Raw genomic sequence first — 56,007 nt, 5'->3', positions numbered from 1 at the left:
TGGACTTCAACACCAGTGTTTTCGCAAGGCCGTTCATCACGGTGTTCGGGCTATCCGGGAAGCAGGCGGTACTGATCTCTCACGGCTGGTTCGACGCGCTCACTGCCTCACTCCTCCTCGCAGGGCTCCTAGCTGTGGTTGTTCTCAGCCCCCTGCACGCTTACCTCATATACAGGTTCGTCGAGCCAGCCCTCTACCCCCACGAGAAGAAAGTCGTGAGAAAGTACATAGCGTTCAGCCTGGTGCTCTTCCTACTAGGCTCTATCTACGGCTACTTTGTCGTCATGCCTATCGTCTTCGCGGTCGGCGCCGGCTTAGCGACGCTGGGCGGGGCGGCGCTGCTCTTCTCGATACAGGAGTTCTACCAGAACCTGTTTCTCGGCGTGCTCTCCACAGGAGTCTTCTTCATGTTCCCCCTCGCAGTGCTCACCCTCCACAAGATTGGGCTCGTTAGCTCGGAGACCCTCAGCAAGCAGTGGAGGTACGTCGTCTTCGCGATTTTCGCGATCCTAGCTTTCATCACCCCAGACCCCACCCTGGTCACGGACTTGGTGCTCGGCGTGCCTTTCATGGCCCTCTACTTCCTCTCGATCTGGCTCGTTAAGCGGAGCGAGAAGAAAGGGAGAAAGAGCGGCTAGAGGGGATTCAGCGCTCCCGGAGGGCGATACAGGTAGCTTCTTCAGCTTTCCTCAATGCCTCGTCGGGGACAGCTCCCTCGGATATCACCCGTGCGAGAAGGTTCGCGCTAGGCCTTTTCACTCTCTTCTTGGTCTCTAGGTCGACGTGAAACAACCCGAACTTCATCCTGAAGCCGTCAGCCCACTCGTAGTTGTCTGTGAGCGCCCAGTGCAGGTAGCCCAGCACATTGCCCTTTCTCTCCCTGAGGAATCGCTCAAGCACCTCGAGGTGTAGAGCGATGAAGTGGGGGCGCAGCCTATCCTCAGCGTCGGCGATCCCGTTCTCCGTCACAAGAACCGGCTTACCTATCTCTACCGCAGCGCTGAGCGCCTCGGCGAGGCCCTCGGGGTAAACTTCCCAGCCGAAGTCTGTTGTCGGCCTTCCTGAAGCGCTGGATGAGCGGGGCTCGCACTCGAACCCGTAACCTTTCACGAGATGGGGTATCGCGGGGAGACCTACGAGAAGCGGGAGCAGGCCTGTTTTCCCGGCGACTACGCTTCGCGAGTAGTAGTTCACGCCCAGCCAGTCGAGCTTCCCCCTGTACTTCTCCACCTTCTCTCCCTCCCTCCTCCAGTTAAGGCTCCTGTTTACGATTCCGGAATGGACAGCCTGCAGGATCCAGCGGTTGTGGAGGTAGTCTGCGGTTTTCGCGGCGGCGACATCCTTCCCTTTCTCGGGCCTCAGAGGGTGGAAGGGGATCACGTTGTGAATGACACCCACGCTCGCAGGCTCAGCGCTCTCCCTGTAAGCCTTGGTTCTGTCGAACTTCTTAATCGCGCTGTAAGCGAGAACGTGAGCTTGCACTATGTTCAGCATCCCCTTCCTGTAGCCATCGAAGTGGAAGACTCCCGGAGGGAACCTTCTACGCCCGAGGTAGCCAGCCTCCATCACGACGCCTGGCTCGTTAAACGTCGACCACATGTCCACGAGATCCCCGAACTTCCACGCAGCGTAAGCTGCGAACTTCGCGAACTCGACCGGGAAGCGCTGGTCCACCCAGCCGAGGGGCCCCTTCCTCAGGTTGGTGCTCCTAGCTGCTATCGGGTCGTGGAGCCACAAAGGGAGCGTGAAGTGCACTAAGTTGAGGATCACGAGGAAGCCTCTCTCGCGAAGATCCTCGATAACTTCGCGGTAGTGCTGCACAGCTGCCGCGTCCGCCAGCTCTTCGAGCTTCGCGAGATCGCTCTCGTCGATGCTTACCCCCACAGCTAGGCCCTCCTCCCTCTCAACGCCCACCTCGACCGCGTATGTGGGCTTGGGGAAGATCCGGCTCCACTCGACGTTCAGCCGGTAAGCGTTCATGCCGAGCTCCTGGGCTAGAGCGTGGTCCTCGCGGAAGCGGTGCCAGTAGTCGATACCGTGCTCGGGTAGGTCGCCGCTGACGATGCCTTTCTCGATGTTCTCCCTGTCGTGCACCCAGACGAACCAGTCAGTGTTCGGGTCTAGGGCCCTCCCCTCCGCGTCACCCATCTCGAACTGGAAGCCTGCGAGGGACACGCCCCAGAGGAAGCCCTTGGGGAACATCACTCGCCGCCCCTAAGCTCTCTCGCCCTCGACTCCATAATTTTCCTGAGCCTGTCTATGTCCCGGGGTATGATAAGAGCGAGGATGGTGAAGAAGACGAAGCACAGCAGCCACGTCGACACCGATACCCAGAGGATCGCCTCTCCGAGGCCTATCTGGTCAGCCAGCACCCCCGTGATGAAGGGTGCGGCGGCGCTCCCGATATTTTCGAAGAAGCGGAGGTAGCCTGTCGCGCTCGCTCTCAGCTCCGGCTCGGTGACGTCAGTTATAGCGGCTGAGACGTTCGGCCCAGCCATCGGGATCTCGAACGCTGTGAGGGCGGTTAAGAGTATGAACTCCTCCGTGGTTGGAGCGCGGATCGCGAGGTAGATGAGCACGGCTGAGAAGAGGACTACCACTGCCCCGAAGATGGCTCTACCTCTCTTAGTCTTCTTGAAGAGCCAGTCGCCGACCACGCCGGCAACCAGGTTTCCGGCAACCATGGCTACGAGCGCGATAACCATTACGGGCATCACCGCGTCGGGCGGCATCCCCCTCTCCCTCTGCATGTAGGTGATGAACCAGAAGGTGATCGCGTTCCACGGGAAGACCCCCCAGAACCCCTGCGTGTAGAGCAGTAGCAGCGACCGGTTCTTAAGTAGGCGGGGGAGGTCGGAGAGGTGAGCCTTGTACACGTCCTGGGTGAGAAGCCCGCTGAGCTCCGGCTCGCTGCTGCCTCGAGGAATCTCCTTGACGAGGAAGAAGGTGAGAACGCCCACGATGATGCCTATGGGCCCGGTGATGAAGAAAGCGTTCCTCCAGCTCATCCCCGCCGCTACTATGCTGAGCGCCAGCACGCTGCCCAGTATAGCGCCGAGAGGCCCGCTGGCGTTGAGGATCCCCATCGCTTTGCCGCGGCTGTAGGGTTCAAAGTAGTCGGCTACCAGGCTGTAGATGCCTGGTGGAGCGGCGTCATCAGCACCCGTGGCTAACCTCGTCAGGAAGAACTGGGTGAACGTCTTCGCTAGAGCGTTGAAGATCGTTGTGAAGCCCCAAATCAGCGCTGCAAGCCCCGCGAGAACCTTCCTCGAGTACCTGTCGTAAAGGTAGCCCCAGACGGGGTAGAGGATGGCGGCGACTAGCACTGTGAGCGAGAAGACTAGACCCAGCTCAGAGTACTTGACTTGGAACTCGTCGAGAAGCTGCGGAGCTACAGCAGAAATGATGAATCTGTCGGCCTCGTGGAACGTCAGGAAGGTGAAGAAGAACAGAACTATGAACCATTTGTAGCGTTTACTCATACGCGTGCTTAATAAACGTTGCTCTTTTATCATTTTACCTTAAGCTTTTTCAGATATTTGCAATTCAGATTGCGGAGTACTCTGCTACCTGGCTTTCCCTTCTATAAGTTTTTCACTGAAGCGTGGATGAAGTCAAAACTTTTTGAGCAGCGCGGTTGAGCTTAACTTTCCTCAGGGCTAAAGCTGCGAGAATCAGCAGAGCTGCTGCGCCAGCAGCGTCTATGTAGGCTGAGTAGTGCTTAGCGGCCGATAAGCTCCCTTCGACAACCACCCCGAGTAGGATGAAGGCTGCGTTCCATATAGCGCCGCCTGCACCCGCGGCAAGCGCGTAAAGCCGTGGATCCATCCCCACAATCCCCGCAGGGATACCGATGAGGCTTCGGACACCGGGCACGAACCTGGCGAGGAAAACTGATAGAGCGCCGTACTTCTCGAAGAAAGCAGCAGCTGCCTTGAGGTGGCTCTCCCTTACGCCTAGGTACCTGCCGTACTTCTCAACGAGCTTTACGCCTAAGACCCGTGCGAGAGTGTATATGGTCATCGCTCCCGCAAGGCTCCCGAGAGTGGCTGCTACGAAGAATCCTAAGAGATTTGCTGAGCTCCTTCCAGCTGCGAGCCCGGCGGTCACTAGAACCACTTCGCTCGGGATGGGGACGATAATGCTCTCGAGGAACATTACGGCGAAAAAACCTGCGGGACCTAGCTCGGCCGCTAAGCCCGCCAGGAAGTCGGTGAGCGCCTCTACCAGCGACATGCGGCAGAGGTACTCGGGCACCGTATTTAAAGCTCGCCGCTGGAACTGTTTAAAAGAGTTTATCTCAGTTTAACTGTTGTGGAAGTTAAAAGAGTTATCAGGATAGGGGGTAGCTACTACGTAGCCCTTCCGAAGGCGTGGGTGCTCGAAAACAGCCTCGAGGAAGGGTACGTCACCGTTGAGGCGGAAAGCGGAGGAGTGCTCAGAGTCCGCGCTCTCGGGCAGAAGGAGAGGAAAGAGCCCTCGATTGCTAGGATCAGCTGCGGCGGCGAAGTGCTCCGCAAGATTCTCTCAGCTTACCTGAAAGGCTGCGAAGTGATAGAGATCAGTTTAGAGGAGGGTTGTCGCGAGTCAGCGCTGCAAGCAGCACTTAAGGCGCAGAACCTCCTCGTCGGCTTAGAGCTCGTAGAAGAGTCTAGGAACGCTTTAATCCTGCAGTGCTTCATAAGGGAAGATTACTCGGTTGAGTCCCTCCTGTACAGGATGAACGCCGTCTCTATATCGATGCTTGAGAAAGCTTTCCAGGCTCTCAGCCGGGGGGATGAGGAAGTAGCAGACGAAGTCCGCGCTCTAGACGATAGAGTCGACAGGCTGTACTTCCTCACCGTGAGGCTCATAAGAGGTAGAGTCGCGAACCCCCTAACCCCTCCCGAGGAGAGAGTCCGGCTTGTGGACCTGCGCTTAACCGCCAAGCACCTTGAGGACCTCGGGGACACCTACGAGTCGCTAGCCTCTCTCGCCTCGAGAACACGCTGCGAGCTCAGCAGAGTCGAGCTTTTGGAAGATGCGCAGAGGCTCGTTCTCCGCGAGGTTCTAGAAGGTAGAGGGAGGACGGAGGAGGCCAGGAACGCTCTCCGCAAGGCACGAGAACACTTCTCGCGGGCAAGCCTCCCAGCCGCGGTGCAGGAGAAGATCCTCAGAGCACTAGACCTCCTAGAGGACTTAGCAGACCTCGCGTAAAAAGAGTACGTGGGGTTCACTTTTTTAGAAGCCTCTCCGGGCTTCGCCCCGCTTCACGAACTGGAGGGTAACGGCGGAGAGAGCGAGGAAGATGAGGGAGAAGGGGAAGAGCGCACCGTACCCGAGCAAGTCTATGAAGAGCCCGGCGATCGGCGGGCCCGTGATCGCCGCCGTCTGAGAAGCGAAGTAGTAGAGGCCGGTGTACGTGCCTAGCTTCTCACGCGAAGTCATGTCAACGACGGTGGGTAAGGAGTTGACGTTCACTAGCGCCCAGGAGAAGCCGAGGAGAAGGAAGACTCCCTGGATGTAGAGAACAGCAACCTCGACGGGCAGGATCTCTGGCAGCTGCATCGCGAGAGAGAGGAGGACTAGGATGAGCAGCAGCCCTAAAGTCATCGTCTTCCGGCGGCCGAGCTTAGCGCCAATGAAGCCAGCTGGGAGGGAGAAGATGAGGAAGCCGAGCGCCACGAAACCCAGGAGGAAAGCTCCTGTCGCCTCACCGATCCCCATGTACCACTTCGCGTAACTCGTGAAGAAAGTCTCAATAGCGTTGTAGCCCACGAACCAGAGGAAGATTGACGCCAGCATGAACAGGAGGCTCTTGTCTGGGTCGCTGTAGGCAGCGGAGAGAGTCCCCCCTAGGTCGGCGAAGCTCCTCCGGAAGAGCCTGCCGAGCTCTCCGCCGATGTTTGACTTACCACCCTTCACCTTGAACTCTTCAGGCTCGTCGACAAGGACGATTACGAGGAAGCTGGAGGCGGCGAGCAGGACAGCGCTCGCGATGAAGGGGTATGTTGGGTTGAGCCGGTATAGCCAGCTTCCCGCGAAGAACGCGAGCAGCGAGCCCACTCCTCCCATGAAGTTGATGATCCCGTTAGCCTGGCTCCTGTACTCGGATGGCGTTATATCGGGCATGAACGCGATGACTGGTGAGCGGAAGAGCGCCATTGAAAGGTTCATGAAGAGAATGACGATCATCATCGGTATCAGCTCGCCTCTAAGCAGCGGGATCAGCGCGAAGGTGAGAGCCGCTGGAGGGGCGCCCGCGAGGATGTAGGGTTTTCGCCTGCCGAGCCGCGTCCTAGTGAGGTCGCTGAGCACGCCGATGTAGGGGAGCAGCACTACAGCGAAGATGTTATCGATCGTCATGATGAAGCCGACGAGCCACGAGGGGAGTGCGTGCTCCTTCAGGAATACCGGGACGTAGGAGTTGTAGATGGACCAGATGACACTGATCCCGAAGAAGCCGAAGCCGAGAAGGAAGATTTTCCCGTAGCTGAACTTCTGCAACGGTGCCACCCTGCGGGGAGAAGAATAACAACTGTTATTTTTAAATATTTGGCAGAAAAAATTATGACAACTCATTCAATTCCTAGAAAGGTTTCGGAGTAGGGTCAGCGCTCAGCGGAAAGCTCTTCACCCCTCAGAGCTCCAGACTTGCATCATCCCCCTACCTGCTAGCGTTAAGCTCCCCAATTGGCTTTTCGCAGAGGCTGCCCTCGAGAGCTGCGCCCGCGGAAAAGCGCCGAAAGCATTTACCTCGAAACCTTTTTCACGCAGTCTGTAGCTCCCAGTGCTCTCGGGGCGCAGCTACGGGTGGAGGTGCCTGGAGAGTGAAGCCAGACCCCACAGCTCCGGAGGAGGAAGGCACGGGTGGTGGTAGTGAGCAGAGATGAAGGCGGAACAGGTGTACAGCTTCAGAGGCAGCTTAGCCTCCTGGACGCCGTGTCAGTGGGCCTCGGCGCAATTATCGGCGCTGGAATCTTCGTGCTGATAGGGATCGCGGCGGGGATCGCGGGTTCCGGGGTTCTGCTGGCTGTAGTTCTCAGCGGTGTGAGCGCAACGTTCACAGCTCTCAGCTTCTGCGAGCTGGGGGCTGCTCTGCCTAGGGCTGGAGGGCCTTACGAGTTCGGGCACACCCTCATATCTCCTTTCACCGGCTTCATGATGGGCTGGCTGTGGGTTTCAGGGAACATAGTCCTGGGAGCTACCGCGAGCTTAGGCTTCGGGAGCTACTTGTCCTCAGCCTTCCCGGAGATCCCGGTGAAAGCTGCGGCTCTGGGCCTGATAGCTCTCGTGACGCTGCTCAACGTCCTCGGCGCGAAGCTCTCGGCGAGCGTTAACAACCTTATCGTAGTGTTGAAGCTTCTAGCTCTCGTAGCGTTCTCCGCAGCAGGCCTCCCCCGAGTCCAGCCGGCAAACCTGGGCGGCGTTCTCGATAAGGGTCTGCTCGCGGTCGTTCAGGCCTCAGGGCTGTTCTACTTCGCGTACATCGGATTCCCAAGGATCACGACGCTCGCCGAGGAGGTGAAGGACCCGGAGCGGAACATCCCCCGAGCGATACTGCTGGCTCTAGCCGTCTCCTCCACTATTTACCTCCTGGTTGCAGTCACCGCGGTGGGCACGGTCGGCTGGGTTAGGCTTAGCTCCTCGCAGGCCCCGCTAGCTGAGGCGGCTGAAGAGCTCGGGCTGAAGCCTCTGCTGTACGCTGGAGGCCTCCTCGCGACGTTCAGCGTGGTTTTAACCTCCGTCATGGGGCAGTCGAGGATATTCTTCGCTATGGCGAGGAACATGGAGATGCCTTACACGCTTTCGAAGCTGCACAGCAGGTTCAGGACACCTGTGTACACCGTCCTGCTCTCGGGAGCCGTCATGGCGTTCCTGGTTCTCACCATCGACCTCGCGAGCTTGGCGAGCCTTACAAGCTTCTGCGTCCTCATCACGCACATCCTGACAAACTACGCCGCGCTGAGGCTGGAGCGGGCAAGCCTGAGAGTGCGGTACGACGTTAGAGGCGTTCCTATTCACTCCTACGCGGGCATGCTGCTCAGCACAGCGCTGACGCTCAGCCTGCTCGGCTCAGCCGCCTCCCTCGGGGCGGCTGTCGTCCTGATAGGCGCGCTGTGGTACGCAACGTACACGAAACTCACAAGAGCGAGGAAGCGGGGTAGAGCTGTATGAAGACCGCCAGCCTGAAGATGAAGGGGGCCGCGGGCAGGGAGCAGGCTGGGACGTACCTGTACCTGCCTTTCGAGGTCCCCGAGTGGTGCAGAGCCATCGAGGTGGAGTACAGCTACCGCGGCCTCGGCCCCGGCGAGTGTACGATCGACATCGGGGTTTTCGAGCCAGGACCCCTCGAGCTCGTAGAAGCCATGGAGAGCTTCAGGGGGTGGAGTGGGTCGAACAAGAAGTCTTTCTACATCTCTGAAGCCTCGGCCACGCCCAGCTACATCCCCGGGCCTCTGAGGAGCGGGACCTGGCACGTGATCCTAGGCCTATACAAGATCCCTGAAGGGGGCTGCGAGTACGAAGTCTCGATAACGTTCTCGGAAGAGGCTAGAGGCGGCGGAGGGTCTGGGGGCAGTATTCTGCAGTCAGTTGAGGAAGGGCCGCGGGCTAGGGAGGGCTGGGTTAGGGGCGACTTTCACACGCACACGGTTCACAGCGATGGGGACTCCAGCATCTCAGAGCTCGCGTCGACGGCGAGGAAGCTAGGTCTCGACTTTGTCGCTGTAACCGACCACAATACTCACTCTCACGTTCTCGAGATGGGTGGCAGAAGCCTGTTCCTGGACGGTGTGCTGGTTCTGCGCGGAGTAGAAGTAACCACGTACCGGGGACACTTCAACGTGTATGGTGTTGAGAGGACTCCGGAGTTCAGGATCCAGAGCACTGCAGATCTGCTGCGGGCTGTCGAGGATGTGAGGCGTAGAGGAGGCGTAGTTTCGGTCAACCACCCTAAGCCCCTTGGACCAGACTGGGAGTGGGGTGTGATGGGTTTCGCCGACCTGGTCGAGGTTTTCCACGCGTTTTGGGAGTTCAACAACTACGTCTCTCTGAGGAAGTGGGATGACCAGCTGCGCGCGGGATGCAGGCTCGGGCTTGTGGGCGGTAGCGATGTGCATAACTTGAAGGTTTCGGGAGACCTGCTTCTACTCGGAACCCCGACCACCTGGGTTTACGTCGACGAGCTCAGCGAGGAAGGGTTGCTGGGAGGCCTTCTCAGGCAGAGGGTTTTCGTGTCGGAGTCGCCGAGCGGCCCGAAGGTTGAGCTCGCGGTTGCGGCGGGCGGGAGAGAGGTGCCGATGGGCGGGACCGCCGCCGCGGTGGGCAACGCTAGAGTGCTGGTGAAGGTTGAGGAGGGTGCTGGGCACCTCGCGAGGCTCGTCACGGACAAGGGGGTGATCGCTACCTGGAACGTTGAGGAAAAAGCTTTCGAAGCCGAGCTGGAGGTTGACTTGAGGGATGCGATCTTCATCAGGCTTGAGACTCTTCGCGCAGCGGAAGATCCGCTGGACCCCTACCACCCTGAGAACGTGCTTTCCTCGCTGACAGCGCCCATCCACGTTTCGGTGGGGGAGCTCTAGCCTGCTACGTCGATCGAGGCGAGCGTATCGGCGAGCACGTCTCTCCCTATCAAAGTGAGGATTGCTCCGACTGCCAGGGAGATGAGCGGGAAGAGCTTGAAGAGAGCTGTGCCGCTCGCGTACTCCAGCAGTAGGTTGAAGGAAGTTACCGAGAAGACGGCGGCAACGAGGGAGAAGCCCATGATGAGCGTCGCTACGATGTCTTCGAGGAGGTAGAAGCCTCGCGACGAGAAGCGGACCAGCCTGCGGTGAGCAGCTACGTGGGCGAGGAACCATAGAGCCACGGTGGCCGACGCTGCAGAGGCAGGCATGGCTGCGAGCGGTAACAGCAGGTGCGCCGGGTTCCCGGTCAGGGAAGCGAGCAGCACTCCCACGACTGCGAAGGACTCCGTGTAGTACACCACGCTCTTGGCTAGCAAGGAGGCGGCTAGCGGCTTCATGCTCTGGGCTGAAGTCCTGTACAACCACAGCGGCGAAAGATCGCGGAGCGCGATGTTGCCCGTCGAGACTGTGAGCTCGAGTACTAGCACGCCTACCGCGAAGGAAGTAACCGTTGAAGCGTCAAGCCCCGGCAGCAGGAGCCTTGCAGCGTAGCCTCCGCCGGCCGCCGCAGCTAGCGCTCCGAGAACGAGCGCAGCGTGCCTAAGCGATAGCAGCGGAAGCTCCAGCACGACTCTCCTGATAGCGGCGCTGTGGCTCCCCGGCATCCGGCGGCTCCGCGTAGGCCTACCCAGGAGTAGAGATCTCGCAACCTCGCTGAGCGGTTTAACGTTCTCAGGTTCGAGGCGGGTTGACACCGCGTAGAGGCACGCTACGAGAAGCGCGTCGAGGAGGAGTAAGGCCGCGAGCTCTAGAGCTACGAAGGCGGGCGTCTCAGAAATCGTGAAGCAGTGCACGAGGGGTGCGGCTGCTAGCAGCGCGGGGGCGGTGAGCAAAGGAGACAGGGACCTCGTGAGAACAGAATGCGCGGCGGCAGCGGCCAGGTACGCGAGCGCCGCGGCCGAGACCGCCCAGACGCGGCGGCCCGAGACCGCCCTCACCACGACGATCAGCTGGAACAGGGTCTCAGCGTAGAGGAGGAAGAGGAGGTACGCCAGAGGGAAGAGGAGGGCTTTAGCAACGCTCCCCCCGGTCACGAGGGGGGCTAGCGCTACTCCAGCGACTACGAGGGCGGTGCTCGCTAGTAGAGACTGCGCGGCGAAGTAGCCGAGCTTGCCGAGCACGTACTCTGGCATCGTTAGAGGTAGCGACAAGAGCAGCTCGTACTCTGCTTCCTCGCTGGCCGTGATCTCGTGAGGGCCTCTGAACGCTGTCATCAGAACGATTACTGTTAGGAAAGCGCTGGTGCTGGCTATCACCGTGTTCTTCTCCAAGCCCGCAGGTATCCAGCTTCGGGCGAGCGCCGCGGGGGGCGGGCCGTGAACCGCTACGGAGAGGATGGAGTAAGCCGGTGGGGCGGCGAGCACTGCGAGGAGGGCTGCTAAGGCGACTTTACCGGCGCTGCTCTGGGTGAGCGTCCTGGCGACCGCGTTGACGTTGTTCTTGAGAAGGTAGACTGTAACCTCCCAAGCGCGCTTCATCTACGCACCTCTCACCAGCTTCAGGAAGACTTCCTCCAGGGTTGCGCTCTCGCCCGCTTCCGCTTTGCGCTTGACCTCCTCGAGCGTGCCCTCGGCGATCAGGGAGCCTTTGTTGATCACACCGACTCTCGTGCAGAGCCTCTCGACGGTGTCGAGCATGTGGCTCGAGATGAGGACTGCAGCGCCCTGCGAGGCGAAGCTCCTCACCTCGTCTTTGAAAGCCCTCTGCGACTCGGGGTCCATGCCGGATATGGGCTCGTCCATGACTAGGACCCGGGGCCTGTGCATGAAGGCTGCAGCCACGAGAACCTTCTGCACAGATCCTCTAGAGAGCCTCCCCATGAACTCGTGCTCCTTATCCTCTATGCCGAACATCGGCAAGTACTTCGCGATACTCTCCTCCACGAGCTCCCTCGGCACACCCCTCAGCGAGCCGACGAACTCGAGGAACTCCCGGACCGTCAGGTAGTCGAAGCCCACAGGGTTCTCGGGGACGTAGCCGAGGCAGGACAGCGCCCTGAGCCTCTCGCTCCTAACGTCGTGGCCGCAGACCCTAACGATCCCAGAGCTCGGCTTCAAGAGCCCGACGATCACTTTCAGGAGCGTTGTCTTCCCAGCCCCGTTGGGGCCTAGCAGCGCGTAGATCTCCCCGCTGCGCACGGAGAGCGAGACGCCGGTCAGCGCGGGGGTGCGGCTGTAGAACTTCCACAGCTTCTCGGCGACCAGCAAGGCATCTTTCTGCACGGGGGTGAACCGGAAACATCATTCTTTTTTAAGTTGCTCTACACTTCGACACCGTGGCGCGAACAGAAGCTTCAGACTACCTGCTGCTAGCTCTTCCCTGGCCGCTGTTCTACGTGGTTTTCAACCTTGCACTCGAGTGGCTGGTGCTAGCGATGAGCCTAGCTGCCTCCACCCTAGCCGCCTTTGCGCTAGCGCTGAAGCCGAGCCTGCGGAGCCGCCTCCCGCCGTCGAGAGGCTGGCTCCTCGCCTGGCCCCTCGGCGCTCTCGCACTCTACTTCGTTTTCATAGCGGGAGGAGCCTTCTCGGTAGCGGTGGGGATGTGGTGGCAGGTGCTTCGAGTTTACAGCTCGCTAACCCGCACACCCGTAGAGCTAGCTGCGGTTTTTGTAGTAGGGCTTGCAGAGGAAGTTTTCTGGAGGGGTTACCTTCAGGAGGACCTGATAGTCTCGCGGCTAGGCAGGCCGTGGTGGCTCTCCGCGATTCCGTACTCGCTGGTGCACCTGGTCTCCGGGCTCCCGCTCCTGATCCTCGCAGCCGCCCCCGTGGGCCTGGTGACTGGCTTGCTGGCGAGGAAGTGGGGGGTAGCGTGCAGCGCTGCTGCCCACATCGCGTGGCTCTACCTCGTCCTCTACATCGCCCCGGTGCCAGCCATCCTGGGTGCCTGAAGTGAAGGTGCTCGTCACGGGCGGTGCCGGCTTCGTCGGGGGGCACGTAGCCCTCCTCCTGGCTGAAAAAGGCTACAGTGTCGTCGCGCTTGACAACCTCGAGAGGCCGAGCAGGTACACTCTCAGCAGGCTCCGCGAGGCGGGCGTGCAGCTAGTCGTCTCGGACGTTAGGGGGCAGGTCAGCTGCGCGGACTTCGACGCGGTTGTGCACGCTGCAGCGTACATCGACGTGGCCGAGTCCGTCGAGAAGCCTCTCGAGTACTTCGAAAACAACGCTATCGCAACCGCTAAGCTAGCGAAGGCTTGCAGCGACTCCGGCGCTGAGCTGTTCATCTACCTGAGCTCAGCGGCAGTCTACGGCGAGCCTACCTACCTCCCGGTGAGGGAGGACCATCCGACTCGGCCGATCTCGCCCTACGGCTTGAGCAAGCTGATGGGGGAGCAGGTCCTCGAGGTTTTCAGCAAGGTTTACGGGCTCAGCTACCTCACGCTCCGGCTCTTCAACGTGTACGGGCCCGGCCAGTCAGCAGCGTACGCAGGTGTCATCGCGAAATTCGTCGAGAGAGCGGCGAGGGGCCTCCCCCCAGTGATCTTCGGAGACGGTTCCCAGACTAGAGACTTCGTGCACGTGCGGGACGTCGCTAGAGCGGTGCTGGCAGCGCTCGAGCGGGGTCTGCGGAACGAAGTACTCAACGTGGCTTCGGGCAAGCCTACTTCGATCCTCGAGCTCGCCAAGCTGGTTACGAGGCTAGCGGGGCTGGAGCTCGAGCCCGTGTACGACAGGCCGCGCCCAGGAGATGTGAAGCACAGCTACGCTGATATCGCGAAAGCTAGAGCGCGCTTAGGCTTTCAGCCCCTCGTGAGCCTGGAGGAGGGTGTTCGAGAACTCCTGGATCTAGCGCTCCGAAGCGGCTGAGCGGGGCTTGCAGAGAAGCAGCATCTTCGCCGGGGATTCTATGCTGCTCCGCCGCAGCCGGAAGGTTTTCTAAGCCCTTAGGCAGGCTAGCTACCCGTGAAAGCCGCGAGGCTTTACGCTCCGCGAAAGCTCGTAGTGGAGGAGGTTGAGAAGCCTGCTCCTCCGGCCGGCTGGGCACTTGTCAGGAGCGTGGCAGTAGGTATCTGCGGGACGGATAAGGCCTTCTACACTGGGACCTACCCGCTCTTTAAAGCGCCGCTCGTGCCGGGACACGAAGTTGCGGGCATCGTCGAGGAAGGGCCCGAGGAGCTGGTGGGCAGGCTCGTCGTACCGGAGATCAACTTCCCGTGCTGGGAGTGTAGGTTCTGCAGAGCGGGCCTGTACACTCACTGCCCGCGCAAGAAGACACTGGGCATCGACTTCGACGGAGGGCTTGCGGAGTACTTCACCGCTCCCGCCAGCTCGCTGCACCTTGTCGACGGGATCGACCCGGTGGTGGCGACGGAAGTAGAGCCGATCGCAGCTGTGCTGAACGCGCTCTCGCAGATCCCTCTACCGCCCGGGAGCAAGTGCGCGGTGATAGGGTCTGGGAACCTGGCCGTGCTGACGGCTCAGGTGCTCAGGCTTGCGGGCGCGGAGCCCGTGGCTATCGTCAGGGAGGGTAGCCCGAAGAGAAAGCACCTCGAGAGCCTGGGCATCGAAGTGCTTTCACCGCGCGAAGCCGAGGAGTTCGCGAGGGGGAAGACGGAGGAGGGCCAGGGCTTCGATGCAGTCTTCGAGGTTAGCGGGGACCCCGCAGCCCTCGACATGGCAGTCAGGCTGGCGAGGCCCCGGGGCGTAGTGCACTTGAAGTCGACGCCCGGCTCTCCGTCTACGGTGAACCTCACATGGGCTGTCGTCAAAGAGCTAAGGATCGTGGGGACGAGGTGCGGCACCTTCAAAGAGTTCAGGGAGGCGATTAGCCTCCTGAAGAGGGGGCTGGTTAAGCCCGTGGTTACCAGCGTTCTCGAGGGGGTGGAGAGGGCTGGGGAGGCCCTGGAAAGGTCGCTGAAGAGAGAAGAGGTAAAGGTCGTCGTCAGGTTGTAGAACCTCCAGCCCCCTGCTCTCCAGGCTCTCGCGCGGTGAGGGAGCGGCAGGTGATAGCGTAGAAGAGCTTCTCGGTGATCCAGCCCGCCTGGCTGGCAACGTAGTCTGTCTTCCTCCTCAGATCGTAGTCCCTGGGCTCGAGAGACAGCATGCTCAGGTAGAGCTGCTCGACAGCCTCCCGGAGCTTCTGCGCAGCTTCAACACCGCCTTTCAAGAGCTCCTCGGTCGCTTTCCTGCTGAGCTCTCCGGCAGCGTCCCCAACGCCCATAAGGTACGTGTACACGTCTACCCCGAGCTCCTCTCTCTGCGGGATCCTGCCCTCCTTGAGGAAGTAGTACACGACAGCAGCCTCCACGTACTCCTGCAGGCCGTGAGCCCCTGTCCCGTAGAACATCGGCCACTTAAGCACAGTGTCCCTGAGCTTCGCCGCCTCGCTCTCCACTTTCCGGAAGCTCTCCTCGGCAGCCGGCCAATCACCTCTTATAGCGGCGTAGATAGCTGACTTGCTCAGCCTTGTCACCCTCAAGGACAGCTGGGAAACCTCGTCCTTAACGGCCTCGTACTCCCTCAGCTCGCCGAACAGCTTCTCGGTGTTGAGCATAAGGGACAAATTCCCGCTGCAGTTTAAACATTTGTGCGCAACGCTCGCCGGTTCTAACCCGCGGTTCGGGATGAAACGGTAAAGAAGACCCCTTTAGGTGATCTTCCTGGAGGCTGTTGCGCTGGCTGCTACCCGAGCTCGGCAGTCAGGGCACAGCTGGGTGAGGTAAGGTAGCTCGCGGCGACTGGAGCCGGCGATGTCCACTCCTAGCCTCTCAGAGATGAAGAGCCTGCCGCACGCACCGCACCTCACCGCGGGGATCCTCGCCTCCGCCATAACTGTGAGGGAAGTCCTCGAAGTGTGCTCAAACTCTCTCGAAAAGGAGAGAGCTCTGTAAGGGCACTTCTCCACGCACTCGCCGCACCTAATGCACTTATCGTGGTAAACGCGCACAATGATCTCGGCATCCCCCTCCACCAGCTCCACCGCTTTAGAGGGACATACACGCGCGCAGACACCGCACCCTCTGCACACACTCGAATCAATGAACAACCTTCCCCTGTACCCTTCCGGAGCTTCGGCTGGCTCTAGCGGGTACTTTAGGGTCCACGGCCCTTTCAAAAGCCTCCTAAGAGCTTCAGCAGCTATGCTCATGCTCCCACCTTTAAAGCCAGTAGGGCTGCCCCCAGCGCGAGCAAGGCTCCGAGAAGCGCAGCTGCGAGCTTCATCGCCCCCCAGATACGTAATCTTGCGAAAGCAGCGTCAAGCACAGCTAGAACTGCGGAGAAAGCCGCGAGCATCAGTAGGTGCGCGGCTGCAGCGAGCCAGCTGAGCCCGAGCGCTCCTGCCGCTGCAAGGAAAAGGGAAGATGCTAGCGCGAGCGGCGCGTAAGCTAGCAGCCAGTGGGAGAGCTCTGCCATCGCGAGCAAGGGGCCACTGTACTCGATGAAGTACCCCTCGAGAACCTCGGTCTCCGCGACGGGAGCTGAGAAGAGCGTTGACATAGAGAGAACCAGTGCGAAAGCTACGAAGAAGAGAGCGAGGGGCACGGCTACAGCTGGAGGAACAGCAGGTAGAGCTTCCACCAGTGATAACTTCTGGGTGCTAGCGTAGAGGAGAAGGAGAGCGCCTGCCAGCAGAAGCTCCCTCACCATCATGATGAGCATTGCCCTCATGCCGCTGAGCCAGGAGTAGGGGTTCCCTGAGGCTAAGCCACCCACCACTAGCACTGCCTCACCAGCGAACAGAAGGATGAAGAACGCTACAATGTCGCCGGCGAAACACAGGGGGTGCTGCCGAGTGAAAGGCACGAGAGCTGCTGCCGCGAGCGATGCCAGAAGCGCGATAACCGCTGCGCTCACGTAGACCGGGTTAGCGAGAGAGGGAGCGGTGGGCTTCTTGAACAGCAGCTTCAGGAAATCTAGGATAGGTTGCCAGACCGGCGGGCCCACACGCCCCTGCAGCCGGGCGCGCAGCTTCCTCCTAACGCCCGCGACTAGCACGGCAGCAAAGAATACGTAAATAAACAGGAGAGCTGTGAGCAGAGCTTGGTAAACCCCACCTTGCAGAGCCATCGCACTCACCTCTTCCTCGATAAGATTTCCGCTGCCTCCAGCACCCCCCTCAGTATGTTATGGGGCCTTGGAGGGCAGCCGTAGACGCGCACATCCACGGGTAAAAACCTCTCAAGGGGGGAGCACACCATGGGGCTCTCCTTGAATACTCCGCCATCGCACGCGCAAGTACCTACGGCTACAACCACTTTAGGCTCTGGAACCATGTCGTACACCCTCTTCACTCTCGAGAGCGCTTGCCTCGTGAGGGGCCCCGTTACTAGGAGGACGTCAGCGTGCCTCGGAGACCCGACGAGCTTTACGCCGAAGCGCTCAACATCGTAACGGGGAGCCAGCGCAGCGATAGCCTCTATATCGCAGCCGTTACAGGCACCCGTATTCAAGTGGTACACCCAGATGCTTCTCCTCAGAACATACCCCCTCATCACGCACCACCCCCCAACTCCTCTACCAGCAGAGCTAGGGAAGCTGCGGTGAGAAGAACGAACAGGAAGAGCTCTAGCGGCCAGACTCTCGTACGCAGCTTTCCACCGCCCTCGGGAGGAGCAAACATCGCTTCCACCGCTAAGCGGGAGAAGCCGAGAAGCCACGAGACCCTCACTGCTGCCAGCGCTGAAGCAATTTCCGGCGCGGTCCTCGCTAAGCTCTCAAGCCAGGTGAAGTTAGCGAAAGGTGGTAGCGCGGCCAGTGCAAGCATGTGGAAGGCTAGAAGCCACCCCTCCAGCGAGTACTTGCCGACGGCTCCCCGCAGGCTGCGGACATCTCGACCCAGCGCGCTTGAGAGCGAGAGAACCAAGATCGTAGCGCTGGCTAGATACCCTAGAGAGGCTGCCAGCAGGCGTGCGTCGAGTGACCTCGCCTGCGAGAGAAAAGCTAAAGGTAGGTACGAGAGCCATGCGAACACGAGGAACCACTCGGCGCGGCGCTGAGCTATGAGAAGCACCCCCGCGGCCAACGAGGCTAGCAGGAGAAACAGCTCCGCCATGCTCATCACCTATCCTCGCAAGATATGCACGGGTCAATGCTCCCGATGATTATCGGTACGTCAGCAACCTGGCAGCCTACGAGAATGTGCTCGAGGACTCTGACGTTGGGTAAAGTGGGAGTGCGTATCTTCACGCGAGAAGGAGTATCCCCGCCGTCGCTGACAATGCAGTAGAGCAGTTCTCCCCGCGGCGCCTCCACCCTGCTCACTACCGAGCCGGGAGGAACACGCTCCACGGGGACCGATAAAGGCCCTTCAGGCATCTCGCGCAGAGCTTGGCGGATGATCTTCGCGGACTCGTAAACTTCCTCGAGCCTCACCGCTGTCCTCGCGTAGGTGTCGCCCTCATCTCTCACGACGACGTTAAACTCTAATTGGTCGTAAGCCAGGTACGGGTCCTTCCTCCTGAGATCCCATTCAACTCCTGAAGCTCTGAGGACAGGCCCCACCACAGAGAACTTCACCGCATCCTCCCTGCTCAAGGTGCCCACGCCCGCCAGCCTCGACTTCAGTGACCTATCCTCGAGGAAAACTCTCCTGAAGCGGTCGAGGAGCCTTAAAGCCTCGTGAAGCTTCCCCTCAACAGCGGCTTTCACACTCCCGTCTACATCCCTCCTGACCCCGCCCAGCACGTTAATCGCGTACTGAACCCTGTTCCCGGTGAGCATTTCGAGAGCGTCCATAATGCTTTCCCTCGCGTACCAAGTGTACATGAAGAGCGTGCTGAAGCCTGCTTTGTGCGCGAGAACGCCCAGCGCGAGAAGGTGGCTCTCTATCCTGTTAAGCTCCGCGACCACTATCCGGATCCACTTCGCCTTCTCCGGCACCTCAACGCCGGCTAGCTCCTCCACACCCTGGGCGAAGCACTGGCTGTGAGCCTGCGTGCATATGGAGCAAACTCTCTCCACTATCCTCAAGCCCTCGAACCACCTTTTCCTCTGAAGCAGCCACTCGATCCCCCTATGGACGTACCCTATCCTTACTACGGCTTCCCTCACCCTCTCCCCCTCAGCCTCGATATCCACCCTGAAAGGCTCCTCGAGCGCTAGGTGGTAAGGACCGAAAGGTACGCGGATCGCGGCAGCCACACCTACCACCTCCTCAGCGGGTACTCTCCGGGAGGCCAATCCTCGGGCAGGAGAAGCCTCCCAGACCGCGGCGCCCCCTCGAACTTCACACCGAACATTTCTGCCACCTCTCTCTCGTAGAAGTCAGCCGGAGGGTGAATATCCGCGATAGAGGGTAAAGCCGGCAGAGCTTTAGGAACCAGCGTGGACACGTTGACCAGCTCTCCCTCGAGGTCAAAGTGGTAGATCAGCTCAAACCTGTCGCCCAAGTCGATGCACGTGAGTGCTGAGAAGTGAGCCTTCAGGGATCCCATGCGCTCAGCTAGACGCCTGATGTTCCCGGGTTCTACTGCAGCGCTCCAGCGTCTCGACCGGAGCTGCCTAAGACCGCTTAGGACTCCTTCAGCCTCAAGGCTGCGGAGAACTTCCCGAGCTTCCATGCCCCTCACCTCACCGCGAAGGATAGAGCGATGAGTAGTATGAGCGAGATGGTAGCTGCGATGCAGAACTTCCTCGACGTAAGCTTTCTCTCCAGAATAGTGTGCAAGCTTTTAGCCAGCGGAACTACCCACGCATCCGGGTCGGCGAGGAACAAGTACTTCCGCGACGCTCTGAAGAGGTCTGAGAAGAGGTGGACTCCTGAGGTTCTCGCTTCAGCCGGGTCCTCACCGCACACGTAGACTGCTGCGGGACGCAGTCCTCTTGAGACGAAGAATGCAACAGCTCCAATGGCAACCGCTCCAAGGAGGAGAGCAGCTACGGCAGCGCCCACAGCTCCCGAGGGCAGGGCGGGGACCGAGGTCCCTTGCGGCGGTGCTTTTCCAGCAGCCAACGCAGCCCAGTCGATGAGAGGCGCTGGGTAAACTCCGAGGAGAACAGTACCAGCGGCGAGCACAAGCATAGGTATCGACATGGGAATCCCGGGTTCTCTAGCCTTCTCCCCCTCTACCGGTGAGCCGAAAAAGACTCCCCCGGCAACCCTCGCTAACCCCATGAACGCGAAGACAGTGGAGGCAAGCAGCGATACGAGAAGCAGCCACCCAAGGCCCCCGCTGGCGATAGCGCTGTAGAGAACCAGCCACTTGCTCACGAAACCTCCGAAGAGAGGGATCCCCGCGAGCGACAGGAAGCCGGCAGTGAAGCAGGCAGCAGTAATGGGCATCCCCGCTGCCAGCCCTCCGAGCTCGGTTAAGCTCCTCTTCCCCGTCTCGTGCTCTACCGCTCCTGCAGTGAGGAAGAGGAGCGCTTTAGCGACAGCGTGGTTCACGAAATGCACGAGAGTAGGCACTAAGCCCGCTGTAGGGACCGTGGATGTTAGAAGACCGAGGTGCGAGATAGTGCTGTAGGCGAGCACTCTTTTGACATCGTTGGGGAAGAGCATGAGAAAGCTTCCAGCCAGCATAGAGACACAGCCGATAACCACCGTGAGCCAGGCGACGGGCGCCTGCATCGATGCCGAAAGCCTAGCGAGGAGGTACAGCCCAGCTTTCACCATAGCCGCTGCGTGCAGGTACGCGCTGACTGGAGTAGGAGCCTCCATCGCGTCAGGCAGCCAGATGAGAAACGGGTACTGTGCCGACTTCGCGAGAGCGCCTAGAACGAGAAGGGTTTGCGCAGCAGCCCCCGCCCGCTCGAGCGCGCTGCTCAGCGTTATGCCCCCAGACAGCACGAAACCAAGTAGTACGAGTGAGCTGCCTAGCTCGGTTACAGCTAACGCCTTGAAAGCTCCTGCTAGGCTCTCTCTCCTGAAGTTCCAGTGGGAAATCAAGCTGAACGAGCACAGGCTCGTAAGCTCCCACGCGAGCAGGAACAGGAGCACCGAATCAGCGATTACGAGCAGCAGCATCGATGAGAGGAAGGTGAGCATCCAGAAGTAGTACCTTCCTGGCGAGGGGTCGCGAGCCATGTACTCGTAGGAGTAGAGCATGCAGAGAAAACCTATGAGCGCTATCATGAGCGAGAAGATCTGAGAGAGAGGGTCGAGCTTGACTAAGGGGATCACGCCCCGAGTACCGCCTTGAACGCCCAGCAGCAGAATAGCGAGCAGCGCAGCTGAGCTCGCGACGGGAAGCGCCCTCGCTAGGCGGTGCGAGAACCTCTGGAGAGGGTAGACGAGAAGGCCGACCAGCGGTTGAGCGGCGATCGCCGCTACATAGTATTCGAGAGCCACTGCTGCGCTCACTCCAGCACCACCTGAACTGTGTGCTTCACGAAGTTGGCGTCGATGCGTACTACGCGTGTGAAACCCTCGATCACGTGTTTTCTTCCCTCGATGTCGATGAGCGTTATCCTTCCTCCTTCAAAGCCCAGGTAGGCTACCTCCTCGTACGTCCTCTCATCGCTGCCTATGCGGATTATCACCTTGCTTTCGCACATTTCTCCCACCTCGCCTGAGACACCACGTGCCTGGCGAGAACTTTCACGTCACTCCAGAAAAAGCCGCCAGAAGCTTCGCGTATCCCGAGCCCCTCCCGCTCAACCTTCTCGAGGAGAGAGTCGAAGCGGATCGAGAAGAAGCTCTGCTGGGCGGGGAAGCGCTCCAAGAGCCTTCCGAGCCCGGCGAGGTCCCGCACCTTGTTTACAACAAGAATGCTCTCTCTAACGCCGAGCTTCTCAGACATCTCGAAGATCTTCGCGCAGGCTTCCAGAGCCTTCACGGTCGGCTCAGCCACGCAGATATTCAGGTCAAAGTACTCTACCAGACCCCGGCCGAAAGCCTCTAAGCCAGCTTCGGAATCAACAACTACGAACTCGCCTCGGTTAGCTAGCACATGCCTGAGGAAAGCTTTCGCGAGCGCTACAGCAGGGCACATGCACCCCTCTCCCGGCTGCTCAATCCCCCCGAGGACAACGAGGCTCAAGTTATCGCTCACCTTCACGCCATACTTCTCGGCTAGGTCGTCTACTTTCGGCGTGAGAGAGAAGAAGAGCCCCCACCCGTCGCCAGGAGCCGCGCCCGTGCGCTCCCTCACGAGCTCTAAGTTGTGGGTGAGCGGCGTCACGTTCTCGTCTGACAGGCCGAGGCTCCTGGCGAGGTTCGGAAAGGAGTCTGCATCTATCGCGAGAACCTTGTAGCCCATCTCAGCTAGCTGCAGCGAGAGAGCGGCCGCGGTGCTCGTCTTCCCCGTCCCACCTTTACCCGTAACAACAACTTTCATTAAAAACACCGGTAAAAAAGAGCGATTTTAAGTGGGCCAGCCGAGCTTCTTTCTCTTCTCCATTATCACCTTGATGATAGTGTCCGCTGCTTTCACGGGGTCTGGCTCGACGTAGAACTTTCCTCCGAACACGCCCTCGATGTCCTCCGTGAGCAGCTTAGTGACCTTCTTGCTGCCGAGGACTGGCGGCACGACACCGAGGTGGACGAAGACTCCTGTGGCGACGAAGTAGGTTCCTATAGCGACAGCTTTCTCGCTGTACCACTCTGGGGCTGAGCCGGCGACGGGTAGGTCGGAGATATCTACACCTAGAGCTTCAGCCATAGCCGTCAGAGCGATCAGGATGCGGCTGCAGTCCACGCAGCTACCCATGTGCAGAGCGGGAGGTATGCCCAGCGCCTCGCAGATTTTGCGGAGACCCGGCCCGGCTTTCTCCGCTGCCTCGGGCTTGAGGAGGCCGTGCGCTGCCGCAGCCATCGCCCAGCAGCCGGTGCCTACTACCAGGATGTCGTTGGCGATCAGCTTCTCGGTGAGAGTGATGTGACCGTAATTCTGCTTCACCTTCGGGTTGTTGCAGCCTACAATGCCGACGATGCCCTTGATAGTCCCGTCTTTCAGCGCGTTGAGCAGAGGTTCGAGGGAGCCGCCCAGCGCTTTAAGAATGGCTTCCACGCTGAAGCCGGCAACAGCCTCCATCTTCTCTTTGGGGATGTGAACCCTCTCCTTCTTCCTGTTGGGGTAGTTCTCGATAGCGAGCTTGACTATCCTCTTAGCTATCTCATCGGCTTTCGCGGGGTCGAACTCGATGTGCACAGCGCCAGGGATCTTCGCCTTCGGCTCCGTAGTGATCAGCTTAGTGTGGTAGCACTCCGCTAGGGACGCGAGAGCCGGCATGACGCACTGGTAGTCAACGACCATGGCCTCAACTGCGCCTGTGATTATGGCGAGCTCCTGGAGCAGGAGGTTGCCGATAGCCGGAACGCCGAGCCTCATGAGCACCTCGTTACCGGTGCAGCATATGCCGGCCACGTTGACCCCGTTAGCGCCGTACTTCTTCGCGAGCTCCTGCATCTCCTGGCTCAGCGCGACCTCTGCTATCTTCATTGAGAGGATTGGGTTGTGGCCGTGGACGATGATGTTGACAGCATCCTCTCTTAGAACGCCTAGGTTCGCGGCAAACTTTACGGGCTTCGGGGTCCCGAAGAGGATGTCGCTGAGAAAAGTAGCCATCATGGAGCCGCTCCAGCCGTCCGCGAGGCTCGTCCTCACGCCGTGAAGCAGCAAGTTGACGGGGTCGGCGTCCACGCCCATGTGCGTCCTGTGCATGCACTCATTAACCTCCCTGTCGATCGCTCTGGGCATCACGCCCAACTTGCTCCAGAGCTCCTTCCTCCTCTTCGGCGCGAGCGCTAGCAGAAGCTTCAGCGGCTCCTCCCCCGGCTTGCCGAACTCGTGAGCTAGCACGTGAGCGAGATCCCTCACGATCTCCTGGTCGCTCCTACCCTCCACCGGTATCCCTAGGGCGCTAGCAACCGCTCTGAGCTTCTCGGGGTCGGTGACCTTGTACGCCGCGGTCTTGCCCTCACCCACCAGCTCGAACACGTGAAGAATATCTCGCGCGTGGTCACTGTGCGACGCTGCACCTGCGGCGATCATCCTGACGATATTCCTGGCAACGATCGTGTCGGCGTCCGCACCGCAGACTCCTCTCGCTGGGCCGTAGCCGAAGGGGTCTATCCTGCAGGGTCCCAGCATGCAGTTCCTGCAGCAAATACCTAGGAGACCGAAGCCGCACTGCGGCTGCTGCTCGAGGTGCCTGTGCCACGCGGTCTCGACCCCCTCCCTCTCCGCCTTCTCGATGAGCTCTGCAGCTGCAGGGTTGATAGTTACCTCACCGGCGGGAACTCTAACTCTCAACCTCCTTGCCTCACTCATTACACCCACCCCGCTCCCCTGTACATCTCCCGGACGAACGCGGGGCTCATCGGGGTCTCAACACCCCTTTCCCTCTCAGGCTTAGCCACCAGGATGCCGGCCTCGGATGAGAGCCTTTTGAGAACCTCGCGTGCTTTAGCTCCCGCGACCTGCGCCATAAGCTCCTCAAGAGTGCCGAAGCGCAGCGCTCTCGTAGGGCAGGCCTCCGCGCAGGCAGGCTGCCTGCCCTGCCTGACTCTCTCGAAGCAGAAGTCGCACTTAACCGCTACCCTCAGGGCGGTGTCAAGCCTGACCGCGCCGAAGGGGCACGCCTGCGCGCACATAAGACAGCCGATGCACTTAGCGCTGTCCAGCAGGATGAAACCTTCCGGCGACCTGGAGATCGCCTTCGTGGGGCATACAGCCATGCAGGGGGCATCCGCGCAGTGCTGGCAACGCATAGGTACCGAGTACCCGTCAGCCAGTAGTACGCGAATTCTCGGAACCGGGCGAGGTTCCTCCAAGTGAGCAGTGTATATGCACTTCGTCCGCGAATGCTCGACTGCGCACGCGATCTCGCAGGACTTGCAGCCGGTGCACAGCTCGGGTAGAACTAGGATGAAGAGCTGCTCCAAACCCCTCACCGCTGCGACCTAATACTGTATCGCGAATTTTATGTATTCCGAGTTATACATAATGCACATTATTAAGGAGAAGCCGAGTGCTTATCGCTACTACTCGGTTGAATGAATTTCAGCCCGGAATTCTCTCGTAGACAGCTCTCAGCGCTTCGCGGTAGGCTGCAAGCACTTGAAGGCCGAACTCTGTGAGGTGGCACACCCCCCTAGACTTACCCCCACGCCGCGTCTCCACGAGCTTGTGGCCGAGGTTCCTCTCGAGCGTCTTCAGCTTCTCCAGGCAGGTGGGATAGGGGATTCCGAGCGCAGCGCAGGCAGCTTTCAGGGATTTTACGGAGTGGATAGCCTCGAGGAGAGCGATCATCTGAGGCGTTATCACAGTACCCGTCGCGTCTTCCCTCATGCTCAGCTGAACCTCGAGCCTGAAGGCCGGCGTGTTGATGCAGGGGGAGCCGCTGGAGAAGAGAAGCTTCCTCAGCGTGCCAGTGTCAGCTTCGCTAGCATTCACGGCTTCAGGATCCCTCGGGTGCTTCCGCAGGAGGCCTTCGTGTGAGAGGTAGAGAAAACCGCGGAGGTGAAGCGGCCGCAGGAGGAGTAGGGCAGGGTAGCCGTAGAAGTACGCTCTCGCAGCGGTGTAGCCGTAAACCTGCCCCATCGGCAAGCCGACCTCGGCTTTCAGCGCTGAAGCGAAGCGTGAAGCATCTCTGCCGCTATCGCAGCTGTACGGGGTCTCGCCCACTACGAGCTTAAGCCCCATGCTCTGCGCGAGCTTCACCGTGTCCCTGAAGCTCCCTAAAGCGGGTAGAGAATCCCCGAAAACCCACCATAGTCCGACGCGCAGATCGAAAGCCGAGAGAATAGTCTTCAAGTGCTCGAGCGGGGGTGGCTGCTGGGCTTCATGCGTAACGACTACCAGCTCGTCCGCGCTAGATAGAGCTGCACGCACTTTAGCGAGTTTAGCCAGCTCGGCTGGTGAAACGAGCCATGTGACCTTTCTGGAAGCCTCGAAGACTAGCTTTCCAATCCTAAGCAGGTCTGGGTGGCTCGCCCAGGAGCAAACGACTACCGTCTCGTCAACTCTCTCGAGAGTTTCGAGAAGATGCTTCAGCACATCGTAGGAGAGGAGCCTCTCCCCACCCACGAAGGGGCATGAGGGGCAGCTGCCCTCGCAGCTCGGCGACAGCGATAACAGCAGCGTGCGCTTCATACCGACCTACTCGAAAACGATCTCGAAGCCGCAGAACGAGAAGCCGAGCCCCCAGCAGTACTTCTCGCGAACGATGTTCGGGCCGTAAAGCTCTCTCAGCACTCCCTGAAGCACTCCAGCCTCAAAGTCGCAGAGAGTCTTACCCAGGTTGGGGACCCCGTAGCAGCTCATACACTCGTAGATATTCACCTTCATCGAGCTCAAGCTCTCCTTCACCACGTCCATGAGCCCAACCCTGTACAGCGCTAGTGCTAGTGGAGCGTCGTCGAGGCTCCGCACGAGCCCGCTCCGCACGAGGTTGACCCCCAGGTTGTACCCGGAGGACCTCATCAGCGAGACCTTGGAGGGGAGGGCGTCGCTCAGCGCAGTGTACTCGATGAGCCTAAACGTGTTAACGTAGAACACATCTGAGTTGTCGATGCTCGAGAAGAAAGGCCTCCTCTCTACCAGGAAATCCTCAAGCCGCAGCCTACCCGCGCTAGGCCTCGAAGGTCCTTTCTGAATCTCCTCCGCGTACTTTCTCCTCCACTGGGACACAGCCTCCTCCAGGCGGCTGGAAAGCTCCTGCGCGCTCATGCTCCACCACCCCCACCGCATAGAATAAGTGCAGCCCCTGCTTAACGCTTTCCGTGAGCTACGCGTGGCACCGGCTGGACGTGGGCACCGGGGGGGGGGGTGCCCGCAGCAGCCTGAGCGCCAGCCCCAACCCGTACTCGCCGAAGAGCTGCTGGAGCTCCGCGCCCCTCGACCCACCCCCCAGCCCCCAGCTTTCTACCCTCGCTGCTCGCGAGCCGCTCCATACCTTCACCCTGTGGCGAAAGCCATGTAGAGGGTGAGCCAGCCTTCCCTCAAGCGCCGGCACCATTCTCCCGGGGGGCGTTGACCCCCGTATCCCTTGCGGCCATAAATAGGGTTTGGGCAAGTGAAGCTGGGGGGGCGGATGGGGATGGGGGCCGGCACGGCGAAAGGAACCCCTGGGAAGATGGCCCCGGGGGATGGCTTCAGGGTCTTCAGGATCAAGGCTTCCAGCGCTCTCGAGGCGGCTCTCGCGGCGCTCTACAAGGTAATCCTCGAGGCTATGGCCGGCGCGGGGAGCGAGGTAGTCCTTCCACACAAGGACTACCTCTACTACAAGAAGGAATTCCTGAACATGCTTTCATCCAATAAACCGAAGAGGCGGAAAGGCAGGCGGAGGAAGCAGAGGAGGAAGTGGAGGACTCCGCCGATCCCGCTGCTGGCGCAGTTCAGGTGGAGGGGGAGGGTGTACGGTGCGGCGCACGCAGTCTGCCGCTTCGACCTGGACAGGGGGGTGCTGACGTTCAAGGGTATGGGGATAGCGATCCCCCTGAAGAGGAGCTTAGTCGAAGCGCTGATCGGGGAGCTGGAGCTAGATCCTCCGCCACGCTTTACAATGTTCCTCACCTGCACTGGCGGGCTTAGGCTGGTGGCGCGCCGCAGCCCGCTGAGGTGGTGGTCTGAGGCGGGTGAGGAGTGCGACGACGCAGACTACCCGGCGCCGTTCGCGGTCTTCGCCCTCGACGTCAACAGTAGGAACGGCCTCGCAATACTGGGCTTCGAGGTCGGGGACAGGGTGAGGATGGTGCGGCAGCCGATGAGGGTGAAGCCCCCGAGGAAGGAGTGGGGGCTGGTCAGCGCGCTGCAGAGCTACAAGGACAGCGCTAGGAGCGGGCGCAGCCCCTCGGCGGTGCGCGAGAAGTACGGGGAGCTGCGCGAGATATTCCCCGCCAGCGTGCCACTAACACCCTCGAAGGCAAAGGAGCTGCTCGGCGAGGTTCACGGGGCGCACGCGGCCAGGGTGAGGGAGTGGGAGAGGCAGCTAGTCCACTACCTTCGTGGAAAGATCAGGGAGCATGGGAGGGTGGTGATAGTGGTGGACAAGCCGGACCCCGAGAGCTTGAGGGGGACGCCGCTGCAGAACACCATCCTGAGAATCTGCAGGAGGCTGGAGAACCTGTGCCGCTACGAAGGAGCGCTCTACATGGAGGTGAGGGCTTCGGGGCAGTACTGCCCCCTCTGCGGGAGGAGGGGAGTCGAGGTTGGGTGGCGCCATTACCGTTGCAGCCAGTGCGGCCTGGTCTGGAACCGCGATTACAACGCGTGTATTGCCCTAATCGCCAAGTTCCTCGAGGGCCTAGGCCTAGCCGAGAGGTTGCGAGCATGGCTCCGCGAGCACCCGAGCGTCTTAGCGCCGAGTTTCGAGCACCAGAGCCCCCCTTCCCGGGACCCTGCCGCTTTGGCGGCGCTGGTGCCCGGGTGCTCCGCGCGCGGGATCGAGGGTCCACCCCCGCTACCAACTGGGAGGTCCCCCTCCGGGGATGCGCTCCGGCGACGGTGCGCTGAAAGGAGAGGGTGTAGGCCACCGCCAAGGGCGGCCGACCCCATGACCCGCCCCGGCTATCCCGCGAGGAGGCCGCAGGGCGGGCCCCAGAGGCCCGCAACGGCCAAAAGGGGGAGATGAGCACGGCGCGGGTCACCCGCAGAGCCATAAACAACTGAGAGAGCTGCGGGCTCCTCCCTTATATACTTGCTACCCGGGCCGGCTGGCAGGGCTACTTCCGCGAACGGTGAGCCGGGCTGCTCAAAAAATGAGGGATTACCCGCTCACTTGGCCTCAACTTCTGTTAAGCGGTGGAGTAGACGCCTAGACCTTCTCGCCCCTAAGGCTGCTTCGAAGACGCCCGTCGCCGCTAGAGCGGCCAGCACGGACCCGTGCCTTACCGATAACGTGACCTCGTAGCTGGCCCCCGCGGCTGGAGAACCTGCAGGCTCTGCTGGCCCCCGCACGGCGAACTCCGCGAGAGGAAGCCCAGCCAGCGCGACTTCGCTCCGGGTGAGCACTGCTGCAGCCAGCGAGGCGGCAGCAACTGCGAGAAAACTCACGAAGAACACGTAGACCGCGTCTAGGGCGAGTAGAGCTACGGCGCGCGGCTTGCCGCCCACGATGACGAGCCTGTCGCCTTCGTCCTGCACGAGAGCTCCCCTGCCCGCGCTGGATGCGAGGATCGAGAAGACGATGTCGCCCGAGGCGCCGACGGCGTTGAGCCAAGAGATCATCAGAGCTACAGCCCCGGGGAAGCCGCCGAGGAAGATGAAGGGGTAGGATGCGGCTGAGATGATCAGGGGGGCGAGCGCGACGATAAGCCACCTTGAAACCGGCAAAGGCTTCTCGACTTTCACGTAGATGCCCGCTGCTAAGGGACCTAGCTTAGCTACGCCGAAGCCTACGCGGGAGCCTCCGAGCAGCAGAGCAGCAGCCGCGTGCGCCGCCTCGTGCAAGGCCACCACTACGGGTATCGCTACCGCTAGCGCTGCAGCTGACTCCTGGGGGCTGACCCCGCCTGCACCCGCTCCGGCCTCCCTGAGAAGCGCGAATACCAGGACCCCTAAGAGGAAACCGACCGCGAACACGTAGCGGAAGATGAGGGGGAGCGTGATGACTGCGCGGGGCTGGCCGCCGTGCACACGCCTAGTCTAGCAGTGAGCTTTTTTTATCTCTACGGTGGAAACATCCCGAAGCGGATGGCGCTCAGCAGCGAAGCGGCAGCTTTCCCGCTCGAGAAGATTTTCCGCGAAAACCGGCCGCTGGCTGCGAGCTTGAGGAGGGCGATCGAGAAGAAGTTCGAGAAAGTCGTCTCGAAGCTGGGGGTGGAGCGCATCAAGGTGATGGACTTCTGCGGGACGCACGAGTGGACTATAGTGCACTACGGGATCAGAGGCTTGCTCCCCAAGGGGGTTGAGCTCGTGGCGGGCCCCGGCTGCCCCGTCTGCGTCACCCCCTCGTACTACATCGAGTCCGCGATCAAGCTCGCGCTCGAGGGGGTGGTCGTGTACACTTACGGTGATACCTTCAGGCTCCCGGCGCTCAACCCCGTGGACGGGGTTTCGAGCCTGGAGGGTGCGAGAGCGCGCGGCGCGCCCGTGAAAGTTGTCGTCAGCGTGGGGGACGCGGTGCGGGACGCGGCGAGGCATGGGCGCGACGCAGTCTTCCTGGGGATCGGCTTCGAGACGGTGGCCCCGGGCTACGCGCAAGCTCTGCTCAGCGGCTCCCTGCCGGAGAACCTAAAGGTGATGAGCCTCGTGAAGCTGACCCCTCCCGCGATGCTGTACTCGCTCGAGATCCTCCGCGAGAAGCCGACCGAGCCGCCCGTGATGGGGGTGATAGCTCCCGGCCATGTCTCCACAATTACAGGCGCGAAAGCCTGGACTCCCGTAGCGGAGAGCTTCGGGATACCCGTAGTGGTCGCGGGCTTCGAGCCGGTCGACGTTCTCGCAGCGGTAGCAGAGATCCTCCGGCAGCTGGAAGCGGGGGAGGCTCGCGTCGCCATCGAGTACACGAGGGCTGTGACGTGGCAGGGCGACCTTAAAGCGCAAGCTATGATTCACAGGGCCTTCGAGACTGTGCACAGCGCGTGGAGGGGCATCGGCTTCCTCCCCTACAGTGGGCTGCGCATCAGGGAGCAGTTGAGCAGGTACGATGCTCTCAAGCACTTCGGGATCGAGGAGATTAAGCCGGAGACTTGGAGGAAGGATACGCCGCCCGGCTGCAGGTGCGCGGAGGTGATTCTCGGGAAGGCGAAGCCGACGGACTGCCCCATGTTTATGAAGAAGTGCACGCCCAGCAGCCCCTACGGGCCCTGCATGGTGAGCGTCGAGGGCACGTGCGCGATCTGGGCGCGGCTGGGTGGAGCGGGTCTCGCCGAGGAGCTAGCGAGGGAGCTGGGGCTCTAAACGGTCTCCGTGCGCTGCGCAAGCCTGTTGGTGTTTCAACAATGTAGGATGGTAATGTTGCACGGAAGGAGGATTCAAGTTGAAAAACCCTATGTGGAGGTTTGAACAGCTGGGAAAACGCCTGCAACGCTGCGAAAATTTAATATACGTTGATGCTGCAAAAAACTTGTGAAGAGAATAGAGTCGAAAAACCAGAGGTTCCTGGTTTTAGTGGAACAATTGCTGGCTAAAGACACCATCACGGCCTCGGAGCTAGCGCAGGCTCTAGTGCAGAAACTCAAGCTCACGCAGAACACGTCGAAAGCCTACTCCTCGCAGCTCCTCACGGACCTGGCCGAGAAGGGGGTTATGGAGAAGCGTGGAAGATCCTACTCCCTCTCCCCGAGAGGCTGGGCAGCGCTATTCAACTTCATCTCGCGCACACCTTTCGCTGAGAAGTACTACGACCTCTTCATCGACAGGCTCTCCCGCAGCGTCCCCGCCGCCAGCGCGTTTAAAGAACCGTTACGAATACTGCGCCGCGTTTACGCGAGAGTTGTCGGAGAGCCGGAGAAGCTGCCCCCAGAAGAGAGAGACCTCCTGAACCTCTTCCGCTTGATACTCAGGCTCAGCCCACCCCGCGAAGTCGCCTCCTGGGAGGATGCCCTCAGCGCAGCGATGCCCGACATCGGAGTCTTGAGAGACCGGAACATTTTCTACAGCATGCTTAGAGACGAGCTGAAGCAGGCTGACGAGCTGACCCGCTCCGCTATGAAAGACCTTCTCGGCAGGCTAGCTGACAGCTTACACGCTGAAGCCAGAGGCCTCGAGCGGGAAGTAGATCGCAGAAGGAGCATCGCTTCCGAGCTCGCAGAACTGGCGAAAGCCCTCTAAGCAACTGTCAAAACTCTTTTCGTTTTTATCGAATTACTCCCCCACGTGTACCGAGCACTTTAACTGTGTGTACCTTCTGGAGCAGCGCCGCGGCCTCGAGGCGCTTCAAGCAGCAGAGTAGAGCATCAGCTTCAATACCTCCCGCAGGCTAAGGTAGCCTCGATCACAGCCCACAGGTTCTCGATGCGTGTCGCGGCGGTTGGAGAGGCTTGGCCTCCCGCGAAGATGAAGCCGCCTGGCTCTTTAACCTCTGTAAGCAGCTTGCAGGCTTCCTCGTAGACCTTCTCCCTGGAGCCGTGCATCAGCAGCGAGAGCGGTAAACCACCCATTAAGACAACGTGATCTCCCAAAGCTTCCCTCGCTCTCCGGAGGTCCGTCCTCTCGAACCAGGCGATGACGCGGCCCTTGGGCAGGTCTTCGAGGTAGTGCAGGAAGGGCGTGAAGTTACCTTCGAAGAAAATCCAGGGCTTAGCGCCGAGGCTTAAAGCCTCCTGGACGACCTCCCTCAGGCTGGGCCAGTAGAACTCTTCGAAGAGCTTTGGCGGCAGCATTTCGTTGAGGTGGAGCGGGAAGAAGACCAGCACGGTTCTAGTACCGAAAGCTTTCTCGGCAACTTCCGGCGGAGAAGTTGACGCCCTCACGCACCTCCTGAGAACCGGCGTGAGGGACTCTACAGCCGCTTTAACGTCGTCAGGGTGGCGCCGGAGATCAAGCATCGTGTGGGTGGGGTACCTGAGGAAGTCGCTGATTAAGTCCAGGGGGGCGTAGCCCCAGCCTGTGGGGAAGGAAGGGTAGCCGAGCTGAGCCGAGAGGGAGCCCACCTTCGCCATCGTTGCTGAGAAGTTCTGCAGTTCAACCCCTAGCTTCACGAGCGCGGGGTAGAGCTCAGCTCGACCCCTAGAGAGTAGCCCAAAGGCTCGTGGTAGCACTCTCTCGTTCACGAAGCCCAGGGGGTCCTCTGCAAGGAACCTGTACTCATCGGCTTCCATGAACTTCCCGCCGGTGAACTGAGGGTGGGCAGTGGGCGCCAGCTCCCTCCCAGGCCACTTCGTGTACTTGTCCTGAAGGATGTCGTGGAAGGGGCCCATGAGGAACCTGGCCCAGGCAGCGACCTCCGGCTTCTCCACCCAGGCCAGCAGAAGCAGGTACATCTCCAGGCCGGGGACGAAGTAAGGCAGAGAGTCCACACCTTCAACGTTAAAGTCGCTACCCCACTTCTCGGCAACCCTTACCTGCGCCTCCCAGCTGAAGCAGAACTCCTCGGTAGTCAAGCCCGCGTAGCTGGCCACCAGGTCGGGAGCGGGGAGGAGGGTTAAAGGGACCCTGTCGGGAGCGCGGTTTGCGTACGCCTTCTCCAGCCTCTCTCTACGCTCCCTGAGGAGCTCTGCCGGCTCAAGGGCTGCCACGCTCCCCACCCCCAACCCAGCTCAGCATAATCTTAACCCCTGCAGCCGCGCTGTCGGCCCAGGCGTCCGCTCCCGTGTACTTCATCGCTTCCTCGTCGACCCTACCACCCCCTATGATGACTTTCACCCTGCCCCGCAGGCCCGCCTCCTCGAGAGCTTTGACAGTAAGCTTCATCGACTCGATAGAGACGGAGAGCAGGCCGGAGAGGCCGACAACGTCAGGCTCGTACCGCCTTACAGCTTCCACGAACTTCTCGGGGGGTACGTCCACCCCCAAGTCGATCACCTCGAAGCCCGCGGCCTCGGCTAAAGCGACGACAATATTCTTTCCAATATCGTGGATATCGCCCTGCACGGTGCCGATCACCAGCCTGCCTACAGGCTTACCGCCTCCGCCGCGCAGCAGCGGCCTTACAAGCTCGCTAACCTCCTTGAGGATCTCCCCCGCCATGACAAGGTCCGCGACGAACAGCTCACCCCGCTCGTACCGTTCGCCGATCACCTGCGCTGCCCTCCTAACAGCCTCTAGGAGCAGGAGGGGGTCGCCCCCCACCTCGAGCCACTCGCGAGCCAGCTTCAGAGCCGTGCTCTCATCGAGTCTGAGGATAGCATCTACCAGCTCTTCGAGCTGCACGAGCGAGCCCCCGGCAAACGCCGGATAAGCGTTGCGCGCGAATACACGCTGCTCATCATGCTAGCTGCGACAACAGCTGCTACGTAGATCCTGTGCTCAAGCGCCGGCAGAGCTTCACCCGCACTAGAGAAGTGATCGCGCCTGGGAACGGAAGCTCGACTGCTCCAAGCCCAGCTCCTCCAATAGGCTTTAGGCCCTCTCGAGCCCCTCCCAGCCAGCTCTCAGCTTGCCGAAAGCTCCTTCAGCTCAGCCTCGTGCAGCTCTTGCAAGGTTCGCGCTGGTCCCTGCCGCTTTTCTCCTGGGCAGCTCACCGCGAAGCCCGAGGACGTAGCTACATGCGTTCACAGCTTCCAGTGTAGCCGTGAGGATAACCCGGAGCTCCTCGGCGCTTCGCAGCCGCGCACCTGCAGGTCAGCCAAGCCTACACGCTGAAAGCACGGCTTCTAAGAATTCTCACCGTAGTGGCCCGCTACTCGCCAGCTCCCACAGCCTTCCCGGCTGTGAGCAGCACCAGCGCTACCCTTAGCGCGCTTAACCTAGCAGCGCCGCAGGATACGCTCTCAGCGGCTCCGTAACGGTTTATATAGCTCCTGACACCACTCTCTCCGGTACGGCGTGATGGGCGCTAGCCTGAAGAAGAGGTTCCTGGACCTGCTCGAGAAAGACTCGGAGTTCCGGCACACGGTGATAGGTTACCTAGGATTATCGGAAACGCTCGAGAAGCTGAACGCCCTGGCAGCAGAGCAGAGCAAGATAAGGAAGGAAATGAGCAAAACGTGGAAAGAGATCAAGCGGTTGAGGGAGGAGCAAGTCAAAATATGGGAGGAAATCAAGCAGCTGAGAGAAGGACAGAACAAGCTGTGGGAGGAGGTCAGGAGGCTGAGAGAAGAGCAGGCCAAGATATGGGAAGAGATCAAGCAGCTAAGAGAAGAGCAAAGCAAGCTGAGGGAGGAGCAAGTCAAAATATGGGAGGAAATCAAGCAGCTGAGAGAAGAGCAAGTTAAGATAAGGGAAGAACAGGCCAAGATATGGGAAGAGATCAAGCAGCTAAGAGAAGAGCAGGCCAAGATATGGGAAGAGATCAAGCAGCTGAGGGAGGAGCAAGTCAAAATATGGGAGGAAATCAAGCAGCTGAGAGAAGGACAGAACAAGCTGTGGGAGGAGGTTAGGGATATTCGGGTAACGCTCAACAGAGTGGTGATCACTCTAGATAGGCTCACTCTAAGCGTCGAGGAGGAGGCTGCGAGCTGGATCAGGCACAGGTTGAAGGAAAAGCTCGGGGTGGAGATTGAGATCGGCAGGCTGTTCATAGACTCAAAGGAGGTGAACTTCTACGGAGCGGTAGGAGATCTATGCGTAGTAGGAGAGGCGACGGTCAGGCTGGGTGTAGGTCTAGTGGAAGAGCTGAAGGAGAAAGTCAAGCTAATCGAAGAGAAAAGGCCAGAGCTCCTAAGGCCTAAGATCGTGAAAGTAATCTACGCGGACTACGCAACACCCGATGCGCTGGAGCTCGCAAGAAGAGAGAAAGTATGGGTGCTGAAGTGGAGCGGGGACCTGACGCCCATGGTCGTGGAAGAGAGGTAGCGCGGCTCCACCCCAGAGCGCGCACGAAGCTTCGAAACACTCCCTCGAGAAGCACACCCGCCGGTGAGGGGAGACGCTTCAGATGTTTGATAACAATGTTATGATAAAGGCTAACAACGTTATAATCATCTCGTGGCTTCCCTGGGCACTGCCAAGGGGAGACCCCTCCACCTATTATAACAAAGTTATTCTAGATCATAACAGTGGTAGCATACCGGCAGGGGCATCACCGGTATCCGCAGGCAGGAAAGCACCTCAACCCTCCGAGCAAGCTCCGCGAAAACCCTCCACGCCCGCCACCACCCTACCCGCATAGCAACCCTTCCCCGTCTCAAGCCTGTCAACCAAAGCTTCAGCAAGCACGCCACCCTCGCGCTCTTCCCACCCAACCTCTCGAGCAATGAAGCTTTCACAGCTTTAGCAGTAGCTTTTGAGGCGGAGAAGTTATATACTTACATACGTATATACTGCTGGCAGTATGGTGGCTGGGAAGGTTAAAGTCACCCTTTCGCTGAGGGAGGACCTCGTTAGAAGGTTAAAGAGTAGGCTTGCTTTGGAGGGAAAGAGTCTCAGCGAGGTTGTGGAAGAGTCTCTAACCGTGTATGAGGGGGCTGAGCTACTCGAGAGGATCTGCGACGAGCTAGGCTTGGAGAAGAGATTCTACTCGAGGTTCGAAGTTGAGGCAGACAGGCCTAAGGGGTTTAAAGCAGAGGAGGTTGTGAGGGATGTTAGAGATGAGCGTGCGGAGCGTCTACCTGGATACCAGCGCTCTGGTTAAGAGGTATGTTTGGGAGGAGCACAGTGCCCATGTTGACGAGTTGTATAGCGAGGCTCACGCCGGGAGAATCAGGATAGGTTTCTCAGTTTGGAACATCGGCGAGGTGGCGGTAGTCCTGGACGAGTACGAGAAGAGGGGGATCATAGAAAATGCGAGAGCGGTGTTCACGAAGTTTATTGGCGAATCCCGTCTTCTCGAAAAACTTAACCAGCTAAAACTCGTCCCGCTAAGTTTTAAGATCATTACCAAAGCTGTGAATTACACGTTTAAACACGGAATCTACATAGCTGATGCCGTGCAGCTTACATCGGCTGAGGGCTTCGACGCGTTCCTCACATACGATAAAAAACTGGCCCAGATAGCAAGCCTCGAGGGATTAAGCATCGTGCGAACCTGAGGGTCAAAGCTGTAGACGATAAGAAGGAAGAAGCTTCCGAGAAACCTTAGCCAGCGCTGGGAAGCTGGCAAGTGAAGCACCTACGAGTTGAGAGCCTGTGCGCGGCTGCCAGATGGCGTCTCCCGCTACGCAGTGGTGTAAACGAAGCAGCAGGGACTTAGAAAGAGAGTGCTGCTACTGCAGGGGGGAATGGAGACCGTGGGAACGTGTGGGGAGGGGAGTCGTTCTCCGCGCGCGATGAAGCCCCGAGAGCGTGGCTGCGAGAAGATGGTGGAGACCAGAAAGGCTACTTAAACGTCTTCGCGCACTAGATCAACAGGCACCTAACGCCCAGTAAGACGGGTAACCGCCCTAATCCGTGTATTTCTCGGCAGACTTGCTCCACTCCTCCTCTATGTCCCTGAACTTCTCACCCTTGATCTTCCAAGACCTCTTCAGCGCTTCCACCTCCCACTCGCGCAGCCCATCGATCCTCCACGACGAACCCTCGTACATAATGTCCTTGTGTTCGTAAGGGTGCCACTTACTCTTGTGAGGAGGAGAAATAATCCTGAGCGGTTTAGCCTCCTCCTGCTCGCTCATCCGCTACCCCTTCTGCGAGGAAGGTAGAGTATAAGTCCTTTTTGCAGCGCGCGCCAAGCAACCAGGAAAACGTTAGCAGCTCACCACTAGACAGCAGCGTAGCAGACCCGGCGCGGCCGCGGCAGCCCTCCTGGCTCGAAAGCGCTCGCTCCCGGCCTCGAGCTCCTCCTACGCGCTCTCCGCTAGGATTTCGCGCGGCTCCACTCTCCTAACATCGAGGCCGTCGAAATCCCTATCGAAGCTCACGATCGGCAACCCCCTGCTCCTCGCGAAGTAGTAGTGCAGTCCATCGTCGAAGTCAAAGCCGGCTTTGCTCGCTAGCTCGCAAGCCGCCGCCTCCTCGCGCACAGGCAGGTCTACCACAGTCAAGCCGCGCCACGTCAGGATCTCCGAGAGAAACCTGGACACCAGGTCCGGCCTACCGAGGATAGCTGATATCCCGTGAACGTCGAAGTGAAGCATGAAAACTCTCACAGACCCCTCCTTAACCCTGTTCAACAGCTCGTAGGACTCCTCCCAGCGCTCCCTCTTGTAGAGAACCTCCAAAACCACGTTAGCGTCCACCAGGTAGGCTCCACCTTCTCCTGAGCGCTTCGGCAACGTCCTCACCTCCCCACGAGTAGTCCGAGAGCAAGCCTAAACCCACAATCCCGTCCACTGTAGCAGAGCTCGAAGCACGCTCTAGGCCCAGCTCCCTCTCTATAAGGTCCGCCACAGCCCTAGAGAGCGCGCCCCTCCTGAAACCATACTTCTCAGCAACATACCTCCTAAACCTCTCGGCCAGCCACTTGGGAAGCTCAACCTTAATCACCTCGGTAGCCTCCCCCACCACCAGCACCAAAGTACTTTAGTACTTAAGACCTAAAAAGCGTTACCTCGCGGAACCTTGAGAGCAGGGCTAGAGCTCCCTCGGGAAGACAGCTCCACAGGCTTAGAGCTCGAACCCCGACCCCGCGCCCACAGCCCTGCTCGTCCCGACGGTATGCGAAGCTAGGAGCAAGGGCAAAGCCACCCTCATCGCGGTAAAAGATACTACGCCGGCTGAGAGCCTCACCGATCAAGCGATCCCGCCTGATGAAGGAACTATCGCGTGGGAAGGGCTTCCACACTTCCCGGCGAAGTGTTCAAGAGAAGCGGGATGACCGCGCGCTTGACCTCCTGCGGCTGACGCGCACAGCACGACCGCAACCGGAAACGGTTTTCACAACTACCGTCCGCCGGCCGTCCGCCGGAAACCCTCCCGAGTCTGGAGCGCTTTCCCCGGAGGCTTGAGCCAGCTAGTACTCAAGCCCCTCGCCGGGGCGGGCTAGCGGGATCAGCACGCGGTACCGCTTAGCGCTTTCAGGCCCGACAATGTGCAGCTCTACAGGTAGGCTTAGAGGCACTCCCAGCTTATCCATCTCCTCGTGGATCTTAGCCCTGAGCTCCACAGCCTCCTCGAACGTCGGTTCGCGCGGCAGCACTACAACTACGTCGACATCGCTCAGAGCCGTGAGCCTCCCCTCCGCAGCTCCACCCGTCAGGTAAGCCCTAGCGCCAGGCGCAGCCCGGGCTACGGCCTCAACCACAGCGCCTAGGTGCACTTTCCAGCGAACCAGCGCCCTAAGCATCACCGAACACCTCCCTCTCGACCTTCTCGAGCACACCGACAATACTTTCAGCGGCCTCTACGAGCTTCTCTGCCTGCTCCCTGCTGTAGCTGAAGACTCCGTAAACTGAGCGCACGTGACCTTCCTCAAGCTCCGCTATGATCCCCCTGTTCCTCCTAACGTACTCGATCAGCTCCCCCGCCTCCCTGCGGAACCCTTTCTCCTCGAGAACGGAGACCAAAAGCCCAATCAGTGCCCTGATGCTATGCCCCCTTACCTCTTCGCCGGTGGTCCTATACAGGAGCGCTTTAACAAGTAGCTGGGCAGCGTACTCCGCGTTCAGAACCGCCAAATCGTACTCGCCGCTAAAGAGGAGCTGCTTAGCCAGCCTGAGCATGGATCGCGATCTCCTCTTAAGAAGCTCCACGTACTCGCCACTCACAACTCGGAGTACCAGCCTATTCTATTCTATTTATCGATCCGCGCTCGCCCCTCACTTCTCCGGTTCAACAGAGTCGGTCCCGCCCTCCAGCTTAACACCTTAGATCGCTGGGGTGAGCGCCATAAGGTCGATATGGAAGGGGCCTACGCACCTCCTTTAGTACCGAGTCGGTTAAGGTACCACAGGCTTTACGCGCCTAACACGGGTAGGAGTAGCATTCGGGTTCAAGTGAAGCTAGATGCTGCACAAGCTCTGCAAGGATGCAAGCCTCCCTACTATAAGCTATGCTCAACGTTAAGATCAGCGGGGCTGAAAGCCAAAAATGCGAGGGTTTACGAGTAGAGTGAAACGGGCAGAGAAAGTGAGGAGGTTCATTGAAAGGAGGGTGAGGGGGCCGAAGGCGAGGGAGAGCTTCAGTTGTGGTTAGGGAGCTGGAGGGGGAGTAGCCTGTTCCTCCCGCTTCTCTGCGAGCCTCGGGAGGGAGGGTCGCGATAGCAGTTGGCGCATAAGCTCTCGCAGCTCTCTCCCCCTCTGGGAGTAAGAGCGGCGCTGGCCAAGCTCGCGAACGCAACTGTTGCTCTGAATCAGGCTCAGACGTCAGAGACAGCAAGAGTTCCGTCAAGTGTACTCGGGCGCTTAAAAGCGGGGACTTTAGGCCAAGCATGCTCTACACCTTTATGCTTGATTACCCATTCCCAGCTCGTAAGCTAGGCAGACCTACGACTGACGAACAGAGCTTAAGAGAGTAAAAGTGCGAAGGCATCAAGAGTGCTTGTTCTCTCTGCCTTCGCGCTGCAGCGGCCTCAACGAATTCCTGTGGTATGGCAAAAGTTAGTTTCGAGGTAGAAGGAGGTAAAACCCCCTCTGCGCTGTTTTCTACACAACGCTGCAAGTCGGGATCGAGCTTTCCCTACACGGCCAGCAGCCCGACGTACTCCAGCTCGCCAGTGACCGGGTTGACCCGGTAACCCATGCTCTCCAGCGCTACGACGCCTAGGACCGCAGCATCCCCCTCCTCCGCAATCACGACTTCCACCACTGTTTCATGCTCCCCGTACCTTATCCGGGCGAAAGACGTCGAACGCTCGATGACTTTGCCCTCTACCGTCCTGAAGAGCTTCTTATACTCCGGCTTCACACCAATTTTCTCCAACACTTTTCGCGGTATCCAAGGTAGTACCGCGCCAGTATCTACTATGAGCTCCACATCCTCCCTGAGCTCTGGATTCACGGGATTAGAGATAGTCACCCTCACGCTCGTTAAACCCATACTTGCGAACCACCTCCCCTAAGCAGTAAAAGATCGGGGCAAAATAAAAACGAAAGTATCGCCAGCGCTATGAGGCACCCCGATACTCTGCCATGCAAAACCCACCCTAGCCCCAAGCTCACCCACGTTCCCGCAGCCCCCGGTGCACCCCCGCGAAGCCGCACCAGCCCCATCAACCGGGTTCCAACTGATAGCGGGCGCAGCACGTCCGCTCTCGCAGCGAGCAACCGACAGGCATCGATACTATGGCTGTGAAACCCTCTCGTCCACAGCCTACTGCGACCTTCGTCGCGAATACGGCGGAAAGCGTGGTTCAGCACCCCCTGCCGCCCCACTCCCAAAGTACTCTCTACGGCTTACGCTAGTTGACCTCCCACGCTGACAATCATCTGCCGCACTTTAACGCATAATGGCTGAAATTTACGCATAAACTTTAAGCTTCATTTATATGCAGCCTATCGCTGGAAACTTTAAAGGCTTAAGGAGCATTGAAATACCTAGATGCGGGAGTGGAGTGGTGTTCCATGCCAGGCTGCGTGCCTGAGGACGTGTTAAAGCTTCTCAGGAGTTTCGCTGAGAGAGCGGAGGATGTTTTGGGCAGCGTAGAAGTTTACCTCTTCGGCAGTTACGCTAGAGGTGATTGGCTCTCCGATAGCGACATAGACCTCATAGTCGTATCGGACGGCTTCAAGGGCCTTGATCTCGGGAGAAGACACGCGCTCGTGAGAAAGCTCCTGCCGCCCGGTAGGGGCTTTGAGATCCTGACCTACACGCCGGAAGAGTTCGAGGAGGCTAAGAGGAGGAGCATCGTCATCCAGGATGCCGCTGAGTACTGGATCAAGATAGCCTGAAGGGGGCCGGGCGTAATGAGGGGAGAAGCGCTGGATTGGCTCGAGAGCTCCTTAGTTGATCTAAAGGAGGCTAAGGAAGCCCACTCCCGCGGAAGCTACCACCTCTCTGCGTTCCTAGCCCACCAGGCTGTCGAAAAAGCACTGAAGGCGTACATCATAGCCTTCAAGAGGGTAAGGCTCCCTAAAACTCGCGACCCCGTAGAGCTGGCAGCAGCGGCATCGATACGGCTAGAGCCCAGCGAGGTCGAGGGGCTCTCAGAGCTCTCGCCATACTACGTGGTAGCAAGGTACCCAAACGCGGGGTTGCGGAAACCGTGGAAGGAGATAGCGCGAGGAACCTCCCAAAGGCTCCTCACAACGGCTGAGAAGATCGTCGGGAAAATCGAAGAGCTCTTCAAGCAAGCACAGCAAGGCTAGGCGAAACCCTTCAAGCCCGCTCTAACCGAGCACAGTCATACCCGCAACGATCTTTCACCGGAGAAGCTGAAAGCAGGCGAGCAATGCTGCCCCCGCTTACTCCACCTAGTTGACAACCCTGCTCGTCCTCGTTTCCTCGCCCCTCTAAGCGCTCGCAGCTGCCGGTGCAATTCCCGCCCGTTCAAAGCGAAAACGCAAACAACCTGGCGAACATAAGTGCCCCGGCGCGCCGCAGCCATAGCAATGAGCTCTCACGAAGTGCTGAACACGATCGCCATAGTAGCGAGCGTAATTTCATCAGCTGCCGCACTGAGCTACTGGCTAGCATCCAAGTTCGAGAAGCTCGAATCCAAGCTCAGCAGGCTCGAGGACACAGTAAGCAGGCTCGAGAACGCTTTTCTCTTGTACAACGAGCTTCTGCTTAAAATCTTAGAAGCCAAGGCGTCCTCACGCCCATGGAGAGCTACGCGCCAATACAGGCCCTAAAAGTGTCCCTACCCAAGCCTTCGAGCAAGCACTACACGAAGGAGGTTGAGGAGAGGCCTAAAGCCCTCCTAGACGAGGACCCAAAAAAAGTACACGCTCGAAGACGTGAAAGAGCTGGAGAGGATCGCGGATCTCATATTCGAGGAGTACAGAGTCGCCAGGAGGAAGAATCTCCTCGGGTACCAGGCGAGGCTAAGGGTAGCAGCTCAGGTCATAAAGATCGTCTTCGTCGAGCCGAAGACCAAAGGCGAGCAAGCTCTGAAACCCGAACCTCTAGAGAATAGAAACTAGCTCGAAGATTACATCTTATCGTGGCTCTTTTACTGAAGCGGCTAAAGTATAGAAATTCTACGTGAAGCAAGTTCAGAAAAGCTACGCTATTTCACTCTGACCAAGATATGCCTGGTTCACAGCCCAAGCGTTCTGCTGAGAACACGAAAAATAAAGGACACGTGCTATACCCGATCTAGTTGTGCTGCTAGCATCGCGTTGCCGCCTTGACGTTAAACAACGTGCCGGGGCCTCTCGAGCAGCTCTAAACTTTGCTAGAGCTTCAGCCGAAGTCCCTTAGAAAGTGATGCTTTTTCATTTCCCTCTAGCTCAATCCTCCACATTTTAACGCTTAGATCAGAGCTCCGATAATGGTTCACGTTAAGGGATATTATTAATGAAATCCCTAAGTCTCGGTGCTGTAACATTCCACTCAAATAACGACGTGACTCTTTCTCGGGCGGTCTTGCCTAAGCTATTTCTCAGAGAATAATTGCTCCCGGCGTCCTCTCCGCTAAGATCGCCCTTCCTGCGGCCATGTAATGGAAGAACTTAATACGCTCGGCGTAGTAAGCGGTTGGATGAGCAGAATTAGGTGCGATAAGAACATCAGCGGCAGCGAACAAGCCTAACCTCTCAGGGTCGTTATAAGGTAGCGGGCCTATAACTCGAGTTTTACCCAAAACTTTAAGTTTTTTGCAAAAGCGTATCAAGTCCAAGTCTACTCTTCCTAACTGTAAAACCAGCTTAAGGTCTGGCAGCTGTTTACTTGCAAGCGCAACTGCCTCGACGACCTTCCGGACGCCTTGCAGGTCGATTCCGCGGTACGACCAAGCGCCCCCGCTGTAAGTGACAAGAAAGCTATCACCTAACCTGTGCTTGCTCCTAAAGTTTTTCGGATCAGCTTTCATTGGGTCGAACTCGCTTAAATCTACACCGTGCGGAACGTACGCGCATTTCCTTACTTTAAGCCGTTTCTTCATGATCTCCATGAGCGGTCTACTCCAGAAAATCACACCGTCAGCCTCCTCAACAGCTTCAATATCGAAAAGGTTCAACTCATCCCAAGGCCACATAAGTATGTCCATCCAATCTATGATGATTGTTTCTGTTTCCCCATATCCTTCTCGACCCTAGGAATGGGTTTAGCGTTATAACAGTGTTAGCTTTGAGGCGCGCGAGTAGTACTTTATTTTAGGACATCAGTGGCCAGAGCAGTTACCAGCGCATCCCCGCCGCTCCGTGCATGCTGGTAGATCCTTAGCTCTGCTCTTGATAGGCGATGATTAAGCCCTAAAACTCTGCTTAGTAACCAGCTCGAGTCCCTGATCTCCTTGTAATAGTATATGCTCGCGAGCGGTAAAGCCCTTCTTGCAAGGTAGGGCCTCCTGTAAGACCGAGAGTCGAAGGGTGTAATGTACGCGATGCTCTTGGTGCTTTTTGAATTCAAGGCGTTCACCACACTTTCAGCTGCTCAGAAGGCGCTCGTAAAGCTCGATGTACTCCTGGGCAACTTTATCCCAGCTGAACTCTTTCATAACTTTCTCGAATGCTCTTTCGACGAAGGTCTTCGGGTACTCCATCACACTCCTGTTGATTGCTTTGGCGAGCTCCCTAGGGTCTCCCGGCTCGATTAGGATGGCGCATGTCTCGTCGACCACATCGAGGATACCGGGAATCCTCGAGGCGAGGATTGGGGTCTTCGAAGCCATCGCCTCTAGCAGCACTGTGGGCAACCCCTCCGCGCGTGAGGGGAGGACAAGTAAATCACTCCCTTTGATCACCCTCAACGCCTCCCCTCTCGGCCTGTAGCCCAGGTAGTGGAAGTTTCTCAAACGCTTTGAAAGAGCGCGGGCACGCTCCTCGAGCTCCCTCACCCCCGACCCCACGACGATCAAGTGCACATCGGGGTTTAACATCCCAGCAGCCTCGAGGAGCACGTCGAAGCCTTTCTCGCGGCTTAACCGCCCCACATAAACAACCTGCTTCTCATAAATTTTTAAACCCTCGGAGGGGATCTCCCGCAGATCTACAGCGTTAGGAATGTAGACGGCGTCAACCCCCCTACTCCTGTAGAACTCGCACACGCTGCGGGAAACACATGTTAAGGCGTCAACGCTTCTCACAGCTTTGCTCTCGAGCCACCCGCTCAACTTCCCGAAAAGCCTTCCGTGCAGCAGCCCGATCTGCCGGGAGTAGACACCGTGCTGCGTGAGAACTCTAGCCTCCGCGCGCGCTAACCTGATAGCTGGCCAGGACGGCACGTTGTGACCGTGAGCCACATCGTACTTCCTCCCTCCCAGGCTGCGGAGCAGCGACTTCAAAGCGGAGGAAAGCGCGAAGCTAGGGTTATAGAGACCCTTCACCGGTATGTGCGTCGTGTTCTCGACGGATAGCACGTCGACCTCGAAGCCGCGAGCCTCAAGCTCTCTCCGCAACCTAGCCACGTGCTGGGCAACGCCGCCTATACCGCTAGCGCGGGGTGACACAAGGAGCAGCTCCTTCACAGCCGTCAGGCCTGCAGCCGGGTGCTTAAGCTTAACGGACCTTCATCTCCGCCCTCAACCCCTGTGCAAGGAAGGCGCGCCTCAGCTTGCTCAGGACGCCGTAAAGGAAAGCCTACCTGCGCACAGTCCAGTAGAAGAACATCTCCGGCTTACGCATCCTTAAGCTCAGCTGGAGGCCTTTCACCGGCGCCAGCAGGGCGGCTACAATAGGGTAGAGCCAAGCAGCACCGCCGAGAATCCTGTAGAGGAAAGGGTTCAGCTTGTAGCATCTCCAGTAATCGCGTTCGTGCCTGTACCTGGCTATTACGTGCGCGAAACCCCTCCCCCACCCCACTTGCTGCCTGATAAGCTCCCCTACCCCTCTCCTGAACATGCTCGCCGTTCCGGGTACCTCCACCACGCTAATCCTGAAACCGGCTTTCCAAGCTCGGAAACTGAAGTCGAGATCGTCGGCATCGTACGGCGGGTATATCCAGAAGCCCTTCACCCGTCGAAAACACCGCGCTTAAAAGCAATGAAGGATCCTCCAGCGAAGCACCACCATCTTGCCATCTCCTCGGAGTAAGCCCTGCCGTAACGCCACACCAGCTCCTTCAAACGTTCAATTTTAGTTAAAGTCTGAGAACCACTCGCTTTCACATAGACTACGTCAGCTCCTCTCTCGAAGGCTTCAAAAACTCTCGTGAAGTGGTCTACGCCAACGGTGCAGTCAGCATCCACAAAGTAAATGTAGCTACCCCTTGAAGCTAGAACACCAATGTTCCTGGCGATCCCAATCCCCTTCCCCTCATCGTAGACGACCCTGATGTAGGGGCGGAAACGTTCTAGAATCCTCTATTATCATAAGCTATAAGCATCAACGACTATAACCTCCCTGGAGAAGCCCAGGAGAAGCTTCTATCTCAAAACGCTGAGCAGCGTGTAGCCGATCGTCCTCCCGTTATTTTTAGAGAGAATCACTACCGAGATCATCTTCTCTAAGTTAAAGTTGCTAGATAGAAGCTTTTATCGTTTTCTCTCAACAGCCAATCTAAATAGCTTAAATTCTGAAGCGCTAGAATTCTATTGTTCCAAGTTTATCTCCTAAAAATTAAATGCGGCTCTGCCTCCGTTAGCGTATACATGGGAGGAAGGCTTTGAAGCGCTCCACTACTTCTCTCACACCTTTCTCGAGGGAGCTTTTGATTGGAAGCCGAGGCAGCTCTCCTCCAAAGCGTTCACATTCGAGAAATACGCTGGTCAAGGAGCTTGCTGCGAGCGCTAAGGTGGATACGCGAAGTTTGTTTCAGCTTCCTTCAGCGGTAAGCCCTTGCTGTCTTTCTCGCTCACGATAGCGTTCTCGATCGGCCACTCTATCCCCAAGCTGGGGTCGCGCCAGAGGATACACCTCTCGTGCTGGGGGCTGTACTCCTTCGTTACCAGGTAGATGAAAACCGAGTCCTCCAGCGCCTGGAAGCCGTGGGCGAAACCCGGCGGGATCCAGAGCAGCAAGCCAGGCGTCAGCTCCACCGCCACGTGCCTGCCGAACCAAGGCGAGCCCCTCCTGATGTCGACCGCTACGTCGAAGACGCGCCCCGAAGCGACGGTGACCAGCTTACCCTGCTCCATCGGCTTCAACTGGTAGTGCAGGCCCCTAACCACACCCCTCCTCGAGAAGCTCATGTTCACCTGAGCGAAGTCGTGCGGGATCCCCGCTGCAGCGAAGTCGGTCCTCTTGTAGAGTTCCGCGAAGAAACCTCTCGCGTCGCTGAAAATCTTAGCTTCGACGAGCACCACGTCAGGGATCTCAAGCCTCTTGAAGGTGAACGGCATAAGCTCACCCCAAAGCCTCGCGGTAGCTCCTAACGAAGTGCTCCAGGCAAGCCTGCAGCGGCGGCAGAGCTAAGCCCAAGGCCGCGGCCCTCGACGTGTCGAGGCTGGAGTCCCTCGGCCTCCTCGCCACCAGCCTCGCACTGCTCATCGGAACCGCTCTAACCAGCCCCCTATCCGCTCCCAGGAGCTCTGCCAGCCGGAGCGCGAAGTCAAACCTAGACAACCTCTCACCCGCAAGGTGCAGAACACCGGTAACACCCCTCTCAGCCGCCCCCACCAGCCTCTCCGCGAGGAAGGGAACGTAGGTGGGCGAGAGGAACTGGTCCTCGAAAGCGCTCACCGGCTCCCCCTCACCAGCTTCTCCAGCGCTATGAGCCCGAAGTTCTTCTTCCCCGCAGGGCTGTACCCGTAGAGCCCGCTCACCCGGACGGTAAGGCTCCGCTCAGGCAGCACGCTGGACACAGCCACCTCGCCCAGCAGCTTGGAAAGCCCGTAGTAGTTGACGGGGTTGGGGGCATCCCCCTCCCTGTAACCGCCCCTCTCGCCGTCGAACACGTAGTCCGTGGAGACGTAGATAAGGTAAGAGCCAGCCTCGAGAGCGGCTCTCGCGAGGTGGAGCGTTGCCAGGTAGTTCACCCTGTAGGCCAGCTCCCTGTCCACCTCCACCCGTCGATGTCCGTGTAGGCCGCAGCGTGCACGATGACCTCCGGCTCCACCCTCCCAACGAGCCCCTTCACGCTCGGGGCATCTTCAAGGTCAAGAAAGCGCCACTCCACACCCTCAAGGCTGGGGGGCTGCTGCCCTGTGATCCCTGTAGCGCTGTGGAGTTCCTAAGCTATCCTGACTAGCCTGGCTCTCTTCCTGTAGGTTTCGAAAAAGTCTCTCGTAACTACGTGCACCTCGAAGGGGTCTGTGATGCCGCTTTTCCAGAGCTCTGCGATCACGTGAGCTGGCGCTGCGTCTGTGACTACTAGGACGTCTATGTCGCTCGAAAGCAGGTGCCTTCCCTCGGCGACGCTGCCGAAAAGGTACACTTCAGCTTTTTCATCTAGCCTCTTCACAGTGTCCGCTATCGTTTTCAAGTGCTTGTCGAGGTCGCTGAAAATCCTTGCCCGGCGCTTCGCCTCGCTAACCAGCAGCTTTTCCGATAGCATCCATCAGCTCCCTCACAACCTTCTCGAGCCGTGCAACCTCGTCGAAAGTATACGCCCTGGCCACGTACCTCGAGGTTATGTACGCGTCCTCGAGCGCTCCGATCTCAACGCTGAACTTAGAGAGCAGAGCCTTGATTTCCTCGCACTTTTTCACTTCGTACAAGAGCTCCATAAGCCTCCTCACGCTGCGCGTTCTCGGGTACTCTAAGCCCAGCTTCAGCAGCACAGCTTTGAGGCAGAGCTGAAGAGACTGCTCGAGGCTGAAGGCGGCTAAGTCGAAAAACCCCTTTCGATCTGCATGCGCGCAGTTTCGTAGAAGCGCCTCGACCTCTCGAGAAGATACTCGCACTCCTCGCGTTTCGCCATACACTGCCAGCAACTCTCCCGAGGCTGGTGCAGATAAAGCTTAGCCTGTCGGAACAACTTTCAGCTTGCAGACGACCGGCGAGCGCGCCAGCTTTAGGAAGCACGAGACACTCTGGGGAAACCCGGAGGTTGAGGGGCACTCCGCCGCGCGTTAAGATGCGCAGAACATGATAATCCTTTAAGCTTTTTCTCCTGTTCAAACGTAAAGCCTGTAAATGCATCTTTCTGCCTTGATACTCAATCGTGGGGCTGAATGCAGGTGGGGCCGCGAGGCACAAATCCACGTCAGAAAGGCTCCTGCAACAGCTTGGGGGGATTGCAGTTGCTCCCACTAACGGCGCGTGCGGCCGGCACTTCCGTTCAGTAACCAATTACCTGCGGCGTAGCCGCGTAAGATGTTATTGGCAGGCCGGTAGTCACCATAGCCGTCGAAAGCCGTTTAACTTCCCAACGGCGTGCCGAAGGCTTGCCTCAAGTAACGCGCGGCCATAGTCCTACGCGTTGAAGGATGCGACTACTTCTCAGCTTCAGAGAAATCAGCCCCTCTTGAACTCTTCAAGCATCTTAACTGATGGCGTACCCGACTTCTTCCGGGTTGTAGACTCCTTTGTAGAAAGCTCCATTACGCAGCGTCCTCACGACGTCGCTGTACATGGCTCTAAGGTCCTCTCCGGTCACTTTCCTCAAATGATCCGCGCTCACTATGAGATCTAGAGATCACACCCGGTCTACGGTTAATGTAGGAGCTCGCGGCAGCAACCTAGACAGGAGGGCTTCGCTGACATCGCTCTTTAGGGGCACCCCTCGTTTCGAGAGCCTTCTGAAACTCCTCAGCGTAGCTCAGCCTCTTCGGCTGTTGCGAGAGTTATCGATGGAGCCTTCGGCCGAAGAACCACAGCACTGTCGATGGTCGCGAATCCCACGCTTCGATAGCCCCTTGGACACCTGCTCTTATCGCCTCGAACGTTCAGCGTAAACGGTAGCCCTTTGTTCACTGCTTTAGTACTGCTCTCTTCAGGTCGGCCATGTCCTTCTGCACTTCGACGAGCAGCTTGCTCAACTCGAGCATTGTCTTCTGAACTTCTACAACAGTCTTCTGCACGTCGCCTAGCAGCTGATAAACACCATCAATCCTCCTGCTCAGCCTCTCGTCGAGCTCGGCAATCCTTGCGTTGAGCCGCTCATCAAGCTCGGCAATCCTCCTGTTCAGTCTCTCGTCGAGCTCGGTGATTCTCGCGTTGAGGGAATCAGCTAACGCGTCTATACGCTTATTCGTCTCGTCGATCCGCTTATTCGTCTCGTCGATGCGCTTGCTCAGCTTCTCATCGAGAAGATCAATCCTCCTATTCAACCTCTCGTCAAGCTCGGCAATCCTCCTGTTTAGCCGCTCATCAAGCTCGGTGATCCTCGCGTTAAGCGAGTCGGCAAGCAAGTCGATCCGCTTATTCGTCTCGTCAATCCGCCTCGACATATCTCTCACAACAGCAATCGTGAGAACAGCAAGATCCTCAGGCTTCAGCCTCTCACCCTTCTCCACCTTCCTCACAACAAGCTCCAAAGCCTTATCAACCGCCAAAGGAAGCAGCTGCTCAGCCACCCCCCAACCACTACTTCTACAGGCACACCCGCTGAAAAACATTGCTAGGCAGCGTAAGCTGCTCCTCAGCCGCCGAGCCCACCGCTCAACAGCTTCCGCAAGTTGTAGCTCGCAGCTCGCTGCCGAGGAGCACTGGCCCACCGCCCCCAGGGGTTGGGGGCTCGCAAAGCAACAAAGCTCGCGTGCCACTCGGCTTCAGAGTGAATACTTGTACCCGGCGATGTTGCACACCAGGCTGCGGAGATCCCGCCTCCCGGTGGCTAGCAGTGCGGGCGACATGAGGATGAGGAGCGGGAAGGGTAGGCCCCACTTGTAGTACTCTACGCCGTAAGCGTACTCCCTGGCTGGCTGCCGGATAACGGGGAACTCTAAGCGGCCGCTGTACTCTGGCGGCCACCAACCGCTAGCTACGCTCAGAGCCGAGATGTAGCCGTCATCGCAGTAGCTAACAGGGTACTTACCCCCCAACTGCTCCTTGAGGAACCTGACTGAAATTAGCTAAACCCCGCCCAGCCACCGGCGCCCCCCTGGATAGAAGTTCGAGGAGGTAGTCCGGGGGCAGCTTCACACCGCTATCAGCCTTGAAGAAGTGCGTGCACCTGCTCAAGTCAAACCTGCTCAGCGCAGCGCTAATCGCGCCGCCGATCCTCAACGGGAGCGGCAAGCGCTGAGAGGCTGAAAGATGACCGCGGCAGCTGCTAGGACCGCCAGCACCTTGCTATTGAAGATCCAGCTCACGATCCCACTCCTCTCTCTATCGCCTCCAGCGCCCTGATGATCCTGTACTCCATCCTCTTCAGGAAGAGGGCCATCACCGCCAGGAGAGAGGACGTGACGCCGACTCCGCCGAGAGTCACGCCCACCAAAGCCCACACGTGGTGCTTAACTCCCAGGAACAGCAGCTCGTAAGCCACCCAAGCCAGGATGAGAGCCGCGGGGATGAGGGCGAGCGCCCCCACAGCGAAGATGAAGAAAGCCGGGTTGTACCTCCACGCCAGCCTCACGGCGTCGAGCGCTATGAGGAAGCCGTGCCTCAAACTCAGCTTCGACTCCCCAACCCTAGGCCTGTACCTGGCATCCACCTCCGCTATCCTCCTCGTGGTCGACGCCACGTGAGCTGCCAGCTCCACTTCGACGCTGAACCCCCTGCTTTCAAACCAAGCCGTCCTCGCCACGCTCGTCCTCAGGAGGTACATCCCGGAGCACACGTCCCTCAACTTCGTGCCGAAAAGCAAGTTGAACATCTTCGTGAGGAGCCAGTTGCCAAGTCTGTTGACAGCGGGGATGTTCTCCCTACCCTCTGTTCTCGCTCCGATGACCTCGTCGTAGCTCCGAGCCAGCTCCAGCATCCTGTAGGCGCAGGAAGGGTCGTAGCTGTAGTCCCCGTCGATGACGAGCATGTAAGGCGTGTCCACGAAGTCGAGAGCCGTCCTTACCGCGTCAGCCTTACCCTCACCGCGCTGGGTAACAACCCTAGCCCCCCTCGCCGCCGCTATCTCCGGCGTACCATCCCTCGAGCGCCCGTCGACGACGAGTATCTTAGAGAAACCGTACCCCCTCAGCTCGTCTATAACCAGGCCTATAGCCTCCGCCTCGTTAAGAGTGGGAATCACCACCGTCACATCCTCCAGAGAAACAGGACCAACCCCGCGAGAAGACTCCGGCGGGGCACCGCAGCCCCCAGCCCCACCCGGCCCCGCGCAGCCAACCTCCCTGCCCCCAGAGCTAGAGCGCTTAACCCCCGGCACGACCCCTCCCCGCATCAGCGGCGCAGCCCCGGCTCCTCCCCGAAAAGCCCTCAGCCGCACCCCACCTGCGAAGAAAGCGCCACGCTCATCGCAGCGAGATGCGAGTGCAGAACTAACCTCAAGACAAAGAGGATTGTAACCCCGCCCGGCCCCGCCCTCGAAGCCGCCCGGACCCTCCTCTCGGCTACTCGGAGGCTGAGCTAATGCTCCACGCAGCCCAGCCCTCTCAGACCAGATCCCCGACACAGGAGTTAGGATAGCCCGCCCCTCCGGCTCGAGCCTCCAGCGCAATCCCAGCCTCAGCGCGCGCTCGCAAGCGGTGGAAAACAGCATCAGCACGGCTTCGATTCCCGCAGGCCGCGGAGGCTCAAAACCGACAAGTAAGCCTCCAAGCATCCACAGAGTTATCTCTGGGAAAGCTAAATCTTTTTCGGGAAAGCGACCGCTCCGCGCGCCCCGGCGCGAAGAGCGGCACGCCTCACGCCCCCAGCCAGCTCGCAGAGCGAGGTGAGTAGCTGAGCCCTCCAAGCCGCCCGAGTCAGGGCATCTCGTAGAGCCGCCCGTCTCTCAGCAGATAGTCCCTGTGGGTCGGAAGCTTCTCGTAAAGGTCCGTCGTTGTCACTACCACCGCGACCCCCCTCTCCCTGTTAACCTTCTTTAAAAGTTCTACAACTAGCCTGGAGTTCTCTTCATCTAGGCTCGAGGTGGGCTCATCCGCGAGAACTACTCTCGGGTTGTTGGCCAGCGCCCTCACCACCGCTATGCGCTGCCTCTCCCCTCCGCTCAGCGTGTCCGGAAACCTCCCGGCTAGTTCCTCTAGGCTGAAATACCTCAGGAGCTCCATAGCCCTCTCCCTCCTCTCCTTTTTCCCGACCCCGGCTAAGGCCAAGGGGAGCTCGATGTTCTCCAGAACAGTCAGCGATGGAATCAGGTTGAAGAACTGGAAGACGAAGCCTACCTGGTACAGTCTAATCCTCGACCTCTCGCTGTCGCCCAGCCCGTTAACAGACCTCCCGAAAAGCCTCACATCCCCTTTGTCGGGCGGCTCCAAGAGGCCTATGATCTTAAGCAGCGTCGTCTTACCCACACCCGACTTACCCCTTATCGAGACGAACTCTCCCTCACCGACCACTAAGTCCACTCCTCTCAGAACCTCCCTCGTGCCGTACGATTTCCAGACGTTGGAGAGCTCTATCAAACCTCCCTACCCCTATAGACCTCTACAGCACCGTTCGAGTATATGAGGCTGAGCGCGCGCACCCTCTCCCTCCAGCCCCCGGGCAGGTCCACGCTGTAACCCCCGCCGACAACGTACCCCTTCTCCACCATCCAGTCGTAGACCAGCAGGATCTCCGGCTCGCGCGACCTCCCGGACAGGTAGAGAAGGCCCCGGAGCTCGTCAACCCTCAGCCAGAAGTAGTACCTTAAAAGGTAAGCCATTTTCACGTCGCTCGCGACAGTGCTGCTACCGCACCCGCTCGAGAGCCAGGCCCCAGCCCCGTACTCCGAGCGCCTGTTTAGCCAGAAGTACCCTAGGTAGCGCTCCCGCACGTGGATCGCGGCGTGAAACGTGAGGAAGTTACAGGCTAGGATTACCACCAGGAGGGCGAGGGCCCCGAGCCTCCGAAGCCCCAGTCCGTTCCTCGACAGCCTCCGAAGCCCTGCAGCGCATAGAATCGACAGAGGAGGCATGAGGAAGACTAGCCCGCGATAAGCGAGAGTAGATCCCAGCCCAGGCTCCGCGCCGAAAACCGCGTAGGCTTCGAGCCCAAGCACGGCGGCTAGCCAGAGGAGAGGGATATCGGCGTAGCGGTTGCCGGCGCCCTTAAGCATGTCGTAGCCCAAGACGCTTAAGGGGGCTGCCGCCACGAGGGGAGCTGCGTACAGGAGGTAGCGCTCCGGGAGGACTGGCGCACCGGGTACAAGGGGCTTCCGCGTCGCTAGGAAAGCGAGCGCAAGCGCTGCGAAAGCAGCGCAGGCAGCTAAGACCCCCGCTAGACCCGGCTTGTGAGGCGTGAAAGCCAGGTGGAGCGCCACAGCGAGAAAAACCAGCTGGTAGGAAGCTGCTGAGAACCAGTCGATCTCGGAGAAAAACGCGGAAACCCAGCTGGCGTAGAGCGCGAGGTAGGCTAGAGCCTGGAGCACAGGGATCAGCGGGAAAACCAGGCAGCGCGCCTCCACCTCTCCGCCCGTCCTCCACTTCGAAGCTAGAGCCGCCGCGCACATAAACGCCAGTATAGCCGAGGTGAGGATCGCCGTGTAGCAGTGCGCCACAACCAGGGACGCGCTGGCGAGGGAGAAGAGGAGGATCCTCCGCAGATCTTCACCCCTTTGGAGGAAGAGGAGAATCAGCATCATGTACAGCGGGTGCGCGTACGTCTCGCCCTTAACCCCAGCTGTCAGCATCACATCGGCGAACGCTGCAGCCAGCAGCGTGGACGCCAGGAAGGCAACCCTCCCACCGCAGATCCGCCTCACCAGGACGTAGAACACGAGGATAGAGGTAGAGCCGGCCACCGGCACGAATAAGGCCATAGCCCTTACGGGCTCCCAGCCCGTCAACGCGGAGACGAAAGCCCCGAACAGCTTATCTCCGAGCTCTTCCCGAGTCCCCAGCACCTCGACGTTCAAGCCGGTGAGGGGGCGCGTCAGCAGGACCTCAGCGTACCTTACCGAGGGCCACGCGTCGACAGAGAACGGCAGGCCGCTCAAGAGGAAAGGGTAAACCCTCAGGCAGATAGCCAGGGTGAGCGGCAGCGCGATGGAGAGAGCCCCCGCGAGGCCGGAGCCAGCCCGCTCGATAGCTCCCGCAGAGGAGCTGTCCTCGCCCAAATCCCCGCTCATCGAAAAACCAGAGTATCGCAGCTAATATAGCTGCAGCGCAGGGGAACCCTCTGCGGGCGCTCAGCCGAAGAGAGAGCGGCAGGAGAGCTAGAGCGCGCCGAGTCCCGCAGGGTCCTCGAACGTCTAGGGCACGCGGAGAACATGCAACAAGCCCGCTACCCGACCTCGCTCTCCAAGACGCCGAGCGAGAGGAGAGCGGCCGACAGGAACAGGCTCAGAGCTAAGACGAGGAAGTCCAGCTGGAACGGCACCGTGTGCGATAAAACCTGCAGGTAGCCGTGCCTCTGAACCGTAAGTAGAAACGCCGAAGCCGCAAGCCAGCCGGCTAGGGAGAACGCCGCCCCCCACGGCAGGAGCTTGAGCAGCATATCCACCTTTAGAAGCCTCTTCGCCGCGCCGAGCGCCCTCAAAACCTCCACCTCACTCCTATGCTGAGCGACCACTGTCTTCGACGCCAGAACCACCACCGAGCTGGAGAAGAGGAAGACCGTGAGGGAAATCGCTAGGAGAACCTCCTCCCTCACGCCGTACCTCTCCATGTAGCTCTTCATTAGAGTGGAGGCTTCCTCGACCCCCACATCCTCCAAGCTAAAGCTCCTCGCCACCCAGCGCGGAGCATACCTGGGAGCCTCAGCCTCCCCCCGGCCCCCGCCGGCCCCGCTCGGGCGCGAAGCCTCCGCTGCAACCACCTCAAAGATCTCGGCCGGGGTCACCACACCCCTATCCAGCTTCAGCCTTATGAGGGTGACACTCCCGTAGTCCACCCCCCTAAGCCACTGCCCCACGTAGAGCGGGACCAAGATCTCGTCGTCTAGAGCCGACCCGGACGCGAATAAGCCCTCGACCTGCAGCTCCAAGTACCTATCCGCCAGCACGCCTAGGACGAGTACTCTGTCGCCCGGCTTAAGCCCGAGCCTCTCCGCGAGGCTTCTCCCCACGATGGCTGAGCCCGCGCCCTCCAGGCTCGCGGAAGCCCCCTCGACCGCCAGGGGGTTGAGCTCGACGAGCCTCTCCAGAATCACACCCCTCACGAAGACGGGCTGACCCTTGACCACGCACGGAGCTATAACCTCAGGGCTGCTCGCCACCACACCCTCGGCAGCCGCCAGCCTGTCGGCGAGGTACGCCGGAACCAAGCCGGTGAAAGGCGTCCTACTCCTCCGGTCGTACACCGCTACGATATCCTCCCCCTCACCCAAGTAGGCTGCGAGGCCCCTGTAGAAGCCCAGGAGAGCCGACGCCGTGAGCGAGAAGAGAAAGGACGCCACCAAGATCACTACGGCTAGCGTTAAAACACGCTGACGCTTAAAGTACCTGTAGCTCGAGAGCCCCCGCACAGTCACAGCGGATACCCCGCGTACTCGGAGCAAGCAGACCTGTAAGCAGGCCACAAGCAGCCCAGAACCGAGGAAGCCAGCGTCATGAGAAGTATCCCGAGCGCCTGCCCAGCCTCCAGGAACGGGGACACCTCCGCGCTCGGCGCCAGCCACCAAAGAACCCTTGAAACCACCTGAGCCACCACCAGGCCCAGAGCCACCCCCAGCACACCGCCCAGAGCAGCCACCACAGCCGCGTAGCCCACTACCGCCGCGAAAACACGCAGCCTACCAGCACCCAGCGCCCTAAGCATCGCGAGCTCGTAGGCAGACTCCACAGCGAGCCTCACAACCACCACGTAAGAGGCCAACGCCACAGCAGCGTAAACAGCTAGGCTCCAGACACTCAGAAACGCCAGCAACTGCGCGTTCAAGCCCTCCACGAAAGCACCCGGCTGCTGAACCTTAACCACCTGAACCGAGGAAGGCAGCACCTCCTCCAGGCGCCTCAGCGTGCCGGCCACACCAGCACCAGGCTTCAGCGTGAACTCCACAAGCGAAACCTCAGAGACGTCCACGGAGAAGCTGCTCAAAGAGTCTAGAGGAATGAGAACCTCAGCGTCCAGCGCAGACAAAGCCCGGTGAACACAAGCAACCGTGAAGTCAACACTTCTCCCGTTAATCGTAAGCCTCAACA

At 59.3% G+C, this 56,007-nt stretch carries 64 protein-coding genes and 1 pseudogene (1 of these 65 only partly in view); 17 read left to right on the top strand and 48 right to left on the bottom strand.

Going from position 1 to position 56,007, the window contains the following annotated elements:
- Positions 1–638, top strand: the 3' portion of a protein-coding gene (locus QXU72_08880) for a twin-arginine translocase subunit TatC (protein MEM0495359.1). 190 nt of this gene lie to the left of the window's left edge; only the last 638 of its 828 coding nucleotides appear in the window; its start codon lies off the left edge, out of view; its stop codon occupies positions 636–638.
- 7 nt (positions 639–645) lie between these two features.
- Here QXU72_08880 and bgaS read toward each other — a convergent pair whose 3' ends face one another.
- The 3 genes from bgaS to QXU72_08865 form a co-directional block, all read right to left on the bottom strand.
- A complete protein-coding gene (bgaS, locus tag QXU72_08875; GenBank protein ID MEM0495358.1) occupies positions 646–2,202 on the bottom strand; it encodes a beta-galactosidase BgaS in 1,557 nt (518 codons plus the stop codon).
- A complete protein-coding gene (locus QXU72_08870) occupies positions 2,202–3,482 on the bottom strand; it encodes an MFS transporter (GenBank protein ID MEM0495357.1) in 1,281 nt (426 codons plus the stop codon). Before QXU72_08870 ends, bgaS begins: the two co-directional genes overlap by 1 nt.
- A gap of 112 nt (positions 3,483–3,594) precedes the next feature.
- Complete coding sequence (locus tag QXU72_08865; protein MEM0495356.1) at positions 3,595–4,236, bottom strand: DedA family protein; 642 nt, start codon at positions 4,234–4,236, stop codon at positions 3,595–3,597.
- Positions 4,237–4,314: 78 nt separating this feature from the next.
- On the opposite strand from QXU72_08865, the gene QXU72_08860 reads away from it, so the two are divergent.
- A complete protein-coding gene (locus tag QXU72_08860; protein ID MEM0495355.1) occupies positions 4,315–5,196 on the top strand; it encodes a phosphate uptake regulator PhoU in 882 nt (293 codons plus the stop codon).
- A 24-nt stretch (positions 5,197–5,220) separates the two neighbouring features.
- On the opposite strand, the gene QXU72_08855 is transcribed toward QXU72_08860, so the two are convergent.
- A complete protein-coding gene (locus tag QXU72_08855) occupies positions 5,221–6,495 on the bottom strand; it encodes an MFS transporter (GenBank protein MEM0495354.1) in 1,275 nt (424 codons plus the stop codon).
- 363 nt (positions 6,496–6,858) lie between these two features.
- Here QXU72_08855 and QXU72_08850 point away from each other — a divergent pair, with 363 nt between their 5' ends.
- Both QXU72_08850 and QXU72_08845 read left to right on the top strand, forming a co-directional pair.
- Positions 6,859–8,157 carry an APC family permease gene (locus QXU72_08850; GenBank protein MEM0495353.1) on the top strand — a complete coding sequence of 433 codons (1,299 nt, stop codon included), beginning with the start codon at positions 6,859–6,861 and terminating at the stop codon, positions 8,155–8,157.
- The gene (locus QXU72_08845; protein ID MEM0495352.1) at positions 8,154–9,563 is read left to right on the top strand and encodes a CehA/McbA family metallohydrolase; all 1,410 of its coding nucleotides are present in this window, start codon (positions 8,154–8,156) and stop codon (positions 9,561–9,563) included. Before QXU72_08850 ends, QXU72_08845 begins: the two co-directional genes overlap by 4 nt.
- Here the strand turns inward: QXU72_08845 and QXU72_08840 are convergent.
- Both QXU72_08840 and QXU72_08835 read right to left on the bottom strand, forming a co-directional pair.
- On the bottom strand, positions 9,560–11,143 hold the full coding sequence (locus QXU72_08840; GenBank protein ID MEM0495351.1) for a hypothetical protein: 1,584 nt from the start codon (positions 11,141–11,143) through the stop codon (positions 9,560–9,562). The genes QXU72_08845 and QXU72_08840 overlap by 4 nt on opposite strands.
- Complete coding sequence (locus tag QXU72_08835) at positions 11,144–11,887, bottom strand: ABC transporter ATP-binding protein (GenBank protein MEM0495350.1); 744 nt, start codon at positions 11,885–11,887, stop codon at positions 11,144–11,146.
- Positions 11,888–11,940: 53 nt separating this feature from the next.
- Here QXU72_08835 and QXU72_08830 point away from each other — a divergent pair, with 53 nt between their 5' ends.
- The 3 genes from QXU72_08830 to QXU72_08820 all read left to right on the top strand — a co-directional run bounded on the left by QXU72_08830 (position 11,941) and on the right by QXU72_08820 (position 14,554).
- Positions 11,941–12,552 (top strand): CPBP family intramembrane glutamic endopeptidase, encoded by a 612-nt coding sequence (locus QXU72_08830; GenBank protein ID MEM0495349.1) that lies wholly within the window; start codon positions 11,941–11,943, stop codon positions 12,550–12,552.
- A 1-nt stretch (position 12,553) separates the two neighbouring features.
- Positions 12,554–13,468, top strand: coding sequence for an NAD-dependent epimerase/dehydratase family protein (locus QXU72_08825; GenBank protein ID MEM0495348.1), 915 nt, complete (start codon positions 12,554–12,556; stop codon positions 13,466–13,468).
- Positions 13,469–13,564: 96 nt separating this feature from the next.
- On the top strand, positions 13,565–14,554 hold the full coding sequence (locus QXU72_08820) for an alcohol dehydrogenase catalytic domain-containing protein (GenBank protein MEM0495347.1): 990 nt from the start codon (positions 13,565–13,567) through the stop codon (positions 14,552–14,554).
- On the opposite strand, the gene QXU72_08815 is transcribed toward QXU72_08820, so the two are convergent.
- From QXU72_08815 to QXU72_08750, 14 genes are all read right to left on the bottom strand, one after another.
- On the bottom strand, positions 14,544–15,155 hold the full coding sequence (locus QXU72_08815) for a hypothetical protein (protein MEM0495346.1): 612 nt from the start codon (positions 15,153–15,155) through the stop codon (positions 14,544–14,546). The two genes, QXU72_08820 and QXU72_08815, sit on opposite strands and share 11 nt — an antisense overlap.
- A gap of 93 nt (positions 15,156–15,248) precedes the next feature.
- On the bottom strand, positions 15,249–15,749 hold the full coding sequence (locus tag QXU72_08810) for a 4Fe-4S dicluster domain-containing protein (protein MEM0495345.1): 501 nt from the start codon (positions 15,747–15,749) through the stop codon (positions 15,249–15,251).
- On the bottom strand, positions 15,746–16,669 hold the full coding sequence (locus QXU72_08805) for an NADH-quinone oxidoreductase subunit H (GenBank protein ID MEM0495344.1): 924 nt from the start codon (positions 16,667–16,669) through the stop codon (positions 15,746–15,748). Before QXU72_08805 ends, QXU72_08810 begins: the two co-directional genes overlap by 4 nt.
- A 5-nt stretch (positions 16,670–16,674) precedes the next feature.
- Positions 16,675–17,094: an NADH-quinone oxidoreductase subunit B family protein gene (locus QXU72_08800; protein MEM0495343.1), complete on the bottom strand. Its 420-nt coding sequence runs from the start codon at positions 17,092–17,094 to the stop codon at positions 16,675–16,677.
- Positions 17,094–17,654 carry a hypothetical protein gene (locus tag QXU72_08795; protein ID MEM0495342.1) on the bottom strand — a complete coding sequence of 187 codons (561 nt, stop codon included), beginning with the start codon at positions 17,652–17,654 and terminating at the stop codon, positions 17,094–17,096. Before QXU72_08795 ends, QXU72_08800 begins: the two co-directional genes overlap by 1 nt.
- A 5-nt stretch (positions 17,655–17,659) precedes the next feature.
- Positions 17,660–18,742, bottom strand: coding sequence for a nickel-dependent hydrogenase large subunit (locus QXU72_08790; GenBank protein MEM0495341.1), 1,083 nt, complete (start codon positions 18,740–18,742; stop codon positions 17,660–17,662).
- A 2-nt stretch (positions 18,743–18,744) separates the two neighbouring features.
- Positions 18,745–19,161: an NADH-quinone oxidoreductase subunit C gene (locus tag QXU72_08785; protein MEM0495340.1), complete on the bottom strand. Its 417-nt coding sequence runs from the start codon at positions 19,159–19,161 to the stop codon at positions 18,745–18,747.
- A 5-nt stretch (positions 19,162–19,166) separates the two neighbouring features.
- Positions 19,167–20,903 carry an NADH-quinone oxidoreductase subunit L gene (locus QXU72_08780; GenBank protein MEM0495339.1) on the bottom strand — a complete coding sequence of 579 codons (1,737 nt, stop codon included), beginning with the start codon at positions 20,901–20,903 and terminating at the stop codon, positions 19,167–19,169.
- Entirely contained in the window at positions 20,900–21,097 is a 198-nt protein-coding gene (locus QXU72_08775; GenBank protein MEM0495338.1) for a CooT family nickel-binding protein, read from the bottom strand. The genes QXU72_08780 and QXU72_08775 overlap by 4 nt, the downstream gene beginning before the upstream one ends.
- The gene (locus tag QXU72_08770; GenBank protein ID MEM0495337.1) at positions 21,079–21,879 is read right to left on the bottom strand and encodes an AAA family ATPase; all 801 of its coding nucleotides are present in this window, start codon (positions 21,877–21,879) and stop codon (positions 21,079–21,081) included. The genes QXU72_08775 and QXU72_08770 overlap by 19 nt, the downstream gene beginning before the upstream one ends.
- A gap of 27 nt (positions 21,880–21,906) precedes the next feature.
- A complete protein-coding gene (cooS, locus tag QXU72_08765) occupies positions 21,907–23,814 on the bottom strand; it encodes an anaerobic carbon-monoxide dehydrogenase catalytic subunit (protein MEM0495336.1) in 1,908 nt (635 codons plus the stop codon).
- Entirely contained in the window at positions 23,814–24,428 is a 615-nt protein-coding gene (locus QXU72_08760) for a 4Fe-4S dicluster domain-containing protein (protein MEM0495335.1), read from the bottom strand. Before QXU72_08760 ends, cooS begins: the two co-directional genes overlap by 1 nt.
- Positions 24,429–24,546: 118 nt before the next feature.
- Entirely contained in the window at positions 24,547–25,638 is a 1,092-nt protein-coding gene (locus QXU72_08755) for a LysR family transcriptional regulator (protein MEM0495334.1), read from the bottom strand.
- A gap of 6 nt (positions 25,639–25,644) precedes the next feature.
- A complete protein-coding gene (locus tag QXU72_08750; protein ID MEM0495333.1) occupies positions 25,645–26,214 on the bottom strand; it encodes a V4R domain-containing protein in 570 nt (189 codons plus the stop codon).
- 346 nt (positions 26,215–26,560) lie between these two features.
- On the opposite strand from QXU72_08750, the gene QXU72_08745 reads away from it, so the two are divergent.
- Positions 26,561–28,117, top strand: a complete 1,557-nt coding sequence (locus tag QXU72_08745; GenBank protein ID MEM0495332.1) for a zinc ribbon domain-containing protein — start codon at positions 26,561–26,563, stop codon at positions 28,115–28,117.
- Positions 28,118–28,260: 143 nt separating this feature from the next.
- On the opposite strand, the gene QXU72_08740 is transcribed toward QXU72_08745, so the two are convergent.
- Positions 28,261–29,121: a DUF3267 domain-containing protein gene (locus QXU72_08740; protein MEM0495331.1), complete on the bottom strand. Its 861-nt coding sequence runs from the start codon at positions 29,119–29,121 to the stop codon at positions 28,261–28,263.
- Positions 29,122–29,178: 57 nt separating this feature from the next.
- Between QXU72_08740 and hypD the strand changes: the two genes are divergently transcribed.
- Both hypD and QXU72_08730 read left to right on the top strand, forming a co-directional pair.
- Positions 29,179–30,387: a hydrogenase formation protein HypD gene (hypD, locus tag QXU72_08735; protein MEM0495330.1), complete on the top strand. Its 1,209-nt coding sequence runs from the start codon at positions 29,179–29,181 to the stop codon at positions 30,385–30,387.
- A gap of 168 nt (positions 30,388–30,555) precedes the next feature.
- The gene (locus tag QXU72_08730; GenBank protein ID MEM0495329.1) at positions 30,556–31,260 is read left to right on the top strand and encodes a hypothetical protein; all 705 of its coding nucleotides are present in this window, start codon (positions 30,556–30,558) and stop codon (positions 31,258–31,260) included.
- Between the two features lie 131 nt (positions 31,261–31,391).
- Here QXU72_08730 and QXU72_08725 read toward each other — a convergent pair whose 3' ends face one another.
- Together QXU72_08725 and QXU72_08720 are read right to left on the bottom strand one after the other, a co-directional pair.
- Positions 31,392–32,666, bottom strand: a complete 1,275-nt coding sequence (locus QXU72_08725) for a uroporphyrinogen decarboxylase family protein (GenBank protein ID MEM0495328.1) — start codon at positions 32,664–32,666, stop codon at positions 31,392–31,394.
- Positions 32,653–33,300 carry a cobalamin-dependent protein gene (locus QXU72_08720; protein MEM0495327.1) on the bottom strand — a complete coding sequence of 216 codons (648 nt, stop codon included), beginning with the start codon at positions 33,298–33,300 and terminating at the stop codon, positions 32,653–32,655. Before QXU72_08720 ends, QXU72_08725 begins: the two co-directional genes overlap by 14 nt.
- Before the next feature lie 618 nt (positions 33,301–33,918).
- Here QXU72_08720 and QXU72_08715 point away from each other — a divergent pair.
- Complete coding sequence (locus QXU72_08715) at positions 33,919–34,884, top strand: hypothetical protein (GenBank protein MEM0495326.1); 966 nt, start codon at positions 33,919–33,921, stop codon at positions 34,882–34,884.
- 185 nt (positions 34,885–35,069) lie between these two features.
- Here the strand turns inward: QXU72_08715 and QXU72_08710 are convergent, their stop codons facing one another.
- Positions 35,070–35,297 (bottom strand): hypothetical protein, encoded by a 228-nt coding sequence (locus QXU72_08710; GenBank protein MEM0495325.1) that lies wholly within the window; start codon positions 35,295–35,297, stop codon positions 35,070–35,072.
- A 65-nt stretch (positions 35,298–35,362) separates the two neighbouring features.
- On the opposite strand from QXU72_08710, the gene QXU72_08705 reads away from it, so the two are divergent.
- Both QXU72_08705 and QXU72_08700 read left to right on the top strand, forming a co-directional pair.
- A complete protein-coding gene (locus QXU72_08705; protein ID MEM0495324.1) occupies positions 35,363–35,662 on the top strand; it encodes a hypothetical protein in 300 nt (99 codons plus the stop codon).
- Entirely contained in the window at positions 35,619–36,059 is a 441-nt protein-coding gene (locus QXU72_08700; protein ID MEM0495323.1) for a type II toxin-antitoxin system VapC family toxin, read from the top strand. Before QXU72_08705 ends, QXU72_08700 begins: the two co-directional genes overlap by 44 nt.
- A 351-nt stretch (positions 36,060–36,410) precedes the next feature.
- On the opposite strand, the gene QXU72_08695 is transcribed toward QXU72_08700, so the two are convergent.
- The 6 genes from QXU72_08695 to QXU72_08670 form a co-directional block, all read right to left on the bottom strand.
- On the bottom strand, positions 36,411–36,641 hold the full coding sequence (locus QXU72_08695) for a hypothetical protein (protein ID MEM0495322.1): 231 nt from the start codon (positions 36,639–36,641) through the stop codon (positions 36,411–36,413).
- Positions 36,642–36,809: 168 nt separating this feature from the next.
- The gene (locus QXU72_08690; GenBank protein MEM0495321.1) at positions 36,810–37,241 is read right to left on the bottom strand and encodes a PIN domain-containing protein; all 432 of its coding nucleotides are present in this window, start codon (positions 37,239–37,241) and stop codon (positions 36,810–36,812) included.
- A complete protein-coding gene (locus QXU72_08685) occupies positions 37,195–37,479 on the bottom strand; it encodes a hypothetical protein (protein ID MEM0495320.1) in 285 nt (94 codons plus the stop codon). The genes QXU72_08690 and QXU72_08685 overlap by 47 nt, the downstream gene beginning before the upstream one ends.
- A 439-nt stretch (positions 37,480–37,918) precedes the next feature.
- Complete coding sequence (locus QXU72_08680; protein MEM0495319.1) at positions 37,919–38,251, bottom strand: nucleotidyltransferase domain-containing protein; 333 nt, start codon at positions 38,249–38,251, stop codon at positions 37,919–37,921.
- Positions 38,244–38,672, bottom strand: coding sequence for a HEPN domain-containing protein (locus QXU72_08675; protein MEM0495318.1), 429 nt, complete (start codon positions 38,670–38,672; stop codon positions 38,244–38,246). Before QXU72_08675 ends, QXU72_08680 begins: the two co-directional genes overlap by 8 nt.
- Before the next feature lie 910 nt (positions 38,673–39,582).
- The gene (locus QXU72_08670; GenBank protein ID MEM0495317.1) at positions 39,583–39,942 is read right to left on the bottom strand and encodes a retroviral-like aspartic protease family protein; all 360 of its coding nucleotides are present in this window, start codon (positions 39,940–39,942) and stop codon (positions 39,583–39,585) included.
- Between the two features lie 509 nt (positions 39,943–40,451).
- Between QXU72_08670 and QXU72_08665 the strand changes: the two genes are divergently transcribed.
- The 4 genes from QXU72_08665 to QXU72_08650 all read left to right on the top strand — a co-directional run bounded on the left by QXU72_08665 (position 40,452) and on the right by QXU72_08650 (position 41,987).
- Positions 40,452–40,793, top strand: coding sequence for a nucleotidyltransferase domain-containing protein (locus tag QXU72_08665; protein ID MEM0495316.1), 342 nt, complete (start codon positions 40,452–40,454; stop codon positions 40,791–40,793).
- Between the two features lie 15 nt (positions 40,794–40,808).
- Positions 40,809–41,210: a HEPN domain-containing protein gene (locus tag QXU72_08660; GenBank protein MEM0495315.1), complete on the top strand. Its 402-nt coding sequence runs from the start codon at positions 40,809–40,811 to the stop codon at positions 41,208–41,210.
- A 243-nt stretch (positions 41,211–41,453) separates the two neighbouring features.
- Positions 41,454–41,696: a hypothetical protein gene (locus QXU72_08655; protein MEM0495314.1), complete on the top strand. Its 243-nt coding sequence runs from the start codon at positions 41,454–41,456 to the stop codon at positions 41,694–41,696.
- A 105-nt stretch (positions 41,697–41,801) separates the two neighbouring features.
- The gene (locus tag QXU72_08650) at positions 41,802–41,987 is read left to right on the top strand and encodes a hypothetical protein (protein MEM0495313.1); all 186 of its coding nucleotides are present in this window, start codon (positions 41,802–41,804) and stop codon (positions 41,985–41,987) included.
- A gap of 461 nt (positions 41,988–42,448) precedes the next feature.
- Here QXU72_08650 and QXU72_08645 read toward each other — a convergent pair whose 3' ends face one another.
- The 18 genes and pseudogenes from QXU72_08645 to QXU72_08560 all read right to left on the bottom strand — a co-directional run.
- On the bottom strand, positions 42,449–43,054 hold the full coding sequence (locus QXU72_08645; GenBank protein MEM0495312.1) for a hypothetical protein: 606 nt from the start codon (positions 43,052–43,054) through the stop codon (positions 42,449–42,451).
- 378 nt (positions 43,055–43,432) lie between these two features.
- Entirely contained in the window at positions 43,433–44,473 is a 1,041-nt protein-coding gene (locus tag QXU72_08640) for a glycosyltransferase family 4 protein (protein ID MEM0495311.1), read from the bottom strand.
- 112 nt (positions 44,474–44,585) lie between these two features.
- On the bottom strand, positions 44,586–44,960 hold the full coding sequence (locus tag QXU72_08635) for a hypothetical protein (GenBank protein ID MEM0495310.1): 375 nt from the start codon (positions 44,958–44,960) through the stop codon (positions 44,586–44,588).
- Complete coding sequence (locus QXU72_08630; protein MEM0495309.1) at positions 44,957–45,304, bottom strand: glycosyltransferase family A protein; 348 nt, start codon at positions 45,302–45,304, stop codon at positions 44,957–44,959. Before QXU72_08630 ends, QXU72_08635 begins: the two co-directional genes overlap by 4 nt.
- Before the next feature lie 429 nt (positions 45,305–45,733).
- On the bottom strand, positions 45,734–46,285 hold the full coding sequence (rfbC, locus tag QXU72_08625) for a dTDP-4-dehydrorhamnose 3,5-epimerase (protein MEM0495308.1): 552 nt from the start codon (positions 46,283–46,285) through the stop codon (positions 45,734–45,736).
- Positions 46,286–46,289: 4 nt separating this feature from the next.
- Positions 46,290–46,921, bottom strand: a pseudogene (locus tag QXU72_08620) (NAD(P)-dependent oxidoreductase).
- The gene (locus tag QXU72_08615) at positions 46,918–47,061 is read right to left on the bottom strand and encodes a hypothetical protein (protein MEM0495307.1); all 144 of its coding nucleotides are present in this window, start codon (positions 47,059–47,061) and stop codon (positions 46,918–46,920) included. Before QXU72_08615 ends, QXU72_08620 begins: the two are co-directional and overlap by 4 nt.
- 54 nt (positions 47,062–47,115) lie before the next feature.
- Complete coding sequence (locus QXU72_08610) at positions 47,116–47,439, bottom strand: nucleotidyltransferase domain-containing protein (GenBank protein ID MEM0495306.1); 324 nt, start codon at positions 47,437–47,439, stop codon at positions 47,116–47,118.
- Positions 47,414–47,809, bottom strand: a complete 396-nt coding sequence (locus QXU72_08605; GenBank protein ID MEM0495305.1) for a HEPN domain-containing protein — start codon at positions 47,807–47,809, stop codon at positions 47,414–47,416. The genes QXU72_08610 and QXU72_08605 overlap by 26 nt, the downstream gene beginning before the upstream one ends.
- A 560-nt stretch (positions 47,810–48,369) precedes the next feature.
- Positions 48,370–48,507 carry a hypothetical protein gene (locus tag QXU72_08600; GenBank protein MEM0495304.1) on the bottom strand — a complete coding sequence of 46 codons (138 nt, stop codon included), beginning with the start codon at positions 48,505–48,507 and terminating at the stop codon, positions 48,370–48,372.
- 289 nt (positions 48,508–48,796) lie between these two features.
- On the bottom strand, positions 48,797–49,381 hold the full coding sequence (locus QXU72_08595) for a hypothetical protein (protein MEM0495303.1): 585 nt from the start codon (positions 49,379–49,381) through the stop codon (positions 48,797–48,799).
- Positions 49,382–49,597: 216 nt separating this feature from the next.
- Entirely contained in the window at positions 49,598–49,870 is a 273-nt protein-coding gene (locus tag QXU72_08590) for a hypothetical protein (protein ID MEM0495302.1), read from the bottom strand.
- Positions 49,860–50,054 carry a hypothetical protein gene (locus QXU72_08585; protein MEM0495301.1) on the bottom strand — a complete coding sequence of 65 codons (195 nt, stop codon included), beginning with the start codon at positions 50,052–50,054 and terminating at the stop codon, positions 49,860–49,862. The genes QXU72_08590 and QXU72_08585 overlap by 11 nt, the downstream gene beginning before the upstream one ends.
- An 82-nt stretch (positions 50,055–50,136) precedes the next feature.
- Positions 50,137–51,165, bottom strand: coding sequence for a glycosyltransferase family 2 protein (locus tag QXU72_08580; GenBank protein MEM0495300.1), 1,029 nt, complete (start codon positions 51,163–51,165; stop codon positions 50,137–50,139).
- 523 nt (positions 51,166–51,688) lie between these two features.
- Entirely contained in the window at positions 51,689–52,348 is a 660-nt protein-coding gene (locus QXU72_08575; GenBank protein MEM0495299.1) for an ABC transporter ATP-binding protein, read from the bottom strand.
- Positions 52,345–53,994: a hypothetical protein gene (locus tag QXU72_08570; GenBank protein ID MEM0495298.1), complete on the bottom strand. Its 1,650-nt coding sequence runs from the start codon at positions 53,992–53,994 to the stop codon at positions 52,345–52,347. Before QXU72_08570 ends, QXU72_08575 begins: the two co-directional genes overlap by 4 nt.
- Before the next feature lie 155 nt (positions 53,995–54,149).
- Positions 54,150–55,337, bottom strand: coding sequence for a hypothetical protein (locus tag QXU72_08565; GenBank protein ID MEM0495297.1), 1,188 nt, complete (start codon positions 55,335–55,337; stop codon positions 54,150–54,152).
- A partial coding sequence (locus tag QXU72_08560; GenBank protein MEM0495296.1) for an FtsX-like permease family protein occupies positions 55,334–56,007 on the bottom strand: 674 nt, incomplete at its 5' end. The genes QXU72_08560 and QXU72_08565, both read right to left, overlap by 4 nt.

This window comes from Thermofilum sp. (assembly GCA_038741495.1).
GTDB lineage: Archaea > Thermoproteota > Thermoprotei > Thermofilales > Thermofilaceae > Thermofilum.
This window is presented reverse-complemented; position numbering and strand designations above follow the sequence as displayed.

Coding starts and splice junctions, on each gene's coding strand:
- bgaS (MEM0495358.1), bottom strand. CDS start 2,202: ATGTTCCCCAAGGGCTTCCTCTGGGGCGTGTCCCTCGCAGGCTTCCAG.
- QXU72_08870 (MEM0495357.1), bottom strand. CDS start 3,482: ATGAGTAAACGCTACAAATGGTTCATAGTTCTGTTCTTCTTCACCTTC.
- QXU72_08865 (MEM0495356.1), bottom strand. CDS start 4,236: ATGTCGCTGGTAGAGGCGCTCACCGACTTCCTGGCGGGCTTAGCGGCC.
- QXU72_08845 (MEM0495352.1), top strand. CDS start 8,154: ATGAAGACCGCCAGCCTGAAGATGAAGGGGGCCGCGGGCAGGGAGCAG.
- QXU72_08840 (MEM0495351.1), bottom strand. CDS start 11,143: ATGAAGCGCGCTTGGGAGGTTACAGTCTACCTTCTCAAGAACAACGTC.
- QXU72_08815 (MEM0495346.1), bottom strand. CDS start 15,155: ATGCTCAACACCGAGAAGCTGTTCGGCGAGCTGAGGGAGTACGAGGCC.
- QXU72_08810 (MEM0495345.1), bottom strand. CDS start 15,749: ATGAGCATAGCTGCTGAAGCTCTTAGGAGGCTTTTGAAAGGGCCGTGG.
- QXU72_08805 (MEM0495344.1), bottom strand. CDS start 16,669: ATGGCTCTGCAAGGTGGGGTTTACCAAGCTCTGCTCACAGCTCTCCTG.
- QXU72_08800 (MEM0495343.1), bottom strand. CDS start 17,094: ATGAGGGGGTATGTTCTGAGGAGAAGCATCTGGGTGTACCACTTGAAT.
- QXU72_08795 (MEM0495342.1), bottom strand. CDS start 17,654: ATGGCGGAGCTGTTTCTCCTGCTAGCCTCGTTGGCCGCGGGGGTGCTT.
- QXU72_08785 (MEM0495340.1), bottom strand. CDS start 19,161: ATGGAAGCTCGGGAAGTTCTCCGCAGCCTTGAGGCTGAAGGAGTCCTA.
- QXU72_08775 (MEM0495338.1), bottom strand. CDS start 21,097: ATGTGCGAAAGCAAGGTGATAATCCGCATAGGCAGCGATGAGAGGACG.
- QXU72_08770 (MEM0495337.1), bottom strand. CDS start 21,879: ATGAAAGTTGTTGTTACGGGTAAAGGTGGGACGGGGAAGACGAGCACC.
- cooS (MEM0495336.1), bottom strand. CDS start 23,814: ATGAGTGAGGCAAGGAGGTTGAGAGTTAGAGTTCCCGCCGGTGAGGTA.
- QXU72_08755 (MEM0495334.1), bottom strand. CDS start 25,638: ATGAAGCGCACGCTGCTGTTATCGCTGTCGCCGAGCTGCGAGGGCAGC.
- QXU72_08750 (MEM0495333.1), bottom strand. CDS start 26,214: ATGAGCGCGCAGGAGCTTTCCAGCCGCCTGGAGGAGGCTGTGTCCCAG.
- hypD (MEM0495330.1), top strand. CDS start 29,179: ATGGCGCTCAGCAGCGAAGCGGCAGCTTTCCCGCTCGAGAAGATTTTC.
- QXU72_08715 (MEM0495326.1), top strand. CDS start 33,919: ATGGGCGCTAGCCTGAAGAAGAGGTTCCTGGACCTGCTCGAGAAAGAC.
- QXU72_08705 (MEM0495324.1), top strand. CDS start 35,363: ATGGTGGCTGGGAAGGTTAAAGTCACCCTTTCGCTGAGGGAGGACCTC.
- QXU72_08700 (MEM0495323.1), top strand. CDS start 35,619: ATGAGCGTGCGGAGCGTCTACCTGGATACCAGCGCTCTGGTTAAGAGG.
- QXU72_08695 (MEM0495322.1), bottom strand. CDS start 36,641: ATGAGCGAGCAGGAGGAGGCTAAACCGCTCAGGATTATTTCTCCTCCT.
- QXU72_08680 (MEM0495319.1), bottom strand. CDS start 38,251: ATGCTTAGGGCGCTGGTTCGCTGGAAAGTGCACCTAGGCGCTGTGGTT.
- QXU72_08670 (MEM0495317.1), bottom strand. CDS start 39,942: ATGGGTTTAACGAGCGTGAGGGTGACTATCTCTAATCCCGTGAATCCA.
- QXU72_08660 (MEM0495315.1), top strand. CDS start 40,809: ATGAGGGGAGAAGCGCTGGATTGGCTCGAGAGCTCCTTAGTTGATCTA.
- QXU72_08655 (MEM0495314.1), top strand. CDS start 41,454: ATGAGCTCTCACGAAGTGCTGAACACGATCGCCATAGTAGCGAGCGTA.
- QXU72_08645 (MEM0495312.1), bottom strand. CDS start 43,054: ATGGACATACTTATGTGGCCTTGGGATGAGTTGAACCTTTTCGATATT.
- rfbC (MEM0495308.1), bottom strand. CDS start 46,285: ATGCCGTTCACCTTCAAGAGGCTTGAGATCCCTGACGTGGTGCTCGTC.
- QXU72_08610 (MEM0495306.1), bottom strand. CDS start 47,439: ATGCTATCGGAAAAGCTGCTGGTTAGCGAGGCGAAGCGCCGGGCAAGG.
- QXU72_08580 (MEM0495300.1), bottom strand. CDS start 51,165: ATGCGGGGAGGGGTCGTGCCGGGGGTTAAGCGCTCTAGCTCTGGGGGC.
- QXU72_08570 (MEM0495298.1), bottom strand. CDS start 53,994: ATGAGCGGGGATTTGGGCGAGGACAGCTCCTCTGCGGGAGCTATCGAG.